We start from the raw sequence: 55,062 nt of genomic DNA on the forward strand, positions 1-55,062 counted from the left end.
TGCCTCCGACTGTGCCATTGCCCAGAATTATGGTCCCGCGCCGCGCCGCGATCAACCGGGGTTGATACGAAGCCTTATTGCGCCGCCTTCATCTCGCGATAGGCGGCCAACGCTCGTTCGCGCGCCTCTTTGTGCCCGATCAGCCTATGGGGATATTGGGGCGGGCGATGCCCATCGTCGGGATCGTGGATCTGCGCATCGGACAGTTCGGCCAGTTCGGGGACCCACTCGCGGATGTAATCGCCCGCGTCGAACTTCTCCGACTGCGACAGCGGCGCCATGATGCGCGGGAACATGTTGCTGTCGACCCCGGTGCCCGAAACCCACTGCCAATTGACGCCGTTGCTGCCGTAATCGGCATCGACCAGCGTGTCCCAGAACCACCGCTCCCCATGCCGCCAATCGATGAGCAGATGTTTGACGAGGAAGCTTGCCGCCATCATCCGCACCCGGTTGTGCATCCAGCCGGTCGCCCACAATTGCCGCATTCCAGCATCGACGATGGGATATCCGGTGCGCCCCTGCTGCCATGCGCGCAGATCTTCGGCGATCAGGTGCCCGCGGTCGGGATTGCGCCACAGCGTATCGTCGTAATCGCGGTAGGATTTCGACGGATAGTCGGGAAACTGGCAGATCACGTTCTGCGCATAGTCGCGCCACAGCAGTTCGCCGCGAAAAGTATCGGCCCCCTGCCCGGTGTGGCGCGCCAGCCGATCCGACACCTGCGTCACGCTGATCTCGCCGAAATGGAGATGCGGGGACAGGCGCGACGATCCGTCAACCGAGGGCATGTTGCGATCCGAATCGTACTCGGCGACGACATCGGCGAAATCGTCCAGCCGTTCGTGCGCGGCTGTTTCGCCGACGTCCCACGCCTTGCCGAAACCGCCCGCCCAATCGGGTTTTGTCGGCAAGAGGCCCCAATCCTCCAAGGTATCGGAATGCGGCCATTCGTCCGGATTTGTCAGCGACGGTTCGTCCAGCACATGACGCGCGGGCAGGCACTGTCGCGCCGATTTCGCGAAAGGGGTGTAGATCTTGTACGGATCGCCCGAACCCGTCGTGACCGTGCCCGGAGGCAGCAGGTAATTGCCGTCGTGCAGGATCAGTTCGACCTCTTTCGCCAGACGCCCCTGCGCCTTGCGCCACCATGGTTCGTAGTGGCGGATGGCGTGCACCTCGCACGCGCCGGTTTCGCGCATCAGCTTGGCGATTTCCTTTGCCGCGTCGCCGCGGCGCAGCACCAGCCGCGACCGGTGCCGCCCCAACGAACGGTTCAGGCTGTCCAGCGAATGGTGCAACCACCATCGCGACGCCCCGCCCATGCGACGGTCACCGGGCGTTTCGTCATCGAGCACATAGACCGGGATCACCGGTCCGCTTTGCGCAGCAGCGGCGCAGAGCGCAGGCTGATCGGACAGGCGCAAATCGCGACGAAACCAGACGATGCGTGGCGCGGTCATTATCTCTCCGGTAAAACAGGGGGGATGGCCATGGGAACGGAGCGTGGCATAAGCGGGTTCCCTTGACCATGACGCTTCCTGCCGAAAACATCACCCTTCCCGCCCGTGGCTGGCGGATCGACCGGCGCAAGGCGATTGTCGCCGGCTTGCTGTGCTGGCTGGGCTTTGCCGCGATGGTCTGGGCGGTGGAAACGGGACGGACCACGGCTTTCGACGATTTCGGCCTGCTGTTCTGGCGCGCGGACGATGGCGCTGTCCTGCGCGGTCCGGCCAAGCTGCTGGAGATGGTGCGCGACATCACCGCGCTGGGCGGCGTGCTGTTGCGCAACCTGTTCGCGCTGGGCGCGATTGCCGCGCTGCTGTTCCTGCGACTGCGACGCGAAGCGTTCCTGTTCGCCGCAACGGTCATCGCCGGCTGGCTGGTCAATACCGGGATCAAGGACCTTGTCGGGCGGCCCCGGCCCGAAATCGTCGCGCACCTGACCGAAGCGTCGGGCGCCAGCTTTCCGTCGGGTCACAGCTTCAATTCGGCGGTCGTCTATATCGCGATGGCGCTCGCCTTTGCGTCATTGTCCGCGCGGCAGTCGGTGCGCCTGACGATCCTCGGCGTGGCCATCGCCGCCTCGATCCTTATCGCGTGGAGCCGGGTGTGGCTAGGTGTGCACTATCCCAGCGACGTGACCGCGGGCTGGCTTGGCGGTGCGGGCTGGGCCTTCATGGCCGCCGCATTGCTGAAAGCACCCGCGGACAAGGCCGCCGGAGCCACTCACTCGAAATAACAGGTTTCCGCTTCGGTCGGGACCGGGATTGCGATGCTGAACTGGCCGCTGGCACGGCCCGAAAACCGCGCATCCTTCAGCAAGTCGATGATTTTACCGTCGCGTTCGATCCGGTCGATATAGGGTGACCGCGACCAGAACAGGAAAGCCGCAAGGTCGGCGTTGTCGGGCGCGAATTGCGGCAATTGCATTGGGTGAAGGCAGGCTGGGCGCTGCGTCAGCAGTTCCACGTCGCGCGCCAAACCGCCATCCAGCGACCAGCGTTGCAGCCCCTTGCCCATGTACACCGCGCCGTCGACGTCGACGATCAGGTCGCGTTCCCAGAATCTGATCGGCACTGGCACCGCGATCGCTTGCGACTGCGGCGTCGCGGCCCGCGCACTTTCGGTCAGCACGAGGTTGAAGTTGATATAGGCCAGCGCGGCGGCCAGCCCCGCCAGCGCAGGGCGCCGCCAAGTCGCAACATCCCGCTTTTCCCGCCACAACGACCACGCCAACGTCAGGCCCAGCGTCGCCCACAACCAGACATCGACGATGAACAGCGCATCGCCATAGAACCATCGCTGCGAAAACGGTTCGAACAGGCGGATGCCATAGGAATTGAGCCAGTCCAGCGCCGGATGACTAAGGCACGCCAGCGTCGCCAGCAGCCAAAGCCAGCCGAACCGCACCGGCAGGCGGCTTTCGGGGCGAGTGCCCCGTTTCGCCTGCCACCGGTCGAACCACCAGATGAAAGCGGCGAGCAGCAGGGGCAGCACCACCCACGCGATCGGCCCGTGCGTCAGCCCGCGCCGCATGGCGAGGCTTTCGAGGCCATGAACGACACAGCCCGCGTCGATGTCGGGCAAGTTCGCGCCGAAAATAAGCGCGGGCATGGCAAGCCCGGTCCGCCGTTTCAGCCCCGTCTGCCCGATCAAAGCGCCGACGAGGCTGTGGGTGAGGTTATCCATGGATCAAGCGGTCGGCACAGACCTCAGATCGGGTCTTGCGCCGTGCCGCTGACGGTCCACGTCTGTCCCTTGGCCAGCAGTGCGGCGAGATCTGGCTTCTTGCCTTCGCGCGCCCTTGCGAGGTCTTCGGAAACGACCGCGTCATAGGCCGGGCGCGGATCGTCGTAGATCACGCCCAGCGCCATCGGGAACGGACCGAACGGCAGTTCGACCAGCATATGGGCCAGCGTACGGTTCTTGACGTCGTGAATCATCACGCCTGCCGCTTCCCAATCGCCGTCGATTACGTCCACGACCTTTAGCGTCATCGCCTCGACATCGCGGGCAAGGCCCTTGGTGCCTTTTGCGAACAGCATCGGTTGCCCGTTTTCGAGCCAAAGCTGATTTTCTTCGGCACCCTTGGGGGCGGCGAAATCGTTGAACACGTCCTTGTTATAGACGATGCAGTTCTGGAAAATTTCGACAAAGGCCGCGCCCCTGTGGGCATGCGCCGCCTTCAGCACGTCTGGCAGGTTCTTCGACACGTCGAAGCCACGGGCGACAAAGCGCGCGCCCGAACCCAACGCAAAGGCGCAAGGCTGTGCCGGACGGTCGATCGATCCGGCGGGCGTCGACGGGCTTTTCGTGCCGATGCGGCTGGTCGGCGAATACTGCCCTTTGGTCAGGCCGTAGATCTCGTTGTTGAACAGCAGGATCTGCACGTCGATATTGCGGCGCAGGATGTGCATCGTGTGGTTGCCGCCGATGGACATGCCGTCGCCGTCACCCGTCACCATCCATACGTCCAGTTCCGGGTTCGCCAGCTTGATGCCGGTGACGAACGCCGGCGCGCGGCCGTGGATCGTGTGGAAACCATAGCTTTCAACGTAGTACGGAAAACGGCTCGAACAGCCGATGCCCGACACGAACACGGTCTTCGCCGGGTCGCAACCGAGCTGCGGCAAGGTGCGCTGCACCGCCTTGAGAATCGCGTAGTCGCCGCAACCGGGGCACCAGCGCACCTCCTGGTCGGTTTCCCAGTCCTTGAGCGTCGTCGTAACGGGGGTCATGTCGTTCATGGTCTGCGGCCCTCAAGGATTGATCGCTTCCGGGCTGGGAAGCTGGGTTTCGTTGACTGCGACTTCGCCGCCTTCGTTGCCGGGGATGTCGTCGAAGAACTTCTCGATGGCGTCCTCGATCTCGGCGATGGCGAACGGCTGACCGCTGGTCTTGGTGAGCGGCTGCGCATCGACGAGATACTGGTCGCGCAGCACGGTCTTGAACTGCCCGGTGTTCATTTCGGGCACGAGCACGTTCTCGAAACCCTTGAGCAAGGGGCCGAGGTTTTTCGGCAGCGGCCAGACATGGCGGACATGGACGTGGCTGACGTCGAGGCCGTTCTTGCGCGCGCGGCGCACGGCCTGATGGATCGGGCCGAACGTGCTGCCCCAACCGACCAGAACCAGCTTGCCGCTTTGGTTGCCAAGGCAGACGTCCTGATCGGGGATCGAATTCGCGACGCCGTCGATCTTGTCCTTGCGGGCGTCGGTCATCGCCTGATGGTTGGCGGGCGAATAGTCGATGTGGCCCGTCCCTTGCGCCTTTTCGATGCCGCCGATGCGGTGCATCAGGCCCGGCGTGCCCGGCTTGATCCAAGGGCGCGCGCCCTTTTCATCGCGGGCGAACGGCAGCAGCTCGTCGGTACCGTCGGCATTCTTCGCGTTCTTTTCGGTCAGGAACTTGACCGGGAACGGGGCGTAGCTGGCCGGATCGGGCACCTTCCACGGTTCGGCGGCATTGGCGATATAACCATCGGTCAGCAGCATCACCGGGGTCATGTACTGAACGGCGATTCGGCACGCCTCAATCGCGCAATCGAACGCATCGCCCGGGCTGCGCGCTGCGATCACCGGCAGCGGCGCATCGCCGTTGCGGCCATAGATCGCCTGATAGAGATCCGACTGTTCGGTCTTCGTCGGAAGGCCGGTCGACGGGCCGCCGCGCTGCGAATTGACGATGATGAGCGGCAATTCGGTCATGATGGCAAGGCCCATCGCCTCGCCCTTCAGCGCGATGCCGGGGCCGGACGAAGACGTTACGCCAAGCTGTCCGGCATAGGACGCGCCGATGGCCGCACAGATCGCCGCGATCTCGTCCTCGGCCTGAAATGTCTGGACGTTGAATTCCTTGAGCCGCGCCAGATGGTGCAGGATCGCGGAGGCGGGCGTGATCGGATAACCGCCGAAGAACATCGGCAGGTCAGCCAGCTGCGCGCCGGCAACGAGGCCAAGGCTGATCGCTTCGGCACCGGTGATCGTGCGGTACAGGCCCGGTTCGGACACGACCGGTTCGACGTGGACCTGCTTCAGCGGGCCAGTCAGTTCCGCCGTTTCGCCGTATGCGTGACCCGCGTCGAGCGCGGCAATGTTCGCTTCGGCCAGAACGGGCGACTTGGCGAATTTGGCCTTCAGCCAGTCGTGGATCGGGTCGCGCGGACGGTCGAACATCCACAGCGCAAGGCCCAGCGTCCACATGTTCTTGCAGCGCAGCGCTTCCTTGTTGCCAAGGCCGAACGGTTTCACCGCTTCGAGCGTCAGGGCGCTGATGTCGAACGCCAGCAGGTCCCATTTCGCGAGACTGCCGTTTTCCAGCGGGTTCTCGTCGTACTTCGCCTTTTCAAGGTTGCGCTTCGTGAATTCGCCGGTGTCGGCGATGATCAGCCCGCCGGGCTTAAGCGCAGCGACGTTCACCTTCAACGCGGCGGGGTTCATCGCAACCAGCACGTCGGGCGCGTCGCCCGCGGTTTCGATCGCGGTGGAACCGAAATTGATCTGGAACGCGGACACGCCGAACAGCGTGCCCTGCGGCGCGCGGATTTCCGCCGGAAAATCGGGGAAAGTCGCAAGGTCGTTGCCCGCCAGCGCGGTGGACAGCGTGAACTGCCCCCCAGTCAACTGCATCCCGTCGCCGGAATCGCCCGCGAAACGGACGACCACAGCTTCGGTCGTTCCGGCGGAACTGGGGGAGGTAGCAGACGCCATTCTTCTATCCTTGCAGCGGAGCGTATCCGTTGAACATCATGGGCCGTTCAATATCATGACGATAGATGTGTCTTACGATATGGACCGAATTATGCACGGCAACTAGGCCTGCACCTTGCCTGTTTCAATTCAGAAAAACTATGGGGCCTGATATGACAGGCACCCGCTATTCAAACTACCCGGCCCGCAGCCCGGCCCTCACCCGTTTCAAGGACCGCCCATGACGACCCCCGATCCCGCCCTTTACCGCCCCTGTGCAGGGTTGATGATCGTGAACGAGGCATCGCGCGTATTCGTGGGCAAGCGGATCGACACGAAAGAAGGCGACTGGTGGCAGATGCCGCAGGGTGGCGTCGACCCGGGCGAAGATTGGGACGAAGCGGCATTTCGCGAACTGCACGAAGAGACCGGCATCCGCCGCGACAAGGTGGAAATCGTCGCGCGGACGCAGGACGAACTGTTCTACGAATTGCCGGCGGAACTGAAGGGCAAGCTGTGGGGCGGGCGTTATATCGGTCAGCGCCAGTCCTGGTTCCTGATGCGTTTTTCCGGCACCGACGCCGACATCGACCTCAATGCCCACGACCCTGCGGAATTCAACGAATATCGCTGGACCGAAGCGGACCTCCTGCCGGAACTGATCATTCCGTTCAAGCGGCCGGTCTATACCCGCGTGCTGGAACTGTTCCGCCCGCACTTGTGACGGGCGGCGCGCCTGCGTTCAGTTCGATTCGACGGGATTGGCCGTCTGGGGCGTCGCCTCCGCCGACTTGATCTGCGGCAACGGGCCGCGCGCGATCACGCTGGCCAGCGCGCCCGCTTCGGCGCAATTGCTGCCGCACATGGATTGCAGCTTGGCCAAGTTGCGCTCCGCCTTTGCGGTCGCGCCCTTTTCGGCCATCGCCGCGCCTTCGCCCGATATCGCGGCCAGATTGCCGGGGTCGGTTTCCTGCGCCTCGCGGTAATAGTGGATCGCCTGACCCTGCAATCCCTTGGCGCGTGAAAGATCGGCCAGTTGCAGATAGATGGCAGTGCTGCCCGGCGCGAGAACCAGCGCCGCTTCGAAATTGTCCGCCGCCCTGTCGAGATCGCCGGACGCCAGCGCGGTGCGACCTGTATCGAGCAGGACCGCCACGCGCGGATCGACCGCCACGGGCGCCTGTCCGAACGACGTGCTGGCGGTTACCGCGACAAGCAGCGAGATGGCGACGGCAACGGGCGAATAGCGCATCAGCAACTCCGTAATCCTTTTCCGGTCGGTCCCGAATAGGTCGGGATTGCTCCGGCTGGCAGATGGATGTGCGTGGGTGACAACTGCCATAATAGCCCAAGCTATCAGAGCGTTCCTAGACGTGCGATGAAAAATCCGTCGGTCCCGCTGATCGTCGGGGAAAGCCGCCAGCCCGGCCCGCGCGCGACACCTGCGGGAAGCGTGACCTCTTCGGCGAAAAAGCGTGGATTCCTCGCCAGAAACTTCTCTACCAGCTCTGCACCTTCGGCATCGAGCAGCGAACAGGTGATATAGCCGATCCGTCCACCGGGTCGCACCAATTCGCCCGCAATTTCGAGCAGGCGAAGCTGCACCGCGGCAAATTTCGCAATGTCCGATTCGCTCAGCCGCCAGCGGGTTTCGGGATTGCGCCGCCATGTGCCCGTGCCCGAACACGGCGCATCGACCAGCACCGCATCGGCCTTCCCGCGCCATCGGTCGAGCGCGGCCAGTTCGCGGCCCGGATCCAACAGCACGGTTTGCGCGATGCTCGCCCCTGCCCGTTCTGCGCGCGGGGCCAGCCGCGACAGCCGATCGCGATTGGTGTCGGACGCGATCAGCGTGCCCTCGTTCGCCATGGCCGCGGCCAGCGCAATGGTCTTGCCGCCCGCGCCTGCGCAAAGGTCGATGACCGTTTCGCCCGGCTTCGCGCCCAGCGCCATGCAGGCCAGCTGGCTGCCGCCGTCCTGCACTTCGATCTCGCCATTGGCAAAAGCGTCCCAGCGTTCGACCGGGGTGCCGGGCGCAAAGCGCAGGCCCGCAGTCGCGGCGAGCGGCTCACCGGTTTCGGGAAGCTCAATCGTGTCGCGCGATGCATTCAACGCGTTGACCCGCACGTCCAGCGGCGCACGGCCCAGCAAAGCCAGCGCATCGTCGCCCGCGACGCCGCTGTCGGCCAACGCGCGTTCCAGCCATGCGGGCGCGATGCCGCCTTCGGCCACGGATTCGTCCGCGGCGATGGGGGCAGGACCATATCCGCCGCCGTCGAACAGGACTGCGACGTCCGGGTCGATTTGCGCCAGCCGCAGCATCGCCGCGCGACCGCTTTGCGGCACCGGGCCGCAGGCGCGGATCGCGGCATAGATGTATTCGCGGATCGCGCGCCGATCCTTCGATCCGGCATAGCGCCGGGCCTTCAGCCCTTCGGCGACGATACGGTCGGCGCTGGCCCCGCCGGTGCGGGCGGCCTGCACGACGAGATCGAGTATCTCGATCGCGGCCTGGACCCGCGCGCGCGGCGTCACTTCGTTTTCGCGAGACGGCGGCGGTTGGCGCTGACTTTCCGGCCGTAATGATCGACGCTGCGCTGCGCGGCGACCATGCCGCTACCCAGCGATCCGGTCATCGCCTGCATCATCAGTTCCTGGCTCGCCTGCACCTTTTCAGCGACCATGCGCTGCGATTCCTTCGCCGCGCCCGGGCCGCCCGCCATGATCATCCAGCTGCGGGCCCAGATGACGTAGCAGCTTTCGACCCACAGCATGGTGGCGCTGGTCGCAAGGCTCAGCGGATCGGGCGCGGACTTTTTCGTCCCCTTGCCCGCCATCAGGAACCGCTCGCCGGGTAATTGGGCGCCTCTCGCGTGATCGAAACGTCGTGAACGTGGCTTTCGCGAAGTCCCGCGTTCGTGATGCGAACGAACTTTGCATCGGTGCGCAGGCTCTCGATATTTTCGCAGCCGGTATAGCCCATCGCCGCCTTGATCCCGCCGACCAGCTGGTGAATCACGTCGCGCGCCGGACCTTTGTAGGGGACCTGCCCCTCGATCCCTTCGGGCACCAGCTTCATCTGTTCCTTGACGTCCTGCTGGAAATAACGGTCCGCGCTGCCGCGGGCCATCGCGCCGACGCTGCCCATGCCGCGATAGGATTTGTACGAGCGGCCCTGAAACAGGAATGTGTCGCCCGGCGCTTCCTCGGTCCCGGCCAGCATCGATCCGACCATGATGGACGATGCCCCGGCGGCCAGCGCCTTGGCCGCATCGCCCGACGTGCGCACGCCGCCGTCGGCGATCACCGGAACGCCGTGCTTGTCGGCTTCCTCGGCGCTTTCCATCACGGCGGTCAGCTGCGGCACGCCGACACCTGCGACGATGCGGGTGGTGCAGATCGAACCCGGCCCGATGCCGACCTTGATCCCGTCCGCGCCCGCGCCGATCAGCGCCTTTGTCGCTTCTGCCGTGGCGACATTGCCCGCCACGACCTGAACCGTGCTCGACAGCTTCTTGGCGCGTTCGACCGCCAGCGCCACGTCCTTGTTATGGCCGTGCGCGGTGTCGATGACGATCAGGTCGACTTCGGCATCGACCAGCGCCTCGGTCCGCTCGAACCCTTTGTCGCCCACGGTGGTGGCCGCCGCGACGCGCAAGCGCCCGGAAGCGTCCTTGGTCGAATTGGGGTACATGACCGCCTTTTCGATATCCTTGACCGTGATCAGCCCGACGCAGCGATAATTATCGTCCACCACCAAAAGCTTTTCGATGCGGCGTTGATGCAACAGCCGGCGCGCTTCTTCCTGCGTGATCCCGGTGTCGACGGTGGCAAGGTTGTCCGCCGTCATCAATTCCTTCACCGGCTGCTTTTCATCGGCGGCAAAGCGCACGTCGCGATTGGTCAGGATGCCGCACAGCTTGCCGTTGGCCTCGACCACCGGGATCCCCGAAATGCGGTGCACCTGCATCAGGCTGCGCGCTTCGCCCAGCGTCGCATCGGGCGTGATGGTGATCGGGTTCACGACCATGCCGCTTTCGAACCGCTTGACCTGCCGGACGGCGGCGCACTGCTGCTGAATGGTCAAGTTGCGGTGAAGCACCCCGATGCCGCCCAACTGCGCCATGACGATCGCCATGTCCGATTCGGTCACCGTGTCCATCGCGCTCGACACGATCGGGATGTTGATGCCGATGTCGCGCGATATCCGCGTGCGGGTGTCGGCCTGCGACGGGACGAGCGAGCTTGCCGCCGGGCGCAGAAGCACGTCGTCGAAAGTGAGGCCCAGTGGAATGTCGGATGCGGAAAATCGGTTTGCCATGGGCCCTGCTGTCGCGAAAATTGGGGGATTCGTGGCGGCCCATGTAACCACCGCGCCCCATTACCGCTAGGGGGCGTTTGCGGTAATCGCGGTTCGGCCCGCCGCGGCGGTCACCGCGCGGGGCAACATCGCCGGATTGGCGGCCCGCTGCAGCAGCGCCACGTGAAACCCGACCATGTCCGCCGCCGCGCCCAGTTCGACCCCGGCCACGTCGTCGTTCGCGCGGTGATAGCGGTGCCGCATGTAATCGCGCAGCCGGTTCTGCTGGGCAAAGGCGGCGCTGATGATGACGGCGGGGATTCCTTCTGCGTCGAAAGCCCAGCCGTCCTGTCTTTTCAGGTATTTGCGATTGCCTTCGTCGGGCGGGACCAGCGTCACACCTTCGTCCCGCGCGGTCGCCGAAACCAGCGACATCAACGCGCCGACAGTGGCCGGACCAGGGGTCGCCAGCACGACGACGGGCGCACCGGGCGGCGCCACCCCTTCGGTGTCGAGATTGAAGACGGCGACGAATTTTTCCAGCGGGACCGGCGGGTCGGCCACAAACGACAGCGCACCGCGCAAGCCGTCTTCCTCTCCGCCCGAAGCCAGGAAATAAATATCGCGCTCCGGTTGCGGCCCCTTGGCCAGCGCACGCGCGATCTCGATCATCATGGCCAGCCCGCTGGCATTGTCGACCGCGCCGTTGCACACCTTATCGTCGCCCGCACGCTTGCAGCGCGCGCCGTACCCCAGGTGATCCCAGTGCGCGATCAGCAGCACCGCGCCTGCCTGCGGCTCCGCTCCCGGCAGCCGGGCGATCAGGTTATGGGTGCGGATAGTGCGACCCTGATGCTCGTAACTGAACGGTTCGCGCCACGCGTTACCCGGATCGTGCGTGCCCGATTTCAGCCCCGCCGCAGCAAATTCGGCCTGAAGGTAATCGAGCGTCAACCCCTCGCCGATCGATTCGACCTCGCGGCCCGCGAATTCGTCGGAAGCGAGCACGGCGACATGCGAATGAAGCGCGACCTCCATTTCGCTCAACGGGCGTGGCACGGTCGCGACAGGCTGCGCCGGGACGCACGCCGTCAACGCTGCGCACAGGCTCGCGACAACCCCCAGCACTGCGCCCCTTGCCGCCATCGCGCCCCTGTTCTTCCTTTGGCTCCCGGCGGTCTTCCCGGCCCGGTCGTGCCCGCCTTACTGCGCGGTCCAGCCGCCGTCTGCGGAAATGTTGGTGCCGGTGATATTCGCCGCCGCATCGCTGCACAAAAACAACGCCAGCGCGCCGAGATCCGCAGGTTGGGTGAACTTCTTGGTCGGCTCGCGTTCCAGCAGCACGTCGTTGATGACCTGTTCGCGGGTCATGCCGCGGGCCTTCATCGTGTCGGGGATCTGGTTTTCGACCAGCGGCGTCCAGACGTAGCCGGGGCTGATGCAATTGGCCGTGATGTTCTGTTCGGCCAGTTCCAGCGCGATGGTCTTGGTCATGCCCGCCAGCGCGTGCTTGGCCGAAACATAGGCAACCTTGAACGGCGACGCGGTCAACGAATGGGCGCTGGCGGTCATGATGATGCGCCCCCAGCCCTTTTGCTTCATTCCGGGGATGGCCAGCCGGCTGGTGTGGAAGGCGCTCGACAGGTTCAGCGCGATGATCTTGTCCCACATCGCAACGGGGAATTCGTCGATCGGCGCGACATGCTGCATTCCGGCATTGTTGATGAGGATATCGACCGCGCCGAATTTGGCGATCGCCTGCTCCATCAAGTCCGCGCAGCCCTGTTCGGTGGTCAGATCGGTGTTGATATAAACGGCGTCAGCCCCGCTCGCGGCGGCAAGCGACTGGCGCTCCTGTTCGATCTCGTCCGCATGGCCGAAACCGTTGATCGCGACGTTTGCACCTTCCCCCGCCAGCGCCTTGGCATAGGCCAGTCCGATCCCGGAGGTGGAGCCGGTAATGAGCGCCGTCTTGCCTTTAAGGAACATTTGCGTCTCCGTCAGGTTTTGCAGGTAGGGGCCGGTCGTGATGTCTTTGGCCGCGTATATGGAGGCCAATTGATGCGGCTCAACGATTTTTCCAAGAATATTCGCGTCAATGACCAGCGCGGGTCGGGCGGCATGGGCGGTCCGGGCGGCAAATTGGGCTGCGGTGCGGTCGTGATCGCGATCATCGGTGCCGTCGTGTTCGGCGTGGATCCGATGACCACGCTGGGCACCATAGACCAGGTCACGCAAGGCACGGGCAGCGCCAGCGGGCAGTCGAATGGTCGAACAGTGGAGGAATCCTGTTCGGTCAACGCGTACAGCCGCGAAACCTGTTCGGCGCTTTCGTCGCTCGACGAAACGTGGGCACCGTTGTTCGCTGCGGCCAATATCGAATTCAAGCAGCCAGTGCTCAACTTTTACGACGGCACGGGCCGTTCGGGTTGCGGCGCGGCGCAAAGCGCGATGGGGCCGTTCTATTGCCCGACCGATCAGGGCATCTACATCGACACCGGCTTCTACGATCAGCTCGACAAGCAGTTGGGCGCAGGGGGCGACTTTGCCCGGGCCTATGTCATCGGTCACGAATATGGCCACCACGTCCAGACCCTGACCGGGACATCGAACTGGGTCCGTCAGGCGCAGCAGCAGAACCCGCAGATGGCAAACCAGTTGCAGGTCCGCATGGAGCTTCAGGCCGATTGCTACGCCGGCGTCTGGGCGGCGAAAAACCCCGGTCTGATCGAACCCGGCGATATCGAAGAAGGCCTTGGCGCCGCCAGCGCGATCGGTGACGACACCCTGACGAAGGGGCGCGTTTCGCCCGACAACTTCACCCACGGCACCAGTCAACAGCGCATGCAGTGGTTGCAGAAAGGCCTGAAGACCGGCGACGAAGACCAGTGCGACACATTTGCGGATATCAAGCAATGACCTTTCAGATACGCTCTTTCGCAACCGTCGCCATCACGGCTCTGTCCTTCGCCTTGGTCTCGGCCAGCCCAGCCCGGGCGGAGACCGCAGTCGATCCCGACGTGAAGGCAGAGGACATCCCGATGCAGCCGCTGCGCGATCTCAACCTTGACGGAGAGGATCTTCCGCCGCTGTTGAAGGATATCGGGCACGACCCCTATGCCACGGCGGGCCTCACGTCTTGCCACGCCATCGAACGGGGAATTTCCGACATCGACACGATGCTGGGCGGCGATATCGACGATCCGGAAGAACGATCAGAAGGGCAAAAGAACAAGAACAGCGCCGGGCGCATCGCGAGTTCGATCGTCGGCGGGCTGATCCCGTTCCGGTCGATCGTCCGCGAAATTTCGGGCGCGAAGGGCGAAGAACGGCGGCTACGCGTGCTGGTCAACGCAGCGATGGTGCGGCGCGGTTTCCTCAAGGGCATCGGGCTCGCGCGCGAATGCCCGTGGCCCGCACGTCCGATCGTGGACGTCGAAGCGGATAGACCGCTGGCCGACCTTCCCGCATTTCCCGATCCCGCGAAGTATCGCCCCGAACCCGCCAAGACAGTGCTGGCTGCCAAGGTCGATCCGGTGGCCAAGTCGCCAGCGCTTACGAACAAGACGACGGCGGGCGGCTTGCCCTACGTTTCGATCCCGGTGATCCAGAACGCCAAGTAGGCGCTCCGGACCCCACGCAAAAGGTTAGGCGGCCGGGGCTTCTCCGCCCCGGCCCATGCCCTGCCAATCGACGTTGCGGGTTGCATACATCACGCCGGCGAGCGCCAGGAACAGCAGAACCGAGCCGATCAACAGGCTCCACGCCTCAAGGCTGAGCAGCACGAACAGCAGGGCATACAGAGCAACCAGCAACGCGCCGATCACTCTCGCCCTGCCCCAGCTTTTCAGCACCGCCGCGCTGTAGGCGGTGACCAGCCCGATGATCGCGATGCTCGCCACCGCATAGGCGGCGGCAAAGCCGACAACCTCGCTGAACGCCAGCAACAACACGAAAAACAGCACGAGCCCTGCGCCGGTCAGCACATATTCGGGGCCTGACACGCTTGCGCCCGCGACGATGTCGAACATCAGGAAGGCCAGGAACGTGAAGCCGATGATGAGGAAACCGTACTTCACCGAACGGTCGATGCGGCTGTAGAGATCGACCGGCTCCACCATCGCGACCGATGCCACCATGCTCGGCCCGCCGGGCCCGCCGCGATCCATCTGCGCGACCTCTACATAGGGCGCTGGCCCGGTCACCACATTGGGCGGCGCAAAGTCCTGCGCTGTCACCAGCCCTTGGCCCAGCGCGAGGTCGGGAATTGAAAATTCGGCGGTGAAGCCGTCTTCGCCGACCTTGCTTTGCGACGGCAGGAAGCTGCCCGAAAAACTCGGATGCGGCCATGTCGACGTGACGTGCCAGCGGGTGTCGCCGCCACGCGGGATGAGGCTCAGGTTCTCGCTGCCGCGCAAGTCATAGGACCAGTCGACCGCCAATGTGTCCGTGCCGTCCCAAGCAACCGGCGCGAAAAAGCCGGAGCGACCGGTCGATTCCAGCCCGCCGCCGGGACGCGCCGACAGCGGCTTGCCGTTGGCGACGACCTTGCTCGCGCTTTGCATCCCGCGCGGATCGGACACACCGAAATGCAGTTCGGCGCGGTCCATCATCAGGCTGCCCGCTGCGATGTCGAGCCGGGAGAGATCGTCGGTCGGCAGGACGAACTGCGCCTTCCCCGAAATTTCGGCGCGATAGATCACCGATTCGTAGATCGATTTCTGACGACGCTCAGGATCGAGCGTGGCCTTCACGTCTTGCGCCTTGGGCGAGATGAAAAGTTCGCGGGTGACGCGGCGCACCTTGTCGACGCGCTTGCCGTCGATGACTTCGGTTTCGGTAACGTTCGTCGCATAGGGCACAACGAGCACCGGGCCGGTCACGATCTGCGCGCCGCCCCATCCTTGGGTGATCGTGGCACGGGCGGTGCGCGACTGGTCCTGCCGGTCCCACACGAGCGCGTAAACCATGAATAGGGGCACGGCGAGCGCAGCGGCAACCAGCACGGCGAACAAGAGCTTGATTCCGGGCGACCGCTGGCGCCTGACCGACAATTCCACGACGTTTCTCCCCGACCTATCGCTGCGACGAAACGTGCATAGGTCGCGATGAACGGCGTGTTAATATTGCCTTAGCGCTATCGCTGACCGGCGAGTTCGGCGCGCAGTTCGGCCAATTCCGCGTCAAGTTCGGCCAGCACTTCGGCTCGCACTTCCGCGGTAAGCGCCTTGTTGTCCGCCAGCGCGGCGCGAGCGCGTTCGATGCCGCGGATGGCGCCTTGCATGGCGTCGCGCTCGATCTTCGCCTCGTCGACGATGGTTTCCTGGACCAGCTCGCGCTTGCCATTGTCGGTGCGTTTGAAGATGCGGATCGTGCGAACTTTACCGTTGCCGGAAACCTCTTCTTCGACCTCTGGCGCGGTGACGAACGCAAGCGCCATCGACTTGTGCGCCCGCTCCATGTTGGCATGAGCGCGTCCCATTTCGGCTTCGGCCCGTGCCATTTCCCTGTCTATCCGGGCCATTTCCTCGGGCGATACTTCATCGGCGTGCGAGTGCCACTCGAAGTCTTCGCCCTCGCCAGCCTTGATCAACAGATGCGTCCGAGTCTCGGTCCCCGCTGCTTCTGTTCCAGAAACAGCATGCACCGGGTCGACAGCCGCAGACGGCGAGACGCTGGTGCGGGCGACCACGGACGTCGTAGTGGCAGCGGTCGAAGTGGGACCGACAGGATCCGCCTCGGCATAGCTGATGCTGGCGGTGGTGGAGAGCGCGGCGATGCCGGCGACGCCGACCAGCAGCAAACCCATACGGTGGCGACGGGTCGTGGTTTTCATGCCGAGGCTCCTTAACCGGTGAACGATGGCCTTTTCACCCAGAACCGGCCCGATCTCGCGGAATCCCGCCATTGGCGCGGCCAGCATCAGCGTGGGTGCAAGGTTCTGTTCGCGGCTGCATGCGGCGATGACTTCGCCGTAACGAACGCGATCTTCCATCGTGCGGCCGGTCATGACGCGGGCATCGCAGGCCGCTTCCTGATCGCGCCGCATCGCGCGCCAGCCCAGCCATGCGACCGGGTTGCACCAGTGCAGCGCCAGCACCGGCTGAGCGGCGAAATTGGCGATCAGGTCGTGACCGCGATGGTGGGCGATTTCGTGCGCGATGGCGAGATCGCGTGCGGCGACATCCGCGCTCGCCATGAAGCCCGGTGGCAGGGCGATGACCCGATTGCGCACCCCGAACGCTATCGGCGCAGCCACGGCGGCGCTTTCGACCAGCCGGATCGCGCCGAAATCGCCGACAGGCCGCGAATGGGCGAGCAGGTGGCGCGTCATGGCGCGGTAACAGGCCAACCGCCAGCCAAGGAACAGGATCGCGCCGACCAGCCAGACGGCAATCGCCGCATCGGCCAGCATCGCGGCGGAAATCAAGGGTTGGGCGACGGGCGCGTCAGCCAGCGCCGGATTCATAACCGGGTAAGCACCGACAACGACGCTCGATATATCGGCAACCGCGGGGTCGGCGGGGCGCAACCATGCAGGCAGGACGATCGGCGGCAGCGCGAACCGCGCCAGCGGCAGCAGCCACAACGCATAGGCCGTGCGCGGCCCGAAAAACCGCGCCACCGGCCGTCGCAGGACAAGCACCGCCGCGATCAGCATGCCGGTGTAGAGCGCCGTGTCGACCGCCCATGCGGCGATGGCCGAGGTGAGGTCCGTACCGATGATGCTGCCGATCATTTCCGCAACTCCTGCAACAGGGTCTCGATCTCTTGAAGGTCGCGTTCGCTCAGCGCCTCTGCCTGAGCCAGATGGGCGACGAGCGACGCCGCACGCCCGCCGAACAGGCGGTCGACCAGTCGGCGCGATTCCTGTCCGACGAAATCGGATCGCGCGATCAGCGGCGAATAGAGGAAACGCCGCCCGTCGGGTTCCGATGCGATGGCGTTCTTGCCGACAAGCCGCGACAGCAGAGTCTTGACCGTCGCAAGGCTCCAGTCGCGGTCATCACCCACCGCATCCGCAACTTCTGCGGCGGTTAGCGGGGCGCGGGTCCACAACGCCTCCATCACCGCCTGTTCGGCGTCGGATATGCGGTCGGGGGCGGCAGGCTTGGTCATGTGGTCGCGATTGTCCGTTTGAATTTGCGACTACATGTGTAAGCGATGCGATTACGTCTGTAAACAATGGAGCCCGCCGGATCGACGAACGACATTTGCAGACCGACCGGCGGCGAGCCAGTTGGATGCTCGGCCCTTGAACGGCATCGCGCCCGCCGATCGCATGGGATCGACGGGCGCGAAAGGTTTCGGCGAATTACCCTCACGGCAAGCGGGGCAATAGACGCCCGCCCGCCGTGCGGATCAGTAGACGCGTTTTTTCGGCTGGATGTAATCGATGTCGTCGGTCAGCGTGAATTCGTGCACGGGGCGATAGTCGAGCTTGACCGCGCCGCCCTTGCCGCCCCAGCCGTCGAACCAGCTGGCGGTGTGCTTCATCCATTCGCCGTCGTTGCGATCGGGGAAATCCTCGTGCGCATGGGCGCCGCGGCTTTCCTTGCGGTTGAACGCCGAATGCATCGTGACGGTCGCCTGGCTAATCAGGTTGTCCAGTTCCAGCGTCTCGATCAGGTCGCTGTTCCAGATCAGCGAACGGTCGGACACATGCACGTCTTCCATCCGCTTGTAGGTCGCGGCCAGCTTTTCCTTGCCCTCTGCCATCAGCTCGTCGGTGCGGAACACGGCGGCATGGCCGCTCATCGTGCGCTGCATGTCGGTGCGGATTTCCGCGGTGGGCGAACCGCCCTTGGCGTTGCGGAAATGGTCGAGCCGCGACAGGGCGAAGTCCGCGCTGTCCTTGGGCAGGTTGTCGTGGGCCGTGCCCGGCTTGATCGAATCGCGCAAGTGATGGCCGGTGGCGCGGCCAAAGACGACGAGGTCGATCAACGAGTTGGAGCCAAGGCGGTTCGCGCCGTGCACCGACACGCAAGCCGCTTCGCCGACGGCATAAAGGCCCGGGACGACCGTTTCGGGATCGCCGTCGGCGCCGATGGTCACGACCTGCCCGTGATAGTTACAGGGAATGCCGCCCATGTTGTAATGCACCGTCGGCACGACCGGCAGCGGCTGCTTCGTCAGGTCGACTCCTGCAAAGATCTTGCCGCTTTCGGTGATGCCCGGAAGCCGTTCGGCCAGCACCTTGGGATCGATGTGGTTGAGGTGGAGGAAAATGTGATCCTTTTCCCCGCCCACGCCACGGCCTTCGCGGATTTCCAGCGCCATCGAACGCGACACGACGTCGCGGCTGGCCAGATCCTTGGCCGACGGAGCGTAACGCTCCATGAAGCGTTCGCCTTCGGAGTTGGTGAGGTAGCCGCCCTCGCCGCGCGCGCCCTCTGTGATGAGCACGCCCGCGCCGTAAATGCCGGTCGGGTGGAACTGCACGAATTCCATGTCCTGCAAAGGCAGCCCCGCGCGCAGGACCATGCCGCCGCCGTCGCCGGTGCAGGTGTGGGCCGACGTCGCAGTGTAATAGCAGCGGCCGTAACCGCCGGTTGCCAGCACCACCGAATGGGCGCGGAAACGATGGATCGAACCGTCGTCCATGCAGATGGCGATAACGCCCTTGCACTCGCCGTTCACCATGATCAGATCGATGGCGAAATATTCGATGTAGAAGTCGGCGTCGTACTTCAGCGACTGCTGATACAGCGCGTGCAGCATGGCGTGGCCGGTACGGTCGGCCGCGGCGCAGGTGCGCTGCACCGGCGGGCCTTCGCCCATGTTCTGCATGTGGCCGCCGAACGGGCGCTGATAGATCGTGCCTTCGGGGTTGCGCGAAAACGGCACGCCCGCATGCTCCAGCTCGATCACCGCCTGCGGCGCTTCGCGGACCATGTATTCGATCGCGTCCTGATCGCCCAGCCAGTCAGACCCCTTGACGGTGTCGTACATGTGCCACGTCCAGTGATCGGGCGAATTGTTGCCCAGCGATGCCGCAATGCCGCCCTGCGCCGCGACGGTATGCGAACGCGTCGGGAAAACCTTTGTGATGCAAGCCGTCTTCAGGCCCGCTTCGGCGCTGCCCATCGTGGCGCGCAGGCCCGAACCGCCCGCGCCCACCACCACGGTGTCGTATGTGTGGTCGATGATCTTGTAGGCAGGCTGAGTGCTCTGTTCGGCCATGTCAGGCTCCAAGCGCGATGCGAATGACGGAAACGACGCCGAACACGGCGGCGGCGAAGAAGACGAGGTTCAGCAGCACGATCGCGGCAAAGCGGTTCGCGCCGTGGACGTAATCCTCGATCATGACCTGCATGCCCAATCGCGCGTGCCAGAACGTCGACACGATCAGCAGCACCATCGCGGTGGCGGCGAACGGCGATGCCAGCCAGCCGTGGACCGTGGTGAACGAATAGTTCGGCAGCATGGCCAGGCCGAACACGAACCACAGGACCAGCACGAGATTGCCGATCGCGGTAAAACGCTGGATCAGCCAGTGATGCGCACCTTCGTGCGCGGAGCCAAGTCCGCGGACGCGGCCGATGCGAGTTCCGTTACCCATCGTCTATCCCCTCAGACCAGCAGGATCACGGCCCAGAAGGCCGCCGTCAGTGCGATGCCGGAAAGCATCGTGATCACCGACCATGAATTGTTGCGATCGACCTCGAACCCGGCGCCGGTGTCCAGCACGAGATGGCGCAGGCCACTGGCGAGGTGATTGAAGAAGCACCACGAAATGCCGACCAGCACGACCATGCCATACCAGCTGCCGGCGTGCTCCGCGAATGCGTCGTAGCTGTCCGCCCCGCCCGCGACCGCGCCGATGAACCACAAAAGGACCAGAAGGCCCGCCACCGCGAGACCGTTGCCCGATATGCGGTGGAGGATGGAGACGGTCATCGCCGGGCTCCATTTCCAGATCGAGAGATGCGGAGAAAGTGGCCTGTTGTTCGCCTGCGTCCGATTGTCCGCCATGTCGTGCATGTCCCCGTTGTCCAGCCTTGCGACGGCGCGTGGCGTCTTGCCCTGCGTCGGCACGTGTTGCGGGCGCGAATGGCAGGAGGCGGCGCGCGAGGCAAGAGGGGATTTGTAGCCTTTGTGTCAGGCGCGTGCCATTTCACGACCCGTCGCAGGCCACCTTGCCCCGCCCGGATTGGCGGCGTAATCGCGGTGCGATGACGCAATCCCCCAAAAGCCCGACGCCCCGGCGCACCCTGACCCGCACGACTTTCGCACGAACTGTATGTGCCCCGATATTGGCGTCGGGCGCGCTGATCATGCTTGCCGCATGTGTCCAGACAGGGGGTGCGGACGCCGTCGGTGGCGAACAGGACGTGGTTCCGGCGCTCGCTCCGGCTGCTGCCTATGCGGACGAGTGTGCCGACTGGGACGTATGGGACAAGCCCGGCCCGCCCTTTCGCGTTTTCGGCAACACACATTACGTCGGCACCTGCGGCATTTCGGCGGTGCTGGTCACGGGCGACAAGGGGCATGTCCTGATCGATACCGGGACCGAGGCGGGCGCAGACGCCGTTCTGGCCAATGTCGATCGGCTGGGCTTTGCGCCCGGCGACATCCGCATCCTGTTGATCAGCCACGAACATCACGACCATGTCGGCGGCGCGGCCCAGGTGGCCGAGCGGACGCGGGCGCGCGTGATGGCAGGGGAAGTCGCAGCCAAGGTGCTCACTTCGGGAAATGTCGGCCCCGACGATCCGCATTATGGCATCCACCCCGACATGACCCCGGTCGCAGCGATCGAGACGATTGCGGTGGATCAGCCCGTCACGCTGGGTAATCTCGCGCTGCGCATGGTGCCGACGCCGGGCCACACGAACGGCGCGGTCAGCTGGCAATGGCGTTCGTGCGAGGGCACCGCTTGCCGGACGATCGTCTATGCCGACAGCCTTACGCCGGTCAGCCGCGACGATTACCGCTTTTCCGATCATCCCGACTACGTCGCCGCGTTCCGGCAGAGTATCGCCGCCGTTGCCGCGCTCGACTGCCACATCCTGCTCACCCCGCACCCCAGCGCCAGCGCCATGCGCGAAAGGATCGTCGGAGGCTCGCTCGCCCGTCCCGGTTCGTGCAGGGCCTATGCGGAGCAAGCGACGATCGCGCTCGATTCGCGTTTGGCGAAGGAGGCCGCGCAATGAGCTGGAAAATCGTCGCCCAAGGGTCAAAGAATCTGGTCCAGTCCGCTCTCGTCGCGCACGAAGACGCGTTGGACTGGGATTACGATATCGTCCTTACCGGCAGCGAAATTGCCGAGGACCGGCCCGACGACTGGGTGCTCGAAGCCTATTACCCGCGCCGCCCGACAAAGGCGGACCGGGCCGCGCTGGCCGCGTTGTTCGCCGGTTCGGTCCCCGAGTTGAAGGCCGAAAAGCTGCCCGAAGTCGACTGGGTCACGCTGTCGCAGGAAAACGTGAAGCCAATCCGCGCCGGGCGTTTCCATGTCCACACGCCCGATTATCCGGCGGTCGACGAGGTGGGCGTGAAAGATTTCGTCATTCCGGCAAGTCAGGCGTTCGGCACCGGCCAGCATGAAACGACAGCCGGCTGCCTTGCCATGTTGACCCAGATGAAGGCGGCGGGCGTCGCGGTGCGCAATTATGCCGACATCGGCACCGGCACCGGCTTGCTGGCGTTCGGCGCGCGCGACTTGTGGCCCCGCGCCCATGGATTGGCGAGCGACATCGACGCGGTCTGCGTTTCGGTGGTGGAGGAAAACGCAGCGGCTAACCGCGTGCCGCTGGGCGGCGGGCCGGGCGAATTGCTGATGACCGTGGCGGCGGGGACGGACAATCCTCTGATCGCGGCGCGCGCGCCCTATGATCTTTTGATTGCCAACATTCTTGCCGGACCGCTCGTCGAACTTGCGCCCGATTTCGCGCGGGCGGTGATGCCGGGCGGGCATCTCGTGTTGGCGGGCCTGTTGACGACACAGGAAGAGGCCGTGCGCCGCGCGCATTTCCGCGCCGGTTTCCGCCTCGCCCGGCGGATGACCAACGGCGACTGGTCGATCCTGTGGCTGCGGCGGCGCAACGCCCGGTGATTGCGCGCCGGGCCATCGCGTCGCGCCCGGTCAAGCTGTTGCGCGCCGTGTTTGGCTGGCTGGCGCTGATCGTCGGGCTGTACTTCCTTGCCGGATGGGTCGGATCGTCGATCCCGGCCAACCGCGAGTTTACGGAAAGCGCCGACGGCGTCGAAATCATCGTCGGCACCAACGGCGTCCACACCACGATCGCAATGCCGCTGCGAAATGCGGACATGGACTGGACCCGCATATTCCCGCCGTCCGACACTGCGAACCCTTGGCGGAACTATACCCATGTCGCCATCGGCTGGGGCGAACGCGCGGTTTTCCTGAATACGCCGACTTGGGGCGATCTTTCGCCGCTGACGGTGTTGCGCGTGGTGAGCATGGGCGGCGATGCGCTCTATCACGTCGAACACTGGGTCCGCCCCGCGCCATCGCCCGATTTTCGCACCATCCGCATCAGCCGCGCGCAATATCGCAAGCTGGTCCGCGCGCTGCTGCGCGATTTGCCGGAACGGACGCCGACCCGCGCCGTCTATCCCGGCTACACCGATCAGGATGTGTTCTATGACGCGCGCGGCACTTATACGACGTACAAGACCTGCAACGAATGGACGGGACAAACGCTGCGCATGGCGGGGATCAGGACCGGCGCATGGACGCCCTTTGCGGGCAGTGTCATGAAATGGGTGCCCCCATTCGACCCGGCCTATGTGCCCGATGGCGCGCCCGATCGCGTTCCGGGAAAATAAGGTATTGGTTCAACACGCGTTCACTCCGGCGGGCGCAATTGACCTTTCATGCGAAAGATCATCCTCCCGCTCGCCCTTCTCGCCGTCTGCACCCCTGCCATGGCGCAGGGGCCCCAACGCGAGGACCGGCGTGACGCTTCCGCCGAATATGCAAACCGGGAACGGTGCATCCTGCCGCAGGCCATCGCGCCCAGCTTCAACAACAATGCCGCATCGATGGAACAGATGCGCATCGCGGCGGTAACAGTGCGTCGGGCCTCCAATCGTCATGGCGACACGATGAGCCGCGTTTGCGGCAGCGAACACGACCCGCGCGCGCTGGACGGCGAAATGACCATGGGCGCACCTGAGGACGTACCGCAGGACGACGAAACCGACATGGCGGACGAGCGGGAGCCACAGGACTATCGCGATTATCGCGACTGATCGGGCACGCACCTGACGCGCCAGCCCGATCTTATAGTGCCAGGCGCACGAGGTGCTGGCGTTCGCTGAATTCGCCCACAATCTCGAACCCGTTGTCGGTAAACAGCTTGAGCGGCCCGTGATAGTTGCGCGCGGCGCTGTCGGCTTGCTTGGCCGGCTTCGCCTCCGCCCATGACAGGCCCTCGGCGCGAAAAGCCGCCAGCGCGACATCGAGCAGCGCGCGCGCAACCCCCTTCCCCCGCGCGGCCGGCGCGACGAGAAAGCAGGTTATCATGCCCACCGCATCGCCCGCCTCTCCCGGCATGTCCGCGTCGCGAAACGCACAATAGCTGTCCTTGCGCCCGGCATTGAGCCAGCCGACCGTGCTGCCATCGCTTATCGCCAGCCAGCCACGCATCGTGCCATCCGCGATTAGCCCGCACGATACAGCGCGGTTGCGCGTGGCGGGTTCCTGATCCCATTCGCCCTCGCTGTCGTCGAAATGATAACAGCGACAATAGCACCCGGCCCAATCCGGATTGTCGGCAAAGCCTTCGCCATCGAACAGTTCGAAAAAACGGTCCGCGCGTTCAGGTGTCAGCGCGACGATTTCCATCGGCAATATCCAAACTCCCCAAGTGTTGCCGGAACCTGCCCGACTATTCGTTTGCACGATACGCCACCGGGGCGCATCATCAACCCGGTCGCGACGGATTGTGAGACGACGAAATGCTCCACCGATATGTTATCGAACGCGATATACCGGGCGTCGGAAAACTGACCGAGCCTGAACTGTGCGGCGCGGCCAAAACGTCGAACGAAGCGCTGGCGAAAATCCCCGGCATCCAGTGGGAACATTCGTATGTCGCCGGCGACAAGACGTTCTGCATCTATCTCGCCGAAAGCGAAGACGCGATCCGCGAACACGCCAAGCTGTCGGGCTTTCCCGCCACGAAGATCACCCCCATCACCGGCATCATCGACCCAACGACCGAACACGCGTGACGTTCGGGGGTTGAGCGGGAGGGCGGCTACCCCGCCGCCTTGACGATTTCGGCCCACGCGGCTTCGTCGATCACCTCGATGCCGAATTCGGCCGCTTTCTTGAGTTTGGACCCCGCGCCCGGACCCGCGACGACAAGGTCGGTCTTGGCCGAAACCGTGCCCGCCGCCTTGGCGCCCAGCCGTTCGGCCTGTGCCTTGGCTTCGTCGCGGCTCATCGTTTCGAGCTTGCCGGTAAAGACCACGGTCTTGCCCGCGACCGCACTGTCCTTCGTTTCGACCACATAGGGCGGCGGCGTGATTTCGGACAACAGGTCGTCCCACACCGCCTTGTTGTGCTCTTCGTGAAAGAAATCGCCCAGCGCTTCGACCACCACGGGACCGACGCCGTCGATGCTGGTCAGTTCGGCGACCGCCTCGCTCGCTGATTCGCCCGCTTCGTTGTGGGCGCGTGCGGCTACTTCGCGCAGCGCGGGCAGCGTCGTGAAATGCTTTAGCAGGTCGCGCGCCGTCACCGCGCCGACATGCCGGATGCCAAGCCCGAACAGCAACCGCGCCGCATCGGGCGACCGCTTGGCTTCGATCGCGGCGAGCAGGTTGTCGACCGACTTCTCCTTCCATCCTTCCAGCTTCAGGATGTCGCTGCGCCGCTTGCGCAGGCGAAAGATGTCGGCAGGACTTTCCAGCCAGCCCGCGGCGAAGAATTCGTCGATGGTCTTTTCGCCCAGCCCTTCGATGTCGAGCGCGCCGCGCGATACGAAATGCTTCAGCCGCTCGGTCCGCTGTGCCGGGCAGATCAGGCCGCCGGTGCAGCGCACGTCGACTTCGCTTTCTTCGGCCACCGCCTCGCTGTCGCAGATCGGGCAGCGGTCGGGAAAGCGGTAATCGGGCCGGTCCAAATCGCGGGTCAGGTTTTCGACGACCTGCGGGATCACATCGCCCGCGCGCTGGATCACCACGCGATCGCCGATCCGCACACCCAGCCGCGCAATTTCGTCGCGATTGTGGAGCGTTACGTTGGACACGACGACGCCGCCCACGCTCACCGGCTTCAACCGGCCCACTGGGGTCAGCTTGCCGGTCCGGCCGACCTGTATGTCGATGGCTTCCAGCGTCGTTTCGGCCCGTTCGGCGGGAAACTTGTGCGCCATGGCCCAGCGTGGCGCCTTGGCGACGAAGCCCAGTCGTTGCTGCCAGTCCAGTCGGTCCACCTTGTAGACGACGCCATCGATGTCATAGGGCATGTCCGCCCGCAGTTCGCCGATGTGGCGATAATGCGCCAGCATCTCGTCCACCGACTTGCAGCGGATCAGCGCCGACGAGACCGGCACGCCCCAATTGGCGATGGCCTGCATCACCATTAGCTGCGTGCGGCCCGGAACCGCGCTGGCCGCGCCCCAGCCGTGGGCATAGAACCGCAAGGGCCGCCTTGCCGTGACGCTGGCGTCCTTTTGCCGCAGCGATCCCGCCGCCGCGTTGCGCGGATTGGCGAAAATCTTGCCGCCCTCGGCCTCCTGCGCTGCGTTAAGCGCAAGGAAGTCGGCCTTGGCCATGAACACTTCGCCGCGGATCTCGAAAATCTCGGGCACCTCTCCGCGCAATTCCTGCGGAATGTCGGCGATGTGGGCGACATTGGCGGTGACATCCTCGCCCACCTGCCCGTCGCCGCGCGTCGCTGCGCGGACCAGCTTGCCACCCTCGTACCGAAGCGAACACGACAACCCGTCGATCTTGTCCTCTGCGGTAAAGGCGACCACCTCGTCTTCGGGCAGGGACAGGAAACGCCGGACGCGGGCTGCGAAATCGCCGACTTCCTCATCCGAAAACGCGTTGTCGAGGCTGAGCATCGGGACTTCGTGCCGCACCTTGGACAGCGGTGAAGCCGCCACTTCGTGACCCACGACGCGCGAAGGACTGTTTTCGCGGATCAGGTGCGGATAGGCCGCCTCCAGCGCGGCGTTGCGCCGGACCAGCGCGTCATAGGCCGCATCGGTGATCTCTGGCGAATCTTCGGCATGATACAGACGGTTGTGATGCGCGATCTTCTTCGCCAGCCGCATCAATTCGTTCGCCACGTCCGCTTCGGACATGGTCGCCGGATCTTGCGGGGTCGCCCCTGTCGCTGCCGCTTCGGTCACGCTTTTTCCCTGTTATGTCGTTCCATGCTATCTAACCGCCGGGGCGCGGAAATACAGGGGGACCGGACGGATGACCGACAGGTTTCTGAAAGCGATGGCCAGCGCCGTCGTCGGATTGATGGCGCTGCTTTACGTCGCGCACAATATCGCCAACATCGGTCCGGCCTACGATTTCTTTGCCTACACGACCAGCCACGTCGATCAGAAAGCCTATCCGGTGACGCTGCTGCCGGTGCCACCGGGTTTTGTGCTGGTGATCGGCATGGTCGCCGTCTTCGCGTTGGAGGCGGCAGCTGGCGCACTCGGCCTTTATGGCGGCTGGAATATCTGGCGCCACCGCAATGCCGATCCGGCCACGTTCCTTGCCGCCAAGAAATGGGCGAAAATCGGCATGGGCTGCGCGGTCCTGAACTGGTGGGGCCTGTTCCAAGGCGTCGCCGTCGCGGGATATCAACTGTGGCAGATGCCGCTGGGCCAGGGGCCGTTCGACGGATCGTGGATCTTTGGCGCGATGGCGATGATGACGCTGATCTACCTGTCGATGCCAGAAGAACGCATCGTCGCCGACTGACCATTCGAGCCCGGCGGGAAACTGTATTCGGGCGGGGAAAACAGGCGTATATTCGCCCCGTTCGCGACTCCGCGAGCAGCGGAGGGCCGCGAGGTTGAAATCCGGGAGGGCACGATGCGCCTGCCCCATGCACCCGACTACAATTTGCGATGGCTCGTCCTGATTGCCGGGACCGCAGTCCTGCTGTTCTCGTTCGTATTGACAGGGCTGTTCGGCGAACCGTAGCGGCCGCAGGCAAGGGGGTCAGACCCCTTCGAGCAGCCGTTCTGCTTGCGCTCGCGCTTCGGGCGTGATTTCCGCGCCCGACAGCATGCGGGCGATTTCTTCCTGCCGACCGTTCGCGTCCAGCAGGCCGACAGAGGTGCGGGTGACCGTGCCCTGGCTGGATTTCGCGATCATGTAATGCACGTTTCCGCGCGCCGCGACTTGCGGCGAATGGGTCACGGCCAGCAATTGCCCACCGCCGCTGTTGCCGCCGCCATTGTTATCAGCGTTCCCTGTCGCCAGCCGCGCCAGCCGTTCGCCAATAGCGCTGGCCACCGCGCCGCCGACGCCGCGGTCGATTTCATCGAAAATGATGACCGCCGCCCCGCCCTCTTCGGCCAGCGCGACTTTCAGCGCGAGGATAAACCGCGACAGTTCGCCGCCGCTTGCAATCTTGGTCAATGGCGCGAAGGGCGCGCCCGGATTGGTCGAAATCAGGAATTCGACCGCGTCCATGCCGTGCGGCCCCCACTTGTCCTCGCCCGTGCGCGTGATCAGGGTCTTGAACCTCGCGGCATCCAGCTTCAGCGGCGCGAGCTCCGCCGCGACTGCCTTGTCCAGCCGCTTGGCCGCTTCGACCCGCTGCGCCGACAGCGTTTCGGCCAGTGCGCGATAATGAGAACCGGTTTCGAACGCTGCCGCCTGCAGCGTCTTGATCCTCGCCTCTCCGCCCTCGATCGCGTCCAGCGTCGCGCGCAATTGCTGCATTTTCGCGGGCAGTTCGTCGACAGTGCAGCCATGCTTGCGCGCTTCGGCCCGCAAATCGAACAGGCGAGTTTCGACAGCGTCCAGCCGCGCCGGTTCGAAGCTCAAAGCCTCCAGTGCGCGGCCAACGGCGTCCTCCGCCTCTCCGCCCTCGATCAAACAGCGGTCCAGCGCGCCCAGCGCTTCGGCCAATGACGCGTGTTCGCCCGCAATCCGATCCAGCCGCCGCGCCGCCGCGCGCAATTGCGCCAGCGCGCTGTCGGACCCTGCGAACAGATGCTGCAACGTCGACAGATCTTCCGACAGACGCTCGCCCTTCTGCATATCGGCGCGCTGTCCGGCGAGTTCTTCCTCTTCGCCTTCTTCGGGGGCCAGCCGTTCCAGTTCGGCAAGATGCGCCGCCGCCAGGTCCTGTTCCGCCGCTGCCGTATCCGCCGTCGCGCGCGCTTCGGCCAGCGCCTGTTCCGCTGCCTGCCACTTGCGCCATGCGACGCCCACCGCCGCTTCGTCAGCGCCGCCATCGCCCGCGCCCGCATACCGCGTGAGCAAGGCACGATGCCCGCGCGCATTGACCAGCCCACGATCGTCATGCTGTCCGTGCAGTTCGACAAGGAACGGCGCCAGCGCCCGCAATGTCGCGACACCCACCGGCTGCCCGTTGACGAACGCCTTGGAACCGCCGTCCGCTTTTAGCTGACGACGCAGGACCAGCGCCTCTCCCGCCTCGATCTCCACGCCTGCATCGTCCAGCACTTCGGCCAGCCCGTCGGGCATTGTCGCGAATTCGAAAGTCGCGGTCGCGCTCGCCTTTTCCGCACCGCTGCGCACCAATCCCGAATCCGCGCGATTGCCCAGCACCAGACCCAATGCGTCGAGCAGGATCGATTTGCCCGCGCCGGTTTCGCCCGTCAGCACGCCCAGCCCCTTGGCAAAGGACAAGTCCAGCGCTTCGATCAGCACGATATCGCGGATGGCCAGGTTGGTCAGCATGTTCGCTCTATGTCCTATCCCTCCGCGTCACGCCAGTCAGCCCCGCGCAGCGATTTCGCCCACAGGTCTGCACAGGTCATGCCGGGCTTTTCCACAGAGTTGCACACCGGGCTGTAACCGCCCCGTCATACGGACGCCGAACCGCAACACCGGCGTGCCAAAACCATCGCAAGCGAAGCGACGATGGGGGCAAGCGGAATGAAAGTCGATCCCATGCAAAACGATGCGTTCATCCGGCAGGCGCGCGGCGCGGCGGCGTTTTCCCTGCCCGGCAAGGTGCCCGAATGGCTTGACCTGCCCGATACCAACACCGGCCCGCGCGGGTTCGTGCCAAAGCGGCGATATCGCACCGTGTTCATTTCCGACGTCCATCTCGGCACACGGGGCTGCAATGCCGAAATGCTGCTCGATTTCCTGCACTCGGTCGAATGCGAAACGCTCTATCTCGTCGGTGATATCGTCGATGGCTGGCGGCTGAAAAAAGGCTGGTACTGGCCCGACGCGCATAGCGAGGTCGTGCGCCGGATCATGAAGCTGGCCCACCGGGGCACGCGAGTCATCCTTGTCGCCGGCAACCATGACGAAATGCTGCGCAGTTACGCAGGGATGCATTTCGGAGGAATCGAACTGGCGTTCGAGGCAATCCACGTCACCGCCGACGGCCGCCGGCTGCTGGTCACGCACGGTGACGCGTTCGACAGCGTGGTGCTCTATCACCGCTGGCTCGCGTTTCTGGGTGACAAGGCATACGATCTGCTTCTGCGCGCCAATGTGTGGTTCAACATCGCGCGCAAATCGCTGAAGCTGCCGTACTGGTCACTGTCCGCGTACCTGAAGCACCGGGTCAAGAACGTCGTCCAGTTCGTCTGCGACTTCGAAGAAGCGGTTGCCCACGCGGCGCGCGAACGCGGAGTCGATGGGGTGGTGTGCGGGCACATCCACTGCGCCGAAATCCGCCGCATCGGTTCCATCGAATACATGAACGACGGCGACTGGGTCGAAAGCTGCACCGCGCTGGTCGAAGATGCGCAAGGGCAGTTCGCGATCCTCGACTGGGCCGAGGAAACGCGCCGCCGCGCCGCCAAGACCCCGTTTGAACCCGCGCAATCTTCCGAAATCGAACCCCGAAAGGAACCGGCATGACCGCATTTCCGCGCCGGATCGCCATCGTCACCGACGCATGGAAACCGCAAGTGAACGGCGTCGTGCGCACGTTAGAGGAGACCATCACCCGGCTGATCGCGCGCGGGCATGTGGTCGAAACCGTGACGCCCGATCAGTTCACCAGCGTGCCGATGCCGTTCTATCGCGAAATCCGCCTCGCGCTTGTTCCTGCGCGCACGGTCGCGCGCAAGCTGGCCGCCTTTGCGCCCGATATCGTGCATATCGCCACCGAAGGGCCGATCGGCTGGGCCGCGCGCAACTGGTGCCTGAAGCACGCGGTTCCGTTCACCAGCGCGTTCCACACGCGGTTTCCCGATTATGTCGCGGTGCGCACCGGATTGTCGGCGGAACGGTTCTGGCCGCTGATGCAGCGTTTCCACGCTCCGGGTCGCGCCGTTCTGGCGGCCACGCCCAGCCTGCGCCGCGAACTGGTCGGGCGCGGGATCGGGCCGGTCGTGCCATGGTCGCGCGGGATCGACGCGGGCCTGTTTCATCCCAATGTCGATGCCGATCCGCTGATCGCAGACCTGCCCGGTCCGGTCATGCTATACGTCGGGCGTGTCGCACCCGAAAAAGGGCTGGACGAATTCTTGCGGATCGACCGTCCGGGCAACAAGGTGATCGTCGGCGACGGCCCCGCCTTGGCCGCGCTGAAGGCCCGCTATCCGAAAGCGCATTTCGTCGGCCGCCTGACCGGGCGAGCACTGGCCAGCGCCTATGCCGCGGCAGACTGTTTCGTCTTTCCCAGTCGCAGCGACACCTTCGGCCTCGTCATGGTCGAAGCATTGGCCTGCGGCGTGCCCGTCGCCGGATTTCCGGTGCAGGGCCCGATCGACATCGTCGGCCCGGTAGGGCGCGGCGGCATGAACGAATTGCTGCACCCCATCGGCGCGGTGGACGAAAACCTTGGCCATGCCATCGACCGCGCGCTCATGTGCAGGCGCGAGGATTGCGCGCGATATGGCGCGGAATTCAGCTGGGACGCGGCGACCGATCAGTTCGTGGCGGCGCTGGCGAGTGCATTGGAAACCGGCACGTCGATCGCGGCCTAGCGCGGTCGGTCGACCAGCGCGTTCAATTGCCGGGTTTGGGCAATCCGGCGCGCGCCATGCTGGCCGCGCCGGTTCCGCCCTTGTAACCGTAAGTCCACGCCCACTGGCCCGAAAAGCTTTGCAGCGGTACGTAATCCATCACCCGTTCAGCCGCTTGCAATTGATCGATCCGGTTGTCGAGCACCCACAACCGGTTCTCCCACCGCACGGCGGCAACGGCATGGTCGGTCTGTCGCCCGGTATCGCGCACGACCAGCAGGAACAGGCGATCCATTTCGACCCCCGCCTTTGCCAGCAGGGCGAGCTTGGCAATGGCCAGATCCTCGCAGTCGCCGGATCGTTTCGCCAGCGTTTCCGCCGCCGGAGCCCAGCGGTCGCCGCCGCTGTCATCGACATAGCGAATTTCCGTGTTCACCCGTTCGTTTACGATGGCCAGCGGGTTCGCGCCGGGTCGCGCCGCGCTCCACACGAACGATGCAACGCCCGGGTCCCCATCGGCAAGGTCGAGCAGATGGCCGCCACCCCACCGCGCCGCCATCGGCCCGTCGCCGACCGGCAGGGCATAGAATCCGAAGATGTCGAGGTTGCGCGGTCGCACCGGCTCCGGCTCGCACGGCGGCAGAGGTTGGGCAGGCTCGGCCACTTCGGCGTCGGGAATGACAAAGGCAAATCCGGTGCCGGGCAGGATAAAGGTTTCGCCAACAGGTTCGGACGCTCGCGCAACCTCGGGCTGCAGAGGCGCGCATATCCCAGAAGGCGCAGGTTCGGCCGGCCCGAACCCCATTTGCGCGGGCACCATCGCTGATGCGGCGATCTGGAGCACGGACAGGAACGCGGTCAGCGACATGGACCTCAGGCTATCAGCGATGCCCCGTCAACGCGCCTGCCCCTGCGACTTGTCCACAAGTCGCAGGCACGCGCGTTCAGCCCGGTTTGCGAAAACGCAGCACGAACTGGTCGGTGCGGCCCTTGATCGCGGAGTCGAAAACATTGCTCAGCCGGTCGTCAGCCGGATTTTTGAGGACCGGGCTTTCGCCGTCATAAATGAAACCTGCGCTTTCCACTTCGCGGCGCACGAGATCGGCATCGATCCGATGGGTGGTGTCCGTCGCAGCCTTGCCCGAACCGTCGGGGGCCGCATGGTCGAGCACGACATAAACCCCGCCCGGCTTCAGCAGGTCCAGCACCATGGCGTTGTAAGCCTTGCCGTCGTATCCTGCGATATTGTGGAAATCGTGGTAGTTGCGCGATGTCCACACGACGTCGTAGCGTTCCGCCATATCGTCCGGCACTGGCCCGGCCAGCGGATAATGCGCGACCAATACCGTGGGATTGCCCATCGCCACGCGCAATTCTTCGGCGCGTTGCAAAGGCACCCATTTCTTGGCCATCAGTTCGTCGGGCACGTAAAGCGTGACGTTGCCGCCATCGCCGGTCGCCGCCGCGAAGAGCCGCGTGAAATAGCCGCCGCCCGGCAACATTTCGAGCACTGCCATGCCGGGGTGAACTTGGGCAAAAGCGAGCATGGCGACGGGCATGCGTACGGCGTCGTCCGCCCTGTCAGCTGCGCTGCGCGATGGGTCTGCCACGATGGCGCCGTAATCCGCACCTTCGGCGCGGGCGACTTTTGCCATCTGGGTCGAGTCGGTCGGTCCCGCGCCGCAACCAGTCAAAGCCATCATCGACGCGGTCGTCGCCATCAGCGCCAGGGATTTCAACGGTGCATGGAACAGCTGCGCACAATTGCACTGGAAGTGCTTCATCAAATCCCTCGTTTCGTCAGCCGATCGATCTTTGCGAAACGCCCGCCCCCAAATTCCAAGCGTCCTGACGAACCTTTGCACCGTGCAGCCCCGTTGGCAACCGCCTGCGCCGTTCAATCCCAACCCGGACCGCCTACACCGCTCAATCCCAAAGCAGGTGCAGTTCGGTCAGCGCCCCGACATTGCCGCCGCGCATCCGTGCAGGCTTGGCCGGGTCCATCCGGAATTCGGGCATCGCGCCAAGCCATTCCTCGATAAAGACGATCGCCTCCATCCGCGCCAGCCCCGCGCCGACGCAGCGGTGTACGCCGTTACCCATCGTGGTGTGCCGGATCGGCGGCATCTTGCGGTCGAAATCGACCTGTTCGGGATTGTCGAAGCACTGCGGATCAAGGTTGTGCAGCACGCTCGGCACATAAATGAGGTCGCCCGCGCGCATCGTGATCCCGTCCATTTCCACATCGGTGACGAGATTGCGGGTGACCGACACGGTGGGATAGCGGCGCATCAGTTCGTCCGCCGCCTGCGGAATCAGGTCGACATTGGCGCGCAACAGCGCCTGATCTTCGGCATTGCGAGCAAGGTGCGCAGCGATGTTGCCGAACATCGCGACCACGGTGTCGAGCCCGCCGAACAACAGATTGCGGCACATCCGCTGCGCTTCGGAAAATGTCCACGCGCGTCCATCGATCGGAACCGACAGGATGCGGCTGAACAGGTCTTCGCCCGGGTCGGCCAGCCGCTGTTCGACATAAGGGCGCAGGTAATCGTCCGCCGCATCGCGCAATTGTTCGACCGTCATGCTGCCATCGGGCCGGGTCAGCTGCTTGCCCAGCGGGCGCAGCTTCGCGCGGTCCTCTACCGGCACGTCGATCAGCGTCAGGAACACATGGATCGGGACGATCTCGGCAAAGCTTTCCATGAATTCGCAGGCACCCTGCGGCTTCAGCCCGTCGATCAAGTCCCGGGTCACGTCGCGCACCATCGGGGTCAGCGCCATGACGTGGTTGTTGCCGAAACCGCGCATGACGGCGGTGCGGAACGGCTTGTGCTCGGGCGGGTCCTGTTGCAGCGGGATGAATGCCATCACTTCGCCCAGCCCCGGCGTCACGGCCAGCGCCTCGCTCGAAAAACGGGCGCTGTCGCCCCAGATTTCGCGAATCAGCGCGCCGGTCGTCGGTATCCAGTGACCGCCGTTGGCATCGGTCCACGCCAATGCGGGAACACCCGGCGCCTGCAGGGTCTGCCACGCGGCGAAATAATCTTCTTCGACGCCCGGAGGCGCAAAGATGTCGAAATCGATGACGCGATCGGACGGAACATGTGCTGCGCGCGTGGCGGTGGTGGCCAAAAAGCCTTCTCCCGTAAATTTTTACAGGACGAAGCCTAGCCACGCGACGATGCGGACACACCTGATCAATTGGCCAATACGGCGGGCTCGAATCCGGGTCATGCCGGTGACAAGCCAGGACAACGAAGTCCCGGCAGGGCATCAGCCCATCGTCGTGGGCTTCGTGCCGCCCAGATTGACGCCCATCGCTCCGGGCGCCTTCTTTTCCATCAGCTCATAGGCCTTTTCATACCACTCGCTGCCCGGATAGTTCGCACCCAGCACGGCGGCAGCCTTCTTCGCTTCTTCGGGAATGCCGAGCGCGAGATAGGTTTCGGTCAGGCGGAACAGCGCCTCGGCGGTGTGGCTGGTGGTCTGATAATCGTCGACGACCTTGCGGAACCGCATCGTCGCGGCCAGCCACTTGCCGGTTTTTTCATAGAACCGCCCGACGGTCATTTCCTTGCCCGCGAGGTGGTCGTTGACAAGGTCGAGCTTCAGCTTCGCGTCGGCGGCATAAGCGCTTTCGGGATAGCGACGCACGACATCGGTCAATGCGGTGCGAGCGAGCGCGGTCGTCTGCTGATCGCGTTCGACGTCGCTGACCTGTTCGTAATAAGACAGCGCGATCAGATAGCTGGCGTAAGGCGCGTCCTTGTTGCCGGGGTGGATGGACAGGAAACGCTGCGCGGCGCCGATGGCCTGCCCGTAATCGCGGGCGGCGTAATAGGAAAACGCGCTCATCAACTGGGCGCGGCGGGCCCACGGCGAATAAGGGTGCTGACGCTCAACTTCGTCGAACAAGGCGGCGGCCTGCTTCACCTGCCCGTTGTCCAGCCGTTCCTTCGCGGCGAAATACAGCGATTCCACGTCGCGCGCGACATAGGCTGTATCTTTCACCTTGCTGCCGCCCGCGCATCCGGCGGTCAGCGCCATCGCGCCCGCGGCAATGGCGAACGAGACGATACGGGCGGGCGTGCGAAGCGGGCGAGCCGAACGGTTATGGGCAGTCATGCGCCGCCTATAGCCTCGGCCCAAGTGAACGCCAAGTGAAGCTTTGTCCGCAATCCACCGTCAGCAGGATTCTTTTGCACCTGACCACCCCCACGCCGCTGTCGGCAATGGCGGTTCGTGCCTTACGTGAAACGGGGTGGTCCGCATGATGCGAACCACCCCGCTGTCCGGGTGATACCGTGGCGGCCCGGTCAAATGCGACCGCCACTATATGCGCGAATGAACGCTAAGCGCGGATCAGAGCGCCAGCACGCTTTCGCTCTGCGCCGTCTTGATGCGGGCAAGCGCGAGGTTCGATTTGCTCTTGTCGAGCACGAGATAGATGAACACGGCGGGGCGCTGCGCCATCGGGCGGATGATGTGGTACTGCGACGACAGGGTGATCAGGATGTCGTCGATGGTGTCCTTGGTCAGGCCCAGCGCCTTCATCGTCTTCAGCTTGGCGCGGACGACTTCAGTGTTGCCGGCGCCAGCGACGTCGAGATCGATCCCGCTGCCTTCCTTCCCAAGAACCATGCCGGAATCGGAGTCCACGATCGCAGCGGCCTTCGCGCCGTCGATGGTCATCAGTTCGCTCAGAGTTTCATTGATGCTTGCCATTGTATTTTCCTTTCGATCAGCCGTTGAAACAAAATGTCGGTCACTTTCCCGCCAACTCCAGGGATTCTTAAGCTGCTTCGCTGCTGATCAGGGTCCGCATGTTCGTCGCGACCAGGCGTGCGACGGACAGGGCCTTGCCCACCGTTTCGGCCGCGTCGAAATGCGCCGCGAGCACCATCGAATTATCGGGCACGCGCATTTGGATCACGTAACCTGTCGTCGCCGCGATGATGATGTATTCGGTCGCGCCGATCCGCAGATCCTTGGCCACCGCATCGCCCAGCGCTTGCATCGAACTTGCCATCGAAGCGACCCGGCCGTTCTGCCGCACATCGTCGGCCAGGCTCGCCACCTCGAAACCGTCGTCGGTCAGTATCGTGGCATGGTGCAGCGACCGGCACAGGTCGGCAAAGCCGCTCAGCACCTCGTTCGCGCAGGCGATGACGTGCGGGTCCTTGTGGGGGCTCAACGGTTGCGGGCTGGACGCCTGCTGACCGGAAAATTGCACATGGGGCAGATTGGCGAGGTCGTTCATGCCGCGCGCTCCTCGCTTGCGGCGATCATCGCCGTCATTTCGATATTGGCGATCAGGCTCATCAGGCAGGTGCGCATCTGATCGGAATTGCGGGCATCGGCGGTGAACACGGGGATCATGCGGCCCGGCATCAATTCGCGAACGCGTTCGGCGTACTTGTCGATGCGCGGAATCGGCGCGACATCGGTGCGGGTGACGCACACGACGATGCCGCCCTTTTCGTGCAGTTCGCCGAATTCCTCGAGGAATTCGTCCAGGTCCTTGATCGGGTCCGCCGCATCGTTGTTGACCAAGAGGACAAGCCCGACGGCGCGTTCGTTCAAAATGGTCCACATGAAATCGAAGCGCCGCTGACCGGGCAAGCCATAAAGGCGCACCTTGTCCTCGTCCCCCACCGTGATCTCACCATAGTCGAGCGCGACGGTTGTCGTATCCTTGTCTGCGGTTTCGCGATCGGTGTTGATCGCCTCGGTCCGGATCGTCTCGATCTCGGAAAGGCTTTCGATGGCCGTGGTCTTGCCCGCGCCCATGGGCCCTGCAAAAAGAATGACGTGTTCGGTCATGGTCTCAGAGCCCCAGTTTCGAGCGAAGTTTGGAAAACAGCCCGCCCGACGCCCGTTCCGGCGGCGGAGCGAACACGACGGGTGCAGCCGTCCGGTCGGTCTGGATTTCCAGCAGACCCATGAGCGAATAGGCGTTGAGCGTGCGGGTCGCGGCCTCTGGCGTGATACCGGCGGCGGCCGAAAGTTCCGCCGCGTTGAGGAAGCAGTTACCGATCGCCGCGGCGGCGCGCATGTCGGCGACCGCGTGGTTCAGCTCGGTGAAATTGGGCCAGCGGCGCAGGCGATAACGATCTTCCGGCTTCATCCACGGCGCGCCCATCCCGTGAAACGCCTGACTGCCGATGAACCAGAACAGCTTGTCCAGCGATTCACCCGGCAGATTGACGATGGGCGGACGGAACGCTTCGACCAGCGTCGAACGGATCGCGATGCGGCTGCCGTTGGCCGACACGTGTTCGAGCGGGATGCGCGAGTTATAGGCGCGGAACCGGAAATCGATGCGGATCATATCCAGATTCTCGATCCGGATTTCCGCCACCGCGGGCGCGGAATTCTGCACGATGGAATAAAGCGCCACCGCGATCTGGTCCCATGCGGCGCAAAATTCGCCATGCGCATCGTGCCCGGCATGGGTTGCAGGGTTATGCGCAGGTTGGGGGGAATGGCTCGCCTGCGAACCGGGAAAGGGCTGAAATGCCGGCTGCGGCGCCGGGGTCGCCATGGCGCTGGGCTGCGACGACAAGTGTTCTTCATGGCTGGCATAGGCATAGGGATCCGCCTTCAACGCCGCCGAACCGTTCGTCATATGCGATGCCTGCGCGCCGAAATACGACCGCGCATCGTAATGGTCGTTGGCGGGGACGGTTTCCATGTCCTCCATCTTCACGCGCAGGCTGGGCCCGGCCTGGGCTGGCACCTGCCGCTTGCCCAGCTGTTCCTGCGCCTGCGACAGGATGTCGATGAGGTCTGGCGCATTGACTGGGGCGGTGATCGCCAGCCCGCCGGTCGGCGCGCCGTTATAACGCACGAGGCGGATCAGCACCTGATAGGGATCGGCGGTGAATTCCACGTCCGAGGGCACGATCAGCGCGTCGCAGGAATCGGAATGGAGCACCAGCCAGGGGCAACCGGCGGCTTCGGCCTCCGTCTCGATGAACATCGCGATTTTCGCGCATTCGATCGGGGAAAGGCCGACGAGACCGAGACTATGCCGTGCTTTGGTCATCGATACCATTGCCATGCAACTCCGACAGGCCGCATCCGCATCAAGATGATCCGCATGCATTGCCTGAAATCCGGGGTAGCCAGCGCCGGGCTAAGCATCGGTTAAACCGGATGCTGAATATTACCCTAAAGCGCCGTTATTCGCACTCAATTGGCGTGCATTTCGCCATCTTTACAGGTTTATGAATAGTTTTCATGTACCGGGCATTATCTTCGTAAGTAATAATTATCCAGTTTTATCAAGAAAGCCGTTTTGCCCTCATGATGGTATCAATCCATTGGTTTAGTGCGATTTTATCCTTTCTGCCAAAAACTTCATGACAGGATCGCGATGGCCGAAAAGCGCCGCACCCAAGGCATTCCTTGCGCAATAATTAGCCATGATCGGCGCGTGCTTGACGCAGTCAGACCATCGTGCCCGAGCATTTCAAAAATTTGCAGCGCCGGCTTTATTTTATCCATCGCCAGCACCGGTCGCGGGGGCCGTTCCGGGATTTCGTGCGTTGTGGCGACAAACCATCTATCGCGGCGGCAGGATGACGACTCAGGATCTGACCAACACCACCCCGCCGGTGCGCAAACGCCTGTTCGGAAAAGCGGGTGAGCGGACCCGATTGGGCGGTGCATTGACCACCGGGGCCGGCGTCGTTCGCGCGTGGCCATGGTGGTTCAAGGTTCTGCTCGCGGGATTGATCGTTCTGGTCGCTTGGGAAACATGGGCCGCTCCGCCGTGGAAGCTGGGCGGACCGCCACCGTCGCAGGGTATCGATTTCTTGGGTGCGGACGGATCGCTGATCGCCCATCGCGGGCCGAAGACGGCAACACCGGTCGATGCCGAACAGTTGCCCGATCACGTGCGCCAGGCTTTCCTCGCGATCGAGGATCGGCGCTTCTACGAACATGGCGGCGTCGATTTTCGCGGCCTAGCCCGTGCGACCGTGGCCAATTTCCAGGCCGGCGGCGTGGTCGAGGGCGGCTCGACGATCACCCAGCAATACGTGAAGAACGCCTTCCTCACGCAAGATCGCACGTTCGTCCGCAAGGGCAAGGAACTGCTGCTGGCCGACTGGGCCGAATTGTGGATGAGCAAGAACGAGATCCTCTCGCGCTATCTTGAGCTCTGCTATTTCGGCGAAGGGCAATATGGCCTGACCGCCGCGGCGCATTACTATTTCGATCGCACGCCCGCCGAACTGACGCTGGGACAGGCAGCGATGCTGGCCGGCATGGTAAAGGCGCCGTCCAACCTTTCGCCCACCGTCGATTACGAAGCATCGACCGAACGCATGCGCGTCGTGCTGGGCGCGATGACTTATGCCGGGTTCATCACCGACGAAGAGGCCAAGGACGTCGACGATCCCAAGGTGACGCTGGGCGCGGAGGAAGAAGAAGGCCCGACCGGAAGCTGGTTCGTCGACTGGCTGATGCAGGACATGGACGACGATTTCACCGGCACCGTGCAAACCACTCTCGAACCCGACGCGCAGGCGCGCGCCGAACGCGTCGTGCGCAATGCCCGGCTGGGCGGCGCGGAAGTCGCGCTGATCGCACTGCGCCCCGATGGCGCGATCGCGGCGATGGTCGGCGGCAGGGAATGGACGCCGAAGGCTTTCAACCGCGCCATGACCGCCAAGCGCCAACCGGGATCGACGTTCAAGCTGTTCGATTACTTTGCCGCGATCCGCAGCGGGATGACGCCCACGACCATGGTCGGCGACAGCCCGATAGAGATCGGCGAATGGAAACCGACCAACGCGTACAAGGGCTTTTACGGCCCGATGCCGCTGTCGCGCGCCTTTGCCATCAGTTCCAACACGGTCGCGATCCGGCTTGCCCAGATGGTCGGCCCGGATGAGGTAATCGACGCCGCCCGCGATCTGGGCGTCGCGTCCGAAATCCCCGAAACCCCCAGCATGGCGCTGGGCACCGCGAACCTGACGTTGCAGGAACTGGCCGGGGCCTATGCCGCCTTTGCCAGTGGGAAATACCCGGTGAAGCCCTATGGCATCGCGGACGCGGGCGAAGCGCCTTGGCGCAGTCTGGATGCGCGCCGCGAATGGGCGCCGATGCTGCAATTGCTGTTCGCCGCCGCCAACAACGGCACGGGCCGCGCCGCGGTGATCGACGGGCAACCCACATTCGGCAAGACCGGCACCTCGCAAGAAGGGCGCGACGGCCTGTTCGTCGGTTTCGCGGGCAATATGGTCACCGCAGTATGGGTCGGGCGTGACGACAATGGGCCGATCCCCGGCAACCACGGGGGCGGCAACCCGGCGCAGATCTGGCGTCAGTTCATGAGCGGGGTGAAGCTTGAGCCGCTGACGCTTCCGATCAATGCCAAGACCGTCAAGCGCCCGACGGTCAGGCGCACCGCGGCCCCCGGCGAAGCCGACATGACGACCATCGAAATCGGTAATATTCCGTTCGACGAAATGCTGATCGACTTGCCCGAAGGCATTCCCCAACTGCCGCTGGACGAACAGACCGGTGAAGCGGTGAATGCGCCGACCGCGCCACCCGGCGCGGCCGGAGCGGGCACAATGCCCGCAATCGACGTGCCGCCAGTGCCCGTTCCGGGCGCGCCCGACAATCGTGGTCAGGCCAATCCGCAACCTGCGGCCAACGCGCAATAACCGTGACCCCTGCCCCCGGCTGCGTCGCGGCGCCGATATGCTGAGGCACTTCTACCTTGCAGGCGGGTTATCGTCGCTGGCGCTTGGCGGGGTGGGCGTTGTCCTGCCGTTGTTACCGACGGTGCCCTTCGTTATCCTCGCCGCGTTCTGCTTTGCGCGGTCCAGCCCCCGGCTGGAGGCATATCTCCTCGATCACGCGCAGTTCGGCCCGCATATCCGGGCATGGCGCGAACATGGCGCGATCAGCCGCCGGGGCAAAGGCGCGGCGCTGGCCGCCTTTGCCGTTAGCAGCGCGGCAGCGGTGATCTTCGCGCCGATGCCCGCACCCCTGATAACGCTTGCCGCCGCGCTGATCGGCGGAACGTGGATCTGGACGCGGCCGGAAAGTCCGGGTCCTGAAGTTTAGGCGATTATGCCTGCTTGCAGGTGTCGATGCCGACAAGCTTGTAAAACGGGCAGAACCCGAAAAGCCCGGTCAACAAGGGTACGACCCCAACCCAGCCCCATGCGGTCTGCGGCCCCACGAAGACCAGTGCGATGAGCACCAGCCCGACGACGACGCGCAAACTGCGGTCCAGTTTTCCTTCGTTGCAAACCATGACGAACGGCCTTTCCTGTCACGATGCGACCGCCCGCAGGATAGCACCGGGCACCCATCCGCCGAAATGATCGGGATCAAATTGCCATATCGCAGCGCATGGCCACCACCGGCGCGATTTTATGCCCTACAGACCCCGCGCATCCCGCAAGCCCGCTCGCCCCTAAATGCCCGAGCGACCGGTTTTTCGGCTTGGCGTCACTCTTCTCCCATGCGCAGCGCGGCGATGAATGCTTCCTGCGGGATCGAGACGTTGCCGTACTCGCGCATTTTCGCCTTGCCCTTCTTCTGCTTGTCCAGAAGCTTCTTCTTGCGCGAAATGTCGCCGCCATAACATTTGGCGGTCACGTCCTTGCGCATCGCGTTGATCGTTTCGCGGGCGACGACCTTGCCGCCGATCGCGGCCTGGATCGGGATCTTGAACAAGTGGCGCGGGATCAGGTCCTTAAGCCGTTCGCACATGCCCCGGCCGCGTTCTTCGGCGACGGCGCGGTGGACGATCATCGAAAGGGCGTCGACCGGCTCGTTGTTGACGAGGATGCTCATCTTCACAAGATCGCCTTCGCGCAGGCCGATCTGTTCGTAATCGAAGCTGGCGTAACCGCGGCTGATCGATTTCAGCCGGTCGTAGAAATCGAACACCACTTCGTTCAACGGCAGCTCGTACGTCACTTGCGCGCGGCCACCGACATAAGTCAGGTCCTTTTGAATGCCGCGCCGGTCCTGACACAATTTGAGGATCGAGCCGAGATATTCATCGGGGGTGTAGATCGTCGCCTTGATCCACGGTTCCTCGATCGTCTCGATCCGGCTGGGATCGGGATAATCGGCCGGGTTGTGCAACATGATCTGTTGCTCGCCATCGGTTCGCGATGCGCGCAACTGAATGCGATAGACGACCGACGGAGCCGTGGTGATCAGGTCGAGATCGTATTCGCGGGTCAGCCGTTCCTGAATAATTTCAAGGTGCAGCAGGCCGAGGAAACCGCAGCGAAAGCCAAAGCCCAGCGCGGCGCTGGTTTCCATCTCGAACGAAAAGCTGGCGTCGTTAAGCCGCAGCTTGCCGATCGATTCGCGCAGCTTTTCGAAATCGGCGGCGTCCACCGGGAACAGCCCGCAGAACACGACCGGCTGGACTTCCTTGTACCCCGGCAGCGGATTTTCGGAACCGCCGCGCACCGTGGTGATGGTGTCGCCGACCTTGGCCTGTTCGACTTCCTTGATCTGGGCGGTGATGAACCCGATTTCGCCGGGGCCCAATTCGGGCAGTTCGACGCGCTTGGGCGTGAAACAGCCGACCCGGTCGATCAGGTGCTGCGTGCCGCCCTGCATGAAACGGACGTTAAGCCCCTTGTTAATGACCCCGTCGATCACGCGGACGAGGATGACGACGCCGAGGTAAGGGTCGTACCACGAATCGACCAGCATCGCCCGCAACGGCGCATCGCGGTCGCCGCCCGGCGGGGGGATCTTCTTGACGATCTGTTCAAGGATATCCTCGATCCCGATGCCCGATTTGGCCGATGCCAGCACGGCTTCGGACGCGTCGATGCCGATGATGTCCTCGATTTCCTTCTTCACCTTCTCCGGCTCCGCGGCGGGAAGGTCGATCTTGTTGATCACGGGCACGATTTCATGGTCGTGTTCGATGGACTGATAGACGTTGGCGAGCGTCTGCGCCTCCACCCCTTGCGCCGCGTCGACCACCAGCAGCGCGCCTTCGCAAGCGGCAAGGCTGCGGCTGACTTCGTACGCGAAGTCGACGTGGCCGGGGGTGTCCATGAGGTTCAGTTCGTACGTCTGACCGTCATGCGCGGTATAGTTCAGGCGCACGGTCTGCGCCTTGATCGTGATGCCGCGCTCTTTCTCGATATCCATGTTATCAAGGACTTGCGCGCTCATTTCCCGCGCGGTCAGCCCCCCGGTGAACTGGATCAGCCGGTCGGCAAGCGTCGACTTGCCGTGGTCGATATGGGCGATGATGGAAAAATTACGGATATTGGCGAGTTCGGTCATAACCCGCGCCATTAGCGACTGCGGAAAAATATGTCAGCAAGGTTCTGACAATGGTCTCCGAACACCGCTTTTCGCACCGTTCCCCCAGCCGATCCTCAGGCCGATTCCCAAGCCTCTCCCCAAGCGGTTCCCCGAGCCTGCGCTTTCTACTGTGAAGCCGTTTGTGAACCTGCTAGCGGCGATGATTGATGTCGTTCACTTACAGCAAGCTAACCGTCGAGGGTCTGACCCTCAGAATCGGCCGCAATGGCGTCGGCGCACCGCACGACGCCGTGCCGCTGCTCATGCTCAACGGCATCGGTTTCAACGCCGAACTGATGGAACCGCTGGCGCGCCAGTTCCCGGGTCGGCATATAGTGTGCCCCGACATGCCCGGTTGCGGCAATTCGCCGGATCCCGTCCTGCCTTACACCATCAAGCGGGTTGCTCGCGCGATGGAAAGCTTGATGGAGCGGGAGGTGCCTGGTCGGGCGTTCGACATTCTCGGCTTTTCGTGGGGCGGCGCGGTCGCGCAGCAGCTCGCGGTCACCGCGTCACGCAAGGTTGCCCGACTGGCGCTGGTGGCGACAACCTCCGGCTTGCCTCTGCCCGCCGCAAACCCCGAAGTGCTGCGCCGATTGCTCGATCCGACCGAATATGGCCACCCGGCCAAGCTGACCGACAATTTCATGGACCTTTTGAACGAAGGCGGGGCGAATGCCGGGCTGTTGCGGCGTTTCAAATCGCCCACGCCGCAGGGTGTCGGCTGCCAGGTCGGTGCGCTCGCCGGGTGGAGCGCGGCGCCGATGTTGCCGTTCCTGCGGATGCCGGTGCTGCTGGCGGGCATGGCGGAGGACGCGATCGTCCCGATTGCGCACCAACGCGCGCTAGCCTGCTTGATCCCACAGGCCGAGACGATCGAACTTCGCTCCGGCAGCCATTTGCTGCCGCTGGCCACGCCTGAACGGATCGGCCCGCAACTGGTCGATTTCTTCGGGCAGAAGATCGCAATGCAGAACGCCTGACACACTGGCTCTTCCCTTTTCCTGCGCAGGCGATAGCCTCTGGTCCGGGATGATTTGAAAGGGATTCAATCTTGCGGCACATCGCAGTTATCGGTTCGGGCCCGGCGGGATATTACACGGCCGAAGCGGCGCTGAAGCATTGGGGCGACGACGTGCATGTCGACGTGTTCGACCGCCTGCCCGTGCCCTATGGCCTGATCCGCACCGGCGTCGCGCCCGACCACCAGACGATCAAGGCGGTTTCGGGCCGCTATGAAAAGACTGCGCTGACCCAAAACGTGCGGTTCGTCGGCAACATCACCATCGGCAGCGACATTTCGGTCGATGAATTGCGCGAGCTTTACGATGCCGTTGTCGTCGCCACGGGCGCGCCGCACGATCGCAAGCTGGGCATACCCGGCGAAGAGCTGAAAGGCGTCTACGGCAGCGCCGCGTTCGTGGGCTGGTACAATTCGCATCCGCAGTTCCGCAACCTCGACCCAGACCTGTCGTCGGACACCGCGGTGGTGATCGGCATGGGCAACGTCGCGCTCGACGTCGCGCGCATCCTGTCCAAGACCGAGGCGGAGTTCGAAGGGTCCGACATCGCCGCCCATGCGCTCGACATCCTGAAACAGTCGAAACTGAAACAGATCGTCCTGCTGGGCCGGCGCGGGCCGCACCAGATCATGATGACGCCCAAGGAACTGGGCGAATTGGCGAAGCTTGAACGCGCGAGCCCTCGCGTCGACGCATCGGACCTGCCGGACGAAGGCGACGACGCGATGCTCGAACCGGGCCTGCGCAAATCGGTCAACCACTTGCGCAGCTTTGCCGCGATCCCCGAACACATTCACGGCGACAAGCCGATCGAGGTCGCGTTCGATTTCTATGCCAGTCCGAAATCGATCGTGGGAGAAGACGGCAAGGTTACCGGTATCGAGGTCGAACGAACCGAAGTCAGGGCGGGTCGCGCCATCGGCACCGGCGACATCTATACCATCCCGTGCGGAATAGTGGTCAGTTGCATCGGCTATCAGACCGCCAACATCCCCGGCGTTCCGTTCGATGAACGGCTGGGCCGTTTCGCCAATGACGAAGGGCGCATCCTCAACGGCCTCTATTGCGTCGGCTGGGCGCGGCGCGGGCCATCGGGCACCATCGGCACCAACAAGCCGGACGGTTTCGCAATCATCGAAAAGATCGCGTCCGATATCGATGCAGGCCTGCTGGGCAAGGGCAGCAAACAGGGGCGCGCCGGGTTCGACGAACTGGCCGAAAAACGCGGGCTGGACATCGTGACCTTCCGCGACTGGAAAAAGATCGAGGAAGCCGAAGCCGCCGCCGCCCGCACCGGCGCTCCGCGTGAGAAATTCGCCGATGTCGAAGCGATGATCCGGGCGCTCAGATAGCGAACGTTATCGTTTAGCGCCCCTCGCCCGCCGCAGGATTGGAGGGCGCCGTGGCGGGCCTGGGCGGCTGAAGTCCGTTGAGCGTTTCGCCAAGACGCGCGCCGAACCCTTGGGCGAGCGGGGCGCAAACCGTGTTCGCATCCTCGACATCGCCCAGCAGCGCGGGAATCGCCTTGGGGTTGATCTGAGCTTCGATCTTGCCGCCGGTGCGCGCTTCGTAACGGCCCATGAAATAGCTCATCATGAAGCCCAGTCCGCGCTTCTTGCCTTCGTCCTTTTCCTGCGCGCTGGCGACAAGCGCCCACGTCGCGCAGCGCAAGTCCGGATCCGGAGCATTCTGCGCAGAGGCGGGGATCGCGGTCAGCGCAACGGCGACCGCGGCAGTGAGGATGGCGACATTCTTGGCAATCATCGAAAAAAGGCTCCCGTTTCGCGGCCCCCTAACGCGTGATCGCGCCGAAGGCCAACCCGCCTGAGCGCGGACTTGGACGAACCGGGCTTGCTGCACGATGAAGGGGCCTGAAACACGGGACCAAGGCGAACAGCCAACGGGGCGCAAAGCGACACTCGCTACTCACGAGTTCATGTCGATTTTTCGTTCAGGTCGAGGCGAGAGTGGTGATGGACCGTGATCCGGCGCGCAGCGACCTTTTTGGTCTCGAGCACCGGAACGCGCGGGCCAGCGCCGCTCTCGTCCGTCGTGAGCGGAAAAGCGGCGTGAACTAAACCCGCATGGGCATTAGGACGTAAAGCGCCGGGCTTTCCTGGCTCTGCCGGATCAGCGTCGGCGAACCCGAATCGGCAAGGTGCAGCTCGACATTGTCGCCTTCGATCTGCGCCAGAATGTCCTTCAGGTAATTGGCGTTGAAACCGATCTCCATCCCCTCGCTGCCATAGGCCGCGGCGATCTCTTCGGCGGCGGTGCCGTTGTCGGGCGATGTGACCGACAGCGTGACGCGGTCGTTGTCGACCGCCATCTTGACCGCGCGGGTCTTCTCCGTGGCGATCGTCGCCACGCGGTCGACGCCGGCGAAAAACGACTTGGGATCGAGCCTGAGCAGCTTGTCGTTACCGGTCGGGATAACGCGGCTGTAATCGGGGAACGTGCCGTCGATCAGCTTGCTGGTGAGGACGATGCCGCCCTCTCCGCCCAGCGTGAAGCGGATCTTGCTGGCCGACAATTCGACCTGCACGTTGTTGTCGAGTGCTTCTTCCAGCAGCTTGCGCAGTTCGGCGACGCATTTGCGCGGCACGATCACGTCGGGCATGGATTCGGCGCCGTCGGGACGGGGAATGGTATAGCGGGCAAGCCGATGGCCATCGGTCGCCGCCGCCTTCAACACCGGCTGTCCGCCCGGGCCATCTTCGGCAACGTGGAAGAAAATGCCGTTGAGGTAATAACGCGTTTCTTCGGTGCTGATCGCAAACCGGGTGCGATCGATCAGCTGCGCCAGCGTCGATGCGGGCAGTTCGAACGTGGTCGGCAAGTCGCCTTCGACGATCACGGGGAAATCGTCGCGCGGCAGGGTGGGCAGCTGGAAACGCGTGCGCCCCGCCTTTACCACCATGCGGTTGTCCGCCGTTTCCAGGCTGACTTGCGACCCGTCGGGCAGCTTGCGCGCGATGTCGAACAGCAGGTGGGCTGAAACGGTAATCGCGCCCGCGCTTTCGACAGAGGCGGCGGGCATCGATTCGACGACCTGCAGGTCGAGGTCGGTGGCCATGACGCGCACGGTGCCGTCGGCCTTTGCCTCGATCAGGACGTTGGACAGGATGGGGATCGTGTTGCGGCGTTCCACCACCGACTGCACGTGGCTGAGCGAGTGCAGCAGGGTCGCCCGTTCGATCGTCGCCTTCATTTCAATCAGATCCCCTTTTGCCCGACCGCGTCGAGGAGACCGACCGGGCATCAAATACGGTCAAACTTTCCTAGCGGATGGGTCACCCCGGACAAGGCGAACGGAAGGGGAACGGGTCGATTCTGGGGATAAAAGCCGGGTATGAGATCGCGAACTGGCCGCAAAGTCCCACGCCAGCCACCCTGACACCGTCCACCGCAAGGCATCAGGTGACACGCTCAGGCAATTGGGCGTATTGTCGCCACGGTCGCATCAACCAGCCTTTGAATCAAACAAGGGGGAAGTCTCATGCGCTATAAGCTCGCCGTTTCCGTTTTCGGAGCCTTTGTCGGCGTCGCGCTTCCGGCCGCCCCCATCGCCGGCGCGTCTGCCGACGACGCAAGCCTGATCGCCAATGCCTCCACCGCCGCGCCGCCGTCGGTTACCGCTAACGCCACCTTCGTCGACGGGGCGGGGAAAGTGTTGCGCAAGGGGACCAACGGCTATACCTGTTATCCGCAATCGATGATGACCGGACCGATGTGCAACGACGCACAATGGGAAGCATTGATGGGCGCGCTGATGGCCGGCAAGCCCTATACCCCCACAGGTTTCGGCGTATCCTACATGCTGGCGGGCGAAGGAACCGCGATGGGCGTCAGCAACAAGGACCCGGCCGCCACCAAACCGACGCCCGACAACGACTGGATCAAGGATGGACCGCACATGATGCTGATCCTGCCCGATCCGGCCATGCTCGAAGGACTGTCGACCAATACCGCCGACCCCGTTTACGTGATGTGGAAAGGAACGCCCTATCAACACGTGATGGTGCGCATCGGCGAACCGTGACCGGCTGATCTGGCGCAATATGGGGCGGATCGTTGGCAGGAACCGCGAGCCGCTCCCGCCGCGCGCCCTCCGCTGGCAATGCGTCAGTCAGCCGCCAGCGTCAGCGCAAGGATCAGAAGGCCGACCATAACGCACAGGACGCCAGCCTGCGCAACGCACCCGCCTTGCGCGTCCGGGCCCGCGTCGTCGAAAGCGGAATCGCGGACCACGTCCGGATCGACCAGTCCACCTTCATTCGCCGATTGGGCGGACGACGCGCGATAGACAATCCAGACACCGGACACCAAAATCGCAAGTCCGATAAATACAAACAATTCAAAATCCCCCGAGGCTCCCCAAAAGCCCAGGACGGTCTTGAACGCTGCATGCCAACTTGCAAAGTATTAAAACCTATTAAGTCGTCATTTCTTGAAAGTGCGTTCAGTCGCGATATTATTCGGTCAGATCATCGCCATCCCACCGTTGACGTGCAATGTCTGCCCGGTGACGTAGCCTGCTTCCTTTGACGCGAGATATGCGACGGCCGCACCGATGTCATCGCCCTCACCCATGCGGCCCATCGGGATGCGGCTGTTCAGTTCGTCCTTTTGCGCGTCGGGAAGCGTGTCGGTCATCGCCGTTCGGATGAAACCGGGCGCAACGCAGTTCACGGTGATGTTCCGACTGGCCAGTTCCTGCGCAAGGCTCTTGGTCATCCCGGTCAGCCCGGCCTTTGCCGCGGCATAGTTCATCTGGCCCGGATTGCCGGTAGTGCCGACGACGCTGGTTATCGAAATCATGCGCCCGAACCGCGCCTTCATCATCGGGCGAGTCGCGGCGCGCATCAGGCGGAACGCGGCGGTCAGGTTGACGTCGATCACCTGCTGCCAGTCATCGTCCTTCATCCGCATCATCAGCCCGTCGCGGGTGATGCCCGCGTTGTTGACCAGAATGTCGAGCTTGCCGAACGTGTCGATCGCAGCGGGGATCAGTTCCTCGACCTGCGTCGGGTTCGAAAGGTCGCAGGTGATCTCCACATGGTCCTGCTCGGTCCGGGCGCCGAACTCATCGTTCAGCTGTTCGCGGAAAGAGCGCAATTTCGCTCCGTTCGACCCGGATAGCGCGATCCGCGCACCCTGTGCGGCAAGACTGCGGGCGATGGCCGAACCAATTCCGCCGCTGGCCCCGGTAACGAGCGCGGTCATTCCCTCTAGCGAAAACATGCCTGTCATCTCCCCCTCAAAGCTCCTTAGCCAGCGCGTCCAGGTCTTCCATCGTGACGACGCTGGTCACGACGGCATCGGGGAACGATCGCTTGATCATCGGGGCCAACACCTTGCCGCCCAGTTCGACGAAATGCGTGACACCGGCGGCGCCCATGCCGATCGCGCTTTCGCGCCAGCGGACGCGGCCCGTTACCTGTTCGACCAGCAGCCTGTGGATTTCGGCCGGGTCGGCGACCGGTTGCGCGGTCACGTTGGCAAAAACCGGCAGGATCGGCACGCCGGGCGGCGTCGCGGCCAGCGCGGCGTCCATCGCTTCTGCTGCCGGTTCCATCAACGGACAGTGGAACGGCGCGGACACCGGCAGTTTGACGCCGCGCTTGATGTCGAATTCCTTGGCCAACGCGATGGCCCGCTCGATCGCCTCGGCATGGCCGGAAAGCACGACCTGTGTCGGGTCGTTATCGTTGGCGACCGTGCAGACCTGCCCCTGCGCCGCGGCTTCGGCCAGTGCCGTCGCCTTTTCGATGTCGGCACCCAACAGGGCACACATCGCGCCCACGCCCACGGGCACCGCCGCCTGCATCGCCTGTCCGCGCAGTTTCAGCAGCCTTGCCGTGTCGGCCACCGAGAACGAGCGCGCGGCGCACAGCGCGGTATATTCGCCAAGGCTGTGCCCGGCGACGAAATCGCCTTTTTCATTCAGCGAAACGCCGAATTCGCGGCCCAGCACCCGCGCGACGGCCATCGCGTTCGCCATGATCGCGGGCTGCGCGTTTTCTGTGAGGGTGAGCGCATCCTCCGGCCCTTCGGCCATGATCTTCGCCAGGTCCTGCCCCAGCGCATCGTTCACTTCCTCGAACACTTCGCGGGCGGCGGCGCTGGCGGCGGCGAGATCCACGCCCATGCCGACCTTCTGGCTGCCCTGTCCCGGAAAAACGAAAGCTCTCATGCATCAATCTCCAACTTGCGCGACGCGGGTTAGGCACGCGTCACGCGCAGGGCAAGCCTAGCCCAGCGATATGTCGACAAGCACGCCGCCGTCGGGCTTGTCCGCATCGAACCGGCCCGCCTTCTTGGCCACGAAGTCATAGAACCCGGTCAGCGATTCGACCGGTTCGTACAGTTCCAGCATGTGGCCATAGGCCGCGACCGTATCGACAAAGGCAAAGCGGAACCCGTCCGCCATCGCAGCGTCCAGCGCGATCTCGAAACCGGCGGCGGTGTACCGGTCGATCGCATCCTGCACCGAATCCACGAACAGCGCGACGTGGTGGATGCCTTCTTTGCCGCTACCTTCGTCGTACATGTCGTGAAAAGCCGACGGGCCCGGATTGTTCTGTTGCACGAATTCAATCATCACCGAGCCCCACTGGCCATAGGCGCTGGTGTGATCCAGTTCGCGCTCGACGCCCCTGTGCACCGCGCGCGACAGGGGGATGTGAGCGGCGACATAATAAGGCCCTGACCCGAACAACTGATGATGCCGCAGCGCAGCTGCGCGCACGTCGGGCACGAAATAGGCGATCTGCCGGATGGGAAGCGGGTCTGTCATGGTCTGGCATCCTCGGGTTTTCTGTTATTTTCGAACCGGCGCATCCGGCCGAACGGCACGATGCGATTGGCATGATCGTGCCCGATATCGGCCCGCCCGAGAAAGGGAATTGTTGCCCGGGCGCACCATTCGCGCGCTATGCCGATGGCGTCTGTCCCGAACGGGCGGTCGTTTTCGGGGACGTCGGACACCCGGCCCAGCCGCAGTCCCGCAATCTGCATCGGGCCCAGCACCTGCACCAGATGGAAGAACAGGCGGTCCACTGCATAAAGGTATTCGCTGACCTCCTCCACCATCACGACATGATCGCGAAGGTCGGGCATCAGCCGCGTGCCCGCCATCATGGCCAGCGTAGTGAGATTGAACGCAACCGCCGGATCGCCGTCCAGATTGCCTTCGAGCGTATCTGGCGCGCCCGTCAGCCAACCCAGCACGCGGGCAATCGCCTCTTCCCCCCGTTCACGCTTGATATCCAGCGGCATGGGCGCATGGACCGGTCGCCCGATCCCTGCCTTGTACAACGCACCCAGCAGGTATCCGCCATCGGACGATCCCAGGAACACCTTGTTGTCTGCTTCCTTCGACAGGAACGTCACGGCCGCTTCGGCGATGCGGTTCGATCCGTATCCTCCGCGCGCAAACCACACCGCGTCGATGCCCGGATCGTTCGCGCAGTCGAGCAGGGCGTTCAGCCGTTGTTCGTCGGTGCCCGCGAAATGGCCGGCAGACAGGAAACACTGATCGTGAAACAACAGTTCGACACCGGGAAAGCCCGCCGCCACCGCCTGCATGGGCGCGACCAGTTCGCGCGGGAACGGGGCCGACGGGGCGCAGATGCCAATTCGCATGGGGCTTTGGGACATGAAAGGTGGCTATCCCCCATCACCCCGATTGCCAAGCGCGGCGTGAGGCAATAGCCACACTTGCGATGACCGATGCACCCTTTTCCGACCCGAACCTGACAACATCGCCCCAGATCAAAGGCCGCGCATTCTTCTTTTGCGGCATCGGCGGATCGGGCATGTTGCCGCTGGCCTGCATCCTGCGTGCGCGCGGCGCAATTGTCGCCGGATCGGACCGCAGCCGCGATCAGGGCCGCACGCCCGAAAAGTTCGCATGGCTTGAAACCCAGGGCATTACCCTTTTCCCACAGGACGGCACCGGCATCACCAGCGCCGATCAAGTGCTCGTCGCCAGCGCCGCGATCGAAGACACCGTGCCCGAAGTCGCGCGGGCGAACGAACTGGGCTGCCTGCGCGCCAGCCGGGCCGAACTGCTGTCGGCGCTGTTCAACGCCGCACCGACATCCATCGCCATTGGCGGGACCAGCGGAAAATCGACCGTCACCGGCATGACCGGCTGGATCATGGACCGCGCAGGGACCGATCCCACGATCATGAACGGCGCGGTGATGAAGAACTTCGTCGCCCCAGATGTGCCCTTTGCCAGCGCGCGGGCCGGACGCGGCGGGGTCTTCGTGTCCGAAGTGGACGAAAGCGACGGTTCAATCGAATTGTACCGGCCCGGCGTTTCGGTGCTTTTGAACGTGACGCTCGACCATAAATCGATGGATGAATTGCGCGGGCTGTTCGGCGATTTCCTCGCCGCGGGCGGGGTGGCCGCGATCAACGCCGACGATCCGGAGGCACTGGCCCTGCTTCCCCATGCGCAACGCGCGCTGACATTCGGCATCGATCAGGAACGGGCGCAGATCGGTATCGTCCCCGGATCGATCGGCGACGGTCCGGTGCGGCAGGCGGCCACCGTCATCGACCGGCACGACGGCGGCGAATACCCGCTCGTGCTCAATGTCCCGGGCCGCCACAACCTGTCGAACGCCCTGGCCGCGATTGCGGGCGCGGTCGCAGCGGGCGTGCCGGTCGGCGATGCGGTCGCGGCACTCCATTCGTTCGCAGGTCTGGCCCGGAGGTTCGATATCGTCGGCACGTCGCCATCGGGCGTGACGGTGATCGACGATTTCGGCCACAACCCCGACAAGGTGCGCGCCACGTTGCGCACCTTGCGCGCGCACCCCGGCCGGGTCATCGCCTTTTTCCAGCCCCACGGGTTCGGCCCGCTGAAACAGATGGGCCGCGAACTGGCGCAAGTCTTTGCCGAGGAACTGGCCCCCGATGACCGGGTGATCCTGTGCGATCCGGTCTATTTCGGTGGAACCACGGACAAAAGCGTGGGCAGCGCCGAACTCGCCGCGTGGATCGAAGGTGCGGGCGGCCATGCCGAACACATCCCGTCGCGCGAAGAATGCGGCACGCGGATCAAGCAAATGGCGCAAGCTGGCGACCGCGTGGCGATCATGGGCGCGCGCGACGATACGTTGAGCGAATTTGCGCGCAGGGTGCTGGCCTCGCTGGATTGATTGCGCGCGCAGGTTTGGCAAAAAGCCCCGCTATCGGCCAATAAACCTAATTTACGCTTGCGATCCGGCCAAGGTCTGAGCAATATGCTGCAATGCACAATAATGCCGAATCAGAACCGCCTGTCGAACGCAAATTCATCGAGGGGATTGCGCGCAAGCTCCTGATGGAAGCGGTCTACAATGGCGAAAAGATGGTTCTGGCTCCGCATCAGCTGTTCACGCGCAACGATGCGCTGTTCGTAAGTGCCCTGAATACCACGCGAAACTGGCGCAGCCCCGAAGAACGGCGGGTCGGCCACTTCAAGCTTCAGGGGCTGTCGAACGTCGCTCTGACCGAACAATCGTTCGAGCCGCTGCCGACATTCGACGACAGCCCGGCACGCGAAGGCGACAAGCAGCTTTTTTCGGTCTGACGCGACAGGGCTGGCGCACCCTCGCGCAACTGGCCGCCATTATTTTCCTACATCGCGGCGGCGCGCTATCGTCGCGTCATGTCGGCCCGCCCCTTCCCCCGCCTCTTCCTTTGCGCCTTGTGCCAACTGTCATCCTGTCGCCTGATCGCGAAAACGGCGGATCCGCGCACGTTTGCGATTGGGCGATAGCAGATGACACCGTGTCGCCTTTGTCACCCGTGGCAGCGTCGCCGACCCGCTACGCGCGGCACTTCGTCCTTGCCTTTCGCGCCCGTTCCGCTATGCGCGCCCCTTCCCTGCCGTCCAGCGGGGAAAGCAGAAGGCCGGAGGGGCCCCGCACGTACGGTGCGAAGGTCAGCCGATCGGCAGCAATTGAAAAGGACGTATGCATGCCGCTTTATGAGCATGTGTTCCTGGCGCGCCAGGACCTGAGCCAGGCTCAGGTCGATGCGCTTGCGAGCACCGCCACCGAAATTATCGAGGCGAACGAAGGCAAGGTCGTGAAGTTGGAGGCCTGGGGCCTCAAGAACCTCGCCTACAAGATTGAACGCAACCGCAAGGCACACTTCGTGATGCT

At 64.0% G+C, this 55,062-nt stretch carries 57 protein-coding genes (2 of these 57 only partly in view); 20 read left to right on the forward strand and 37 right to left on the reverse strand.

Features of this window, described 5'->3' with window-relative positions:
- Positions 1 to 18, reverse strand: partial view of an SAM-dependent methyltransferase gene (locus EKN06_RS04595; protein WP_127611645.1) — the 5' end (the start) only. The gene continues 1,257 nt to the left of window position 1, outside the view; only the first 18 of its 1,275 coding nucleotides appear in the window; the start codon lies at positions 16 to 18; the stop codon falls past the left edge of the window.
- A gap of 56 nt (positions 19 to 74) precedes the next feature.
- A complete protein-coding gene (locus EKN06_RS04600; protein ID WP_127611646.1) occupies positions 75 to 1,463 on the reverse strand; it encodes a cryptochrome/photolyase family protein in 1,389 nt (462 codons plus the stop codon).
- Positions 1,464 to 1,531: 68 nt separating this feature from the next.
- On the opposite strand from EKN06_RS04600, the gene EKN06_RS04605 reads away from it, so the two are divergent.
- Positions 1,532 to 2,242 (forward strand): phosphatase PAP2 family protein, encoded by a 711-nt coding sequence (locus EKN06_RS04605; RefSeq protein WP_127611994.1) that lies wholly within the window; start codon positions 1,532 to 1,534, stop codon positions 2,240 to 2,242.
- Here the strand turns inward: EKN06_RS04605 and EKN06_RS04610 are convergent.
- From EKN06_RS04610 to EKN06_RS04620, 3 genes are read right to left on the reverse strand one after another with little or no spacing between them, the layout of a single operon-like run.
- Positions 2,230 to 3,192, reverse strand: coding sequence for a metal-dependent hydrolase (locus EKN06_RS04610; protein ID WP_127611647.1), 963 nt, complete (start codon positions 3,190 to 3,192; stop codon positions 2,230 to 2,232). The two genes, EKN06_RS04605 and EKN06_RS04610, sit on opposite strands and share 13 nt — an antisense overlap.
- Before the next feature lie 23 nt (positions 3,193 to 3,215).
- On the reverse strand, positions 3,216 to 4,250 hold the full coding sequence (locus tag EKN06_RS04615) for a 2-oxoacid:ferredoxin oxidoreductase subunit beta (RefSeq protein ID WP_127611648.1): 1,035 nt from the start codon (positions 4,248 to 4,250) through the stop codon (positions 3,216 to 3,218).
- A gap of 12 nt (positions 4,251 to 4,262) precedes the next feature.
- Positions 4,263 to 6,212, reverse strand: coding sequence for a 2-oxoacid:acceptor oxidoreductase subunit alpha (locus tag EKN06_RS04620; RefSeq protein ID WP_127611649.1), 1,950 nt, complete (start codon positions 6,210 to 6,212; stop codon positions 4,263 to 4,265).
- Between the two features lie 220 nt (positions 6,213 to 6,432).
- Here EKN06_RS04620 and EKN06_RS04625 point away from each other — a divergent pair, with 220 nt between their 5' ends.
- Positions 6,433 to 6,915 (forward strand): RNA pyrophosphohydrolase, encoded by a 483-nt coding sequence (locus EKN06_RS04625; protein ID WP_127611650.1) that lies wholly within the window; start codon positions 6,433 to 6,435, stop codon positions 6,913 to 6,915.
- Positions 6,916 to 6,933: 18 nt separating this feature from the next.
- Here EKN06_RS04625 and EKN06_RS04630 read toward each other — a convergent pair whose 3' ends face one another.
- The 6 genes from EKN06_RS04630 to EKN06_RS04655 form a co-directional block, all read right to left on the reverse strand.
- Positions 6,934 to 7,443 carry a tetratricopeptide repeat protein gene (locus EKN06_RS04630; RefSeq protein ID WP_205693804.1) on the reverse strand — a complete coding sequence of 170 codons (510 nt, stop codon included), beginning with the start codon at positions 7,441 to 7,443 and terminating at the stop codon, positions 6,934 to 6,936.
- A gap of 104 nt (positions 7,444 to 7,547) precedes the next feature.
- Positions 7,548 to 8,726 (reverse strand): RsmB/NOP family class I SAM-dependent RNA methyltransferase, encoded by a 1,179-nt coding sequence (locus EKN06_RS04635; RefSeq protein ID WP_127611651.1) that lies wholly within the window; start codon positions 8,724 to 8,726, stop codon positions 7,548 to 7,550.
- Positions 8,723 to 9,028: a hypothetical protein gene (locus EKN06_RS04640; protein WP_127611652.1), complete on the reverse strand. Its 306-nt coding sequence runs from the start codon at positions 9,026 to 9,028 to the stop codon at positions 8,723 to 8,725. The genes EKN06_RS04635 and EKN06_RS04640 overlap by 4 nt, the downstream gene beginning before the upstream one ends.
- On the reverse strand, positions 9,028 to 10,512 hold the full coding sequence (guaB, locus tag EKN06_RS04645; RefSeq protein ID WP_127611653.1) for an IMP dehydrogenase: 1,485 nt from the start codon (positions 10,510 to 10,512) through the stop codon (positions 9,028 to 9,030). The genes EKN06_RS04640 and guaB overlap by 1 nt, the downstream gene beginning before the upstream one ends.
- 66 nt (positions 10,513 to 10,578) lie before the next feature.
- Positions 10,579 to 11,637: a M20/M25/M40 family metallo-hydrolase gene (locus tag EKN06_RS04650; RefSeq protein WP_127611654.1), complete on the reverse strand. Its 1,059-nt coding sequence runs from the start codon at positions 11,635 to 11,637 to the stop codon at positions 10,579 to 10,581.
- Positions 11,638 to 11,694: 57 nt separating this feature from the next.
- A complete protein-coding gene (locus tag EKN06_RS04655) occupies positions 11,695 to 12,480 on the reverse strand; it encodes a 3-hydroxybutyrate dehydrogenase (RefSeq protein ID WP_127611655.1) in 786 nt (261 codons plus the stop codon).
- Positions 12,481 to 12,552: 72 nt separating this feature from the next.
- On the opposite strand from EKN06_RS04655, the gene ypfJ reads away from it, so the two are divergent.
- Both ypfJ and EKN06_RS04665 read left to right on the forward strand, forming a co-directional pair.
- Positions 12,553 to 13,410: a KPN_02809 family neutral zinc metallopeptidase gene (gene ypfJ / locus EKN06_RS04660; RefSeq protein WP_127611656.1), complete on the forward strand. Its 858-nt coding sequence runs from the start codon at positions 12,553 to 12,555 to the stop codon at positions 13,408 to 13,410.
- Positions 13,407 to 14,114: a hypothetical protein gene (locus EKN06_RS04665; RefSeq protein ID WP_127611657.1), complete on the forward strand. Its 708-nt coding sequence runs from the start codon at positions 13,407 to 13,409 to the stop codon at positions 14,112 to 14,114. Before ypfJ ends, EKN06_RS04665 begins: the two co-directional genes overlap by 4 nt.
- Before the next feature lie 24 nt (positions 14,115 to 14,138).
- Here the strand turns inward: EKN06_RS04665 and creD are convergent, their stop codons facing one another.
- The 6 genes from creD to sdhC form a co-directional block, all read right to left on the reverse strand.
- The gene (gene creD / locus EKN06_RS04670) at positions 14,139 to 15,551 is read right to left on the reverse strand and encodes a cell envelope integrity protein CreD (protein ID WP_127611658.1); all 1,413 of its coding nucleotides are present in this window, start codon (positions 15,549 to 15,551) and stop codon (positions 14,139 to 14,141) included.
- 77 nt (positions 15,552 to 15,628) lie between these two features.
- Positions 15,629 to 17,230, reverse strand: a complete 1,602-nt coding sequence (locus EKN06_RS04675) for a M56 family metallopeptidase (protein WP_127611659.1) — start codon at positions 17,228 to 17,230, stop codon at positions 15,629 to 15,631.
- On the reverse strand, positions 17,227 to 17,610 hold the full coding sequence (locus EKN06_RS04680) for a BlaI/MecI/CopY family transcriptional regulator (RefSeq protein WP_127611660.1): 384 nt from the start codon (positions 17,608 to 17,610) through the stop codon (positions 17,227 to 17,229). Before EKN06_RS04680 ends, EKN06_RS04675 begins: the two co-directional genes overlap by 4 nt.
- 243 nt (positions 17,611 to 17,853) lie before the next feature.
- Positions 17,854 to 19,674, reverse strand: coding sequence for a succinate dehydrogenase flavoprotein subunit (gene sdhA / locus EKN06_RS04685; RefSeq protein WP_127611661.1), 1,821 nt, complete (start codon positions 19,672 to 19,674; stop codon positions 17,854 to 17,856).
- 1 nt (position 19,675) lies between these two features.
- Positions 19,676 to 20,053 (reverse strand): succinate dehydrogenase, hydrophobic membrane anchor protein, encoded by a 378-nt coding sequence (gene sdhD / locus EKN06_RS04690; RefSeq protein ID WP_127611662.1) that lies wholly within the window; start codon positions 20,051 to 20,053, stop codon positions 19,676 to 19,678.
- Positions 20,054 to 20,064: 11 nt separating this feature from the next.
- Positions 20,065 to 20,466 (reverse strand): succinate dehydrogenase, cytochrome b556 subunit, encoded by a 402-nt coding sequence (gene sdhC / locus EKN06_RS04695; protein WP_127611996.1) that lies wholly within the window; start codon positions 20,464 to 20,466, stop codon positions 20,065 to 20,067.
- A gap of 200 nt (positions 20,467 to 20,666) precedes the next feature.
- Here sdhC and bla point away from each other — a divergent pair, with 200 nt between their 5' ends.
- From bla to EKN06_RS04715, 4 genes are read left to right on the forward strand one after another with little or no spacing between them, the layout of a single operon-like run.
- Positions 20,667 to 21,647, forward strand: a complete 981-nt coding sequence (gene bla / locus EKN06_RS04700) for a subclass B3 metallo-beta-lactamase (protein WP_127611663.1) — start codon at positions 20,667 to 20,669, stop codon at positions 21,645 to 21,647.
- A complete protein-coding gene (locus tag EKN06_RS04705; protein WP_127611664.1) occupies positions 21,644 to 22,549 on the forward strand; it encodes a 50S ribosomal protein L11 methyltransferase in 906 nt (301 codons plus the stop codon). Before bla ends, EKN06_RS04705 begins: the two co-directional genes overlap by 4 nt.
- Positions 22,546 to 23,286, forward strand: a complete 741-nt coding sequence (locus EKN06_RS04710; RefSeq protein ID WP_240654600.1) for a TIGR02117 family protein — start codon at positions 22,546 to 22,548, stop codon at positions 23,284 to 23,286. Before EKN06_RS04705 ends, EKN06_RS04710 begins: the two co-directional genes overlap by 4 nt.
- Positions 23,287 to 23,334: 48 nt before the next feature.
- Entirely contained in the window at positions 23,335 to 23,712 is a 378-nt protein-coding gene (locus EKN06_RS04715; RefSeq protein ID WP_127611665.1) for a hypothetical protein, read from the forward strand.
- A 31-nt stretch (positions 23,713 to 23,743) separates the two neighbouring features.
- Here EKN06_RS04715 and EKN06_RS04720 read toward each other — a convergent pair whose 3' ends face one another.
- On the reverse strand, positions 23,744 to 24,307 hold the full coding sequence (locus tag EKN06_RS04720; protein WP_205693805.1) for a GNAT family N-acetyltransferase: 564 nt from the start codon (positions 24,305 to 24,307) through the stop codon (positions 23,744 to 23,746).
- 113 nt (positions 24,308 to 24,420) lie between these two features.
- Here EKN06_RS04720 and EKN06_RS04725 point away from each other — a divergent pair, with 113 nt between their 5' ends.
- Entirely contained in the window at positions 24,421 to 24,696 is a 276-nt protein-coding gene (locus EKN06_RS04725; RefSeq protein ID WP_127611667.1) for a DUF4242 domain-containing protein, read from the forward strand.
- Positions 24,697 to 24,722: 26 nt separating this feature from the next.
- Here the strand turns inward: EKN06_RS04725 and ligA are convergent, their stop codons facing one another.
- The gene (gene ligA, locus EKN06_RS04730; RefSeq protein WP_127611998.1) at positions 24,723 to 26,783 is read right to left on the reverse strand and encodes an NAD-dependent DNA ligase LigA; all 2,061 of its coding nucleotides are present in this window, start codon (positions 26,781 to 26,783) and stop codon (positions 24,723 to 24,725) included.
- 118 nt (positions 26,784 to 26,901) lie between these two features.
- Here ligA and EKN06_RS04735 point away from each other — a divergent pair, with 118 nt between their 5' ends.
- Complete coding sequence (locus tag EKN06_RS04735) at positions 26,902 to 27,402, forward strand: DUF2165 family protein (protein ID WP_127611668.1); 501 nt, start codon at positions 26,902 to 26,904, stop codon at positions 27,400 to 27,402.
- A 243-nt stretch (positions 27,403 to 27,645) separates the two neighbouring features.
- Here the strand turns inward: EKN06_RS04735 and recN are convergent, their stop codons facing one another.
- Positions 27,646 to 29,361, reverse strand: coding sequence for a DNA repair protein RecN (recN, locus tag EKN06_RS04740; protein WP_127611669.1), 1,716 nt, complete (start codon positions 29,359 to 29,361; stop codon positions 27,646 to 27,648).
- Between the two features lie 213 nt (positions 29,362 to 29,574).
- On the opposite strand from recN, the gene EKN06_RS04745 reads away from it, so the two are divergent.
- Together EKN06_RS04745 and EKN06_RS04750 are read left to right on the forward strand one after the other, a co-directional pair.
- The gene (locus EKN06_RS04745; RefSeq protein ID WP_127611999.1) at positions 29,575 to 30,504 is read left to right on the forward strand and encodes a UDP-2,3-diacylglucosamine diphosphatase; all 930 of its coding nucleotides are present in this window, start codon (positions 29,575 to 29,577) and stop codon (positions 30,502 to 30,504) included.
- Positions 30,501 to 31,577, forward strand: coding sequence for a glycosyltransferase family 4 protein (locus EKN06_RS04750; protein WP_127611670.1), 1,077 nt, complete (start codon positions 30,501 to 30,503; stop codon positions 31,575 to 31,577). The genes EKN06_RS04745 and EKN06_RS04750 overlap by 4 nt, the downstream gene beginning before the upstream one ends.
- 22 nt (positions 31,578 to 31,599) lie before the next feature.
- On the opposite strand, the gene EKN06_RS04755 is transcribed toward EKN06_RS04750, so the two are convergent.
- The 8 genes from EKN06_RS04755 to EKN06_RS04790 all read right to left on the reverse strand — a co-directional run bounded on the left by EKN06_RS04755 (position 31,600) and on the right by EKN06_RS04790 (position 38,607).
- On the reverse strand, positions 31,600 to 32,424 hold the full coding sequence (locus tag EKN06_RS04755) for a transglutaminase-like cysteine peptidase (protein WP_127611671.1): 825 nt from the start codon (positions 32,422 to 32,424) through the stop codon (positions 31,600 to 31,602).
- A gap of 76 nt (positions 32,425 to 32,500) precedes the next feature.
- Positions 32,501 to 33,340, reverse strand: a complete 840-nt coding sequence (locus EKN06_RS04760) for a class I SAM-dependent methyltransferase (protein ID WP_127611672.1) — start codon at positions 33,338 to 33,340, stop codon at positions 32,501 to 32,503.
- A 142-nt stretch (positions 33,341 to 33,482) separates the two neighbouring features.
- On the reverse strand, positions 33,483 to 34,691 hold the full coding sequence (locus EKN06_RS04765; protein ID WP_127611673.1) for a cytochrome P450: 1,209 nt from the start codon (positions 34,689 to 34,691) through the stop codon (positions 33,483 to 33,485).
- A gap of 141 nt (positions 34,692 to 34,832) precedes the next feature.
- Positions 34,833 to 35,684 carry an outer membrane protein assembly factor BamD gene (locus EKN06_RS04770; RefSeq protein WP_127611674.1) on the reverse strand — a complete coding sequence of 284 codons (852 nt, stop codon included), beginning with the start codon at positions 35,682 to 35,684 and terminating at the stop codon, positions 34,833 to 34,835.
- A gap of 237 nt (positions 35,685 to 35,921) precedes the next feature.
- Positions 35,922 to 36,284 (reverse strand): hypothetical protein, encoded by a 363-nt coding sequence (locus tag EKN06_RS04775; protein ID WP_127611675.1) that lies wholly within the window; start codon positions 36,282 to 36,284, stop codon positions 35,922 to 35,924.
- 67 nt (positions 36,285 to 36,351) lie between these two features.
- Entirely contained in the window at positions 36,352 to 36,819 is a 468-nt protein-coding gene (locus EKN06_RS04780) for a roadblock/LC7 domain-containing protein (protein ID WP_205693806.1), read from the reverse strand.
- On the reverse strand, positions 36,816 to 37,382 hold the full coding sequence (locus EKN06_RS04785) for a GTP-binding protein (RefSeq protein ID WP_127611676.1): 567 nt from the start codon (positions 37,380 to 37,382) through the stop codon (positions 36,816 to 36,818). The genes EKN06_RS04780 and EKN06_RS04785 overlap by 4 nt, the downstream gene beginning before the upstream one ends.
- Positions 37,383 to 37,386: 4 nt before the next feature.
- Entirely contained in the window at positions 37,387 to 38,607 is a 1,221-nt protein-coding gene (locus tag EKN06_RS04790; protein WP_127611677.1) for a hypothetical protein, read from the reverse strand.
- A 535-nt stretch (positions 38,608 to 39,142) separates the two neighbouring features.
- Between EKN06_RS04790 and EKN06_RS04795 the strand changes: the two genes are divergently transcribed.
- Positions 39,143 to 41,239 carry a transglycosylase domain-containing protein gene (locus tag EKN06_RS04795; RefSeq protein WP_164843930.1) on the forward strand — a complete coding sequence of 699 codons (2,097 nt, stop codon included), beginning with the start codon at positions 39,143 to 39,145 and terminating at the stop codon, positions 41,237 to 41,239.
- Between the two features lie 37 nt (positions 41,240 to 41,276).
- Complete coding sequence (locus EKN06_RS04800) at positions 41,277 to 41,645, forward strand: YbaN family protein (protein WP_127611679.1); 369 nt, start codon at positions 41,277 to 41,279, stop codon at positions 41,643 to 41,645.
- A gap of 4 nt (positions 41,646 to 41,649) precedes the next feature.
- Here EKN06_RS04800 and EKN06_RS04805 read toward each other — a convergent pair whose 3' ends face one another.
- Complete coding sequence (locus EKN06_RS04805; protein WP_127611680.1) at positions 41,650 to 41,838, reverse strand: YgaP family membrane protein; 189 nt, start codon at positions 41,836 to 41,838, stop codon at positions 41,650 to 41,652.
- 197 nt (positions 41,839 to 42,035) lie between these two features.
- Complete coding sequence (gene lepA, locus EKN06_RS04810) at positions 42,036 to 43,853, reverse strand: translation elongation factor 4 (RefSeq protein WP_127611681.1); 1,818 nt, start codon at positions 43,851 to 43,853, stop codon at positions 42,036 to 42,038.
- A gap of 188 nt (positions 43,854 to 44,041) precedes the next feature.
- Between lepA and EKN06_RS04815 the strand changes: the two genes are divergently transcribed.
- Positions 44,042 to 44,857, forward strand: a complete 816-nt coding sequence (locus tag EKN06_RS04815) for an alpha/beta fold hydrolase (RefSeq protein ID WP_127611682.1) — start codon at positions 44,042 to 44,044, stop codon at positions 44,855 to 44,857.
- Positions 44,858 to 44,928: 71 nt separating this feature from the next.
- Positions 44,929 to 46,248: an FAD-dependent oxidoreductase gene (locus EKN06_RS04820; protein WP_127611683.1), complete on the forward strand. Its 1,320-nt coding sequence runs from the start codon at positions 44,929 to 44,931 to the stop codon at positions 46,246 to 46,248.
- A gap of 13 nt (positions 46,249 to 46,261) precedes the next feature.
- Here EKN06_RS04820 and EKN06_RS04825 read toward each other — a convergent pair whose 3' ends face one another.
- Together EKN06_RS04825 and dnaN are read right to left on the reverse strand one after the other, a co-directional pair.
- On the reverse strand, positions 46,262 to 46,660 hold the full coding sequence (locus EKN06_RS04825) for a hypothetical protein (protein WP_127611684.1): 399 nt from the start codon (positions 46,658 to 46,660) through the stop codon (positions 46,262 to 46,264).
- Positions 46,661 to 46,970: 310 nt separating this feature from the next.
- Positions 46,971 to 48,107 carry a DNA polymerase III subunit beta gene (gene dnaN, locus EKN06_RS04830; RefSeq protein WP_127611685.1) on the reverse strand — a complete coding sequence of 379 codons (1,137 nt, stop codon included), beginning with the start codon at positions 48,105 to 48,107 and terminating at the stop codon, positions 46,971 to 46,973.
- A 288-nt stretch (positions 48,108 to 48,395) separates the two neighbouring features.
- Here dnaN and EKN06_RS04835 point away from each other — a divergent pair, with 288 nt between their 5' ends.
- Positions 48,396 to 48,938, forward strand: a complete 543-nt coding sequence (locus tag EKN06_RS04835) for a hypothetical protein (protein WP_127611686.1) — start codon at positions 48,396 to 48,398, stop codon at positions 48,936 to 48,938.
- Between the two features lie 83 nt (positions 48,939 to 49,021).
- Here the strand turns inward: EKN06_RS04835 and EKN06_RS04840 are convergent, their stop codons facing one another.
- From EKN06_RS04840 to EKN06_RS04860, 5 genes are all read right to left on the reverse strand, one after another.
- Positions 49,022 to 49,222: a hypothetical protein gene (locus EKN06_RS04840; RefSeq protein ID WP_127611687.1), complete on the reverse strand. Its 201-nt coding sequence runs from the start codon at positions 49,220 to 49,222 to the stop codon at positions 49,022 to 49,024.
- A gap of 156 nt (positions 49,223 to 49,378) precedes the next feature.
- The gene (gene fabG, locus EKN06_RS04845; RefSeq protein ID WP_127612001.1) at positions 49,379 to 50,140 is read right to left on the reverse strand and encodes a 3-oxoacyl-[acyl-carrier-protein] reductase; all 762 of its coding nucleotides are present in this window, start codon (positions 50,138 to 50,140) and stop codon (positions 49,379 to 49,381) included.
- A 16-nt stretch (positions 50,141 to 50,156) separates the two neighbouring features.
- Positions 50,157 to 51,092 (reverse strand): ACP S-malonyltransferase, encoded by a 936-nt coding sequence (gene fabD, locus EKN06_RS04850; protein WP_127611688.1) that lies wholly within the window; start codon positions 51,090 to 51,092, stop codon positions 50,157 to 50,159.
- A 57-nt stretch (positions 51,093 to 51,149) separates the two neighbouring features.
- The gene (locus tag EKN06_RS04855) at positions 51,150 to 51,695 is read right to left on the reverse strand and encodes a VOC family protein (RefSeq protein WP_127611689.1); all 546 of its coding nucleotides are present in this window, start codon (positions 51,693 to 51,695) and stop codon (positions 51,150 to 51,152) included.
- On the reverse strand, positions 51,692 to 52,558 hold the full coding sequence (locus EKN06_RS04860; RefSeq protein WP_240654601.1) for an LD-carboxypeptidase: 867 nt from the start codon (positions 52,556 to 52,558) through the stop codon (positions 51,692 to 51,694). The genes EKN06_RS04855 and EKN06_RS04860 overlap by 4 nt, the downstream gene beginning before the upstream one ends.
- 65 nt (positions 52,559 to 52,623) lie before the next feature.
- Here EKN06_RS04860 and EKN06_RS04865 point away from each other — a divergent pair, with 65 nt between their 5' ends.
- From EKN06_RS04865 to rpsF, 3 genes are all read left to right on the forward strand, one after another.
- The gene (locus EKN06_RS04865) at positions 52,624 to 54,072 is read left to right on the forward strand and encodes a glutamate ligase domain-containing protein (protein WP_127611690.1); all 1,449 of its coding nucleotides are present in this window, start codon (positions 52,624 to 52,626) and stop codon (positions 54,070 to 54,072) included.
- 92 nt (positions 54,073 to 54,164) lie between these two features.
- Positions 54,165 to 54,485, forward strand: coding sequence for a hypothetical protein (locus tag EKN06_RS04870; protein WP_127611691.1), 321 nt, complete (start codon positions 54,165 to 54,167; stop codon positions 54,483 to 54,485).
- Between the two features lie 389 nt (positions 54,486 to 54,874).
- Positions 54,875 to 55,062, forward strand: the 5' portion of a protein-coding gene (gene rpsF, locus EKN06_RS04875) for a 30S ribosomal protein S6 (RefSeq protein WP_127611692.1). 169 nt of this gene lie beyond the right edge of the window; only the first 188 of its 357 coding nucleotides appear in the window; it begins with the start codon at positions 54,875 to 54,877; the stop codon falls past the right edge of the window.

The organism is Croceicoccus ponticola (genome assembly GCF_004004515.1).
In the GTDB taxonomy this organism is placed as follows: Bacteria; Pseudomonadota; Alphaproteobacteria; order Sphingomonadales; family Sphingomonadaceae; genus Croceicoccus; species Croceicoccus ponticola.

Bases quoted from the DNA above. Each gene is read 5' to 3' on its own strand.
- EKN06_RS04600 (WP_127611646.1), bottom strand. From the start codon at position 1,463: ATGACCGCGCCACGCATCGTCTGGTTTCGTCGCGATTTGCGCCTGTCC.
- EKN06_RS04605 (WP_127611994.1), top strand. From the start codon at position 1,532: ATGACGCTTCCTGCCGAAAACATCACCCTTCCCGCCCGTGGCTGGCGG.
- EKN06_RS04610 (WP_127611647.1), bottom strand. From the start codon at position 3,192: ATGGATAACCTCACCCACAGCCTCGTCGGCGCTTTGATCGGGCAGACG.
- EKN06_RS04615 (WP_127611648.1), bottom strand. From the start codon at position 4,250: ATGAACGACATGACCCCCGTTACGACGACGCTCAAGGACTGGGAAACC.
- EKN06_RS04620 (WP_127611649.1), bottom strand. From the start codon at position 6,212: ATGGCGTCTGCTACCTCCCCCAGTTCCGCCGGAACGACCGAAGCTGTG.
- EKN06_RS04625 (WP_127611650.1), top strand. From the start codon at position 6,433: ATGACGACCCCCGATCCCGCCCTTTACCGCCCCTGTGCAGGGTTGATG.
- EKN06_RS04630 (WP_205693804.1), bottom strand. From the start codon at position 7,443: ATGCGCTATTCGCCCGTTGCCGTCGCCATCTCGCTGCTTGTCGCGGTA.
- EKN06_RS04640 (WP_127611652.1), bottom strand. From the start codon at position 9,028: ATGGCGGGCAAGGGGACGAAAAAGTCCGCGCCCGATCCGCTGAGCCTT.
- guaB (WP_127611653.1), bottom strand. From the start codon at position 10,512: ATGGCAAACCGATTTTCCGCATCCGACATTCCACTGGGCCTCACTTTC.
- EKN06_RS04650 (WP_127611654.1), bottom strand. From the start codon at position 11,637: ATGGCGGCAAGGGGCGCAGTGCTGGGGGTTGTCGCGAGCCTGTGCGCA.
- EKN06_RS04655 (WP_127611655.1), bottom strand. From the start codon at position 12,480: ATGTTCCTTAAAGGCAAGACGGCGCTCATTACCGGCTCCACCTCCGGG.
- ypfJ (WP_127611656.1), top strand. From the start codon at position 12,553: ATGCGGCTCAACGATTTTTCCAAGAATATTCGCGTCAATGACCAGCGC.
- EKN06_RS04665 (WP_127611657.1), top strand. From the start codon at position 13,407: ATGACCTTTCAGATACGCTCTTTCGCAACCGTCGCCATCACGGCTCTG.
- EKN06_RS04675 (WP_127611659.1), bottom strand. From the start codon at position 17,230: ATGATCGGCAGCATCATCGGTACGGACCTCACCTCGGCCATCGCCGCA.
- EKN06_RS04680 (WP_127611660.1), bottom strand. From the start codon at position 17,610: ATGACCAAGCCTGCCGCCCCCGACCGCATATCCGACGCCGAACAGGCG.
- sdhA (WP_127611661.1), bottom strand. From the start codon at position 19,674: ATGGCCGAACAGAGCACTCAGCCTGCCTACAAGATCATCGACCACACA.
- sdhD (WP_127611662.1), bottom strand. From the start codon at position 20,053: ATGGGTAACGGAACTCGCATCGGCCGCGTCCGCGGACTTGGCTCCGCG.
- sdhC (WP_127611996.1), bottom strand. From the start codon at position 20,466: ATGGCGGACAATCGGACGCAGGCGAACAACAGGCCACTTTCTCCGCAT.
- bla (WP_127611663.1), top strand. From the start codon at position 20,667: ATGACGCAATCCCCCAAAAGCCCGACGCCCCGGCGCACCCTGACCCGC.
- EKN06_RS04705 (WP_127611664.1), top strand. From the start codon at position 21,644: ATGAGCTGGAAAATCGTCGCCCAAGGGTCAAAGAATCTGGTCCAGTCC.
- EKN06_RS04715 (WP_127611665.1), top strand. From the start codon at position 23,335: ATGCGAAAGATCATCCTCCCGCTCGCCCTTCTCGCCGTCTGCACCCCT.
- EKN06_RS04720 (WP_205693805.1), bottom strand. From the start codon at position 24,307: ATGGAAATCGTCGCGCTGACACCTGAACGCGCGGACCGTTTTTTCGAA.
- EKN06_RS04725 (WP_127611667.1), top strand. From the start codon at position 24,421: ATGCTCCACCGATATGTTATCGAACGCGATATACCGGGCGTCGGAAAA.
- ligA (WP_127611998.1), bottom strand. From the start codon at position 26,783: ATGTCCGAAGCGGACGTGGCGAACGAATTGATGCGGCTGGCGAAGAAG.
- EKN06_RS04735 (WP_127611668.1), top strand. From the start codon at position 26,902: ATGACCGACAGGTTTCTGAAAGCGATGGCCAGCGCCGTCGTCGGATTG.
- recN (WP_127611669.1), bottom strand. From the start codon at position 29,361: ATGCTGACCAACCTGGCCATCCGCGATATCGTGCTGATCGAAGCGCTG.
- EKN06_RS04745 (WP_127611999.1), top strand. From the start codon at position 29,575: ATGCAAAACGATGCGTTCATCCGGCAGGCGCGCGGCGCGGCGGCGTTT.
- EKN06_RS04750 (WP_127611670.1), top strand. From the start codon at position 30,501: ATGACCGCATTTCCGCGCCGGATCGCCATCGTCACCGACGCATGGAAA.
- EKN06_RS04755 (WP_127611671.1), bottom strand. From the start codon at position 32,424: ATGTCGCTGACCGCGTTCCTGTCCGTGCTCCAGATCGCCGCATCAGCG.
- EKN06_RS04760 (WP_127611672.1), bottom strand. From the start codon at position 33,340: ATGAAGCACTTCCAGTGCAATTGTGCGCAGCTGTTCCATGCACCGTTG.
- EKN06_RS04770 (WP_127611674.1), bottom strand. From the start codon at position 35,684: ATGACTGCCCATAACCGTTCGGCTCGCCCGCTTCGCACGCCCGCCCGT.
- EKN06_RS04775 (WP_127611675.1), bottom strand. From the start codon at position 36,284: ATGGCAAGCATCAATGAAACTCTGAGCGAACTGATGACCATCGACGGC.
- EKN06_RS04780 (WP_205693806.1), bottom strand. From the start codon at position 36,819: ATGAACGACCTCGCCAATCTGCCCCATGTGCAATTTTCCGGTCAGCAG.
- EKN06_RS04785 (WP_127611676.1), bottom strand. From the start codon at position 37,382: ATGACCGAACACGTCATTCTTTTTGCAGGGCCCATGGGCGCGGGCAAG.
- EKN06_RS04790 (WP_127611677.1), bottom strand. From the start codon at position 38,607: ATGACCAAAGCACGGCATAGTCTCGGTCTCGTCGGCCTTTCCCCGATC.
- EKN06_RS04795 (WP_164843930.1), top strand. From the start codon at position 39,143: ATGACGACTCAGGATCTGACCAACACCACCCCGCCGGTGCGCAAACGC.
- EKN06_RS04800 (WP_127611679.1), top strand. From the start codon at position 41,277: ATGCTGAGGCACTTCTACCTTGCAGGCGGGTTATCGTCGCTGGCGCTT.
- EKN06_RS04805 (WP_127611680.1), bottom strand. From the start codon at position 41,838: ATGGTTTGCAACGAAGGAAAACTGGACCGCAGTTTGCGCGTCGTCGTC.
- lepA (WP_127611681.1), bottom strand. From the start codon at position 43,853: ATGACCGAACTCGCCAATATCCGTAATTTTTCCATCATCGCCCATATC.
- EKN06_RS04815 (WP_127611682.1), top strand. From the start codon at position 44,042: ATGTCGTTCACTTACAGCAAGCTAACCGTCGAGGGTCTGACCCTCAGA.
- EKN06_RS04825 (WP_127611684.1), bottom strand. From the start codon at position 46,660: ATGATTGCCAAGAATGTCGCCATCCTCACTGCCGCGGTCGCCGTTGCG.
- dnaN (WP_127611685.1), bottom strand. From the start codon at position 48,107: ATGAAGGCGACGATCGAACGGGCGACCCTGCTGCACTCGCTCAGCCAC.
- EKN06_RS04835 (WP_127611686.1), top strand. From the start codon at position 48,396: ATGCGCTATAAGCTCGCCGTTTCCGTTTTCGGAGCCTTTGTCGGCGTC.
- fabG (WP_127612001.1), bottom strand. From the start codon at position 50,140: ATGTTTTCGCTAGAGGGAATGACCGCGCTCGTTACCGGGGCCAGCGGC.
- fabD (WP_127611688.1), bottom strand. From the start codon at position 51,092: ATGAGAGCTTTCGTTTTTCCGGGACAGGGCAGCCAGAAGGTCGGCATG.
- EKN06_RS04855 (WP_127611689.1), bottom strand. From the start codon at position 51,695: ATGACAGACCCGCTTCCCATCCGGCAGATCGCCTATTTCGTGCCCGAC.
- EKN06_RS04860 (WP_240654601.1), bottom strand. From the start codon at position 52,558: ATGTCCCAAAGCCCCATGCGAATTGGCATCTGCGCCCCGTCGGCCCCG.
- EKN06_RS04865 (WP_127611690.1), top strand. From the start codon at position 52,624: ATGACCGATGCACCCTTTTCCGACCCGAACCTGACAACATCGCCCCAG.
- EKN06_RS04870 (WP_127611691.1), top strand. From the start codon at position 54,165: ATGCACAATAATGCCGAATCAGAACCGCCTGTCGAACGCAAATTCATC.